Raw genomic sequence first — 57,671 nt, 5'->3', positions numbered from 1 at the left:
GTTTTTCGTCATATGGGTAAAAACGCTTTGAATCTTCAGCTAAATATAGACCTGGCAAGTTTAACGTTCGAATAGCATCAACTTGTTCTTTGTTTAATTTTCTTCCTTCTGGATGAATCGCTTCAACAGACACAATATTAGTTAAATGTTCTCGCAGTTTTTCTTCGTCAATATCGATTATTCGGCTTAGTTGGTCTACAGCAAAATCAACATCTTCAATTTGGCGAGGTACGATTAACAAACTAGGTGCAACTTCATTTTCAACTAAAACTTCGCCATTTCTGTCTAAAATATTCCCTCTTTCAGGTTGGAAAGGAATATCTCGACTCCAAAGTTCTTCTGCTTTCGCTACTATTTCAGGACTTGAAATAAGTTGCACGTACGCTAACTTACCAAGCATGACTACAAAATAAAGTGCAATACATAAAAAAACAATGGCCAACCGCTTTCTCACAGTAACAACTGAAACACGTCTCATGTTCATTCTCCTTTTACAAGCTATGCTTGTATTAAACTTATGAGAAATTGCGGTATTTTAGACCATTGTCCATTTTAGTTAATTAACTTAAATCAAACCATTACTTATTCAAAGTAATCTTCTTCCTCTTCATCCTCTTCATCTTCCTCACTGTCATTTCGTTCTTCTGAGAGCTCGACGACTAAACGTCGGTCTTCACTAAAGGTATTTCCAGCTTCGATATTTTGATCAATCACTAACCCTGAACCAATATAGTCTAGGTCAATATTAGTCATTCGACTTAAAGCGATAACATCCCTTAAAGTCCACCCTGTTAAATCAGGCATCGTCATTTGATCATCCGTTCTTAATAGAACACGTTGATTCGTAAAGACTTGACTACCACTTGTTGGCCAAGTAGCTTCAACGGTATTTCCTTCACCTATTACGTCAACCGGGAATCCTAACTCAGTTAACTCACTTGTTACAGCATCCACACTTTGACCAGAATAATCATTGATTGTCGTTTCATCAGTATGTGTTATATTCTCTTGATCAGGTGATACGTCAAGGTAATGAAGACTGTTTTCCATGACGGTGCGGTAAATGTAAGATGTCGTTTCACTACCTTGATAACGGTAATCAACATCAGGTTGTTTTACAGCAACGAACATAAGTAGTTGCGGATCATCTTGCGGCGCCATCCCGACAAACGAGAAGTAATAATTTGGCCCACCTGACATATATAGCCCAGTCTCCGGATCAGGAATTGATGCCGTACCTGTCTTACCAAATGTCGTATATTGATCCAGTGCAAAGGCATTGGCTGTTCCTTCTTCTTCAGTTACTGTTTGGCCAAGTAAGTCTTTTACTTGCTCAACAGTATCTGGACTAATTGGATCACCAACTACTTCACGATCTTTTTGCTCAACTAGTTGACCATTGTTTGGGTCTTGTATGTTTGATAGTACATAAGGTTGAACAATTTCACCATCATTCGCTAAAGCAGTTGCCGCTTTCATAATTTGCATTGGGGTAAAGGTGGAACCTTGTCCGTAAGCCGTTGTAATTTGTTCCCAAGGGCCACCATAGGAAATCGTTCCAATTCTTTCACCTGTTAAGTCTACACCTGTCATCCGATCTAAATGAAAGTCTTCCAAGTATTCTAAGTAAGTTTCTGGCCCCATCTTATTCCAAAGCAGTTCAGCCATAGCAACGTTAGATGATCTTAGGATTCCTTCATCAAACGTTATTTCTCCCCAACCATCACGATCGTGGTCATTAATAGTACGGCTATGTTCATTTATCTGGAACTGTCCAGATTGGAAAGTTTCATTACCGTTATAAACACCTTCTTCAATCGCGGCTGCTAACGTAAAGATTTTCATTGTTGAACCTGGTTCAAACGGAGATGAAATCATATCATTGTACCAGTTTTCGATGTTGTCTCGGGTGTTAGGGTCAAACGCCGGCCTGTTTGACATTGCTAAAATTTCACCTGTGTTTGGATCCATAACTCCGGCCATAATTCGCTCAGGACTATAAGCATCTTCTACAGTCGTTAAAGCATCTTCTAAAAATGACTGTATTTTTTGATCAATTGTCAGATGAATATCAAAGCCATCTTCAGGTGACTGTACTGTTTCTTCTGCATTTCTTAACTGATGCCCATAACTATCTCTTTGATAATTAATAAAGCCATCTTTTCCAGTCAAATGCTCATCAAACTCTAATTCTATACCATATGCACCTCGAGCTTGAGTTTGCTCTTCATCATCAGTATATCCGGTATACCCAATGATTTGAGAGGCATATAAGCCGTTAGGGTAATAACGTTGTAGCGTCTGTTCAAAGTATATTCCAGGCAATTCTAATTCTTCAATCGCTTCATATTCAGCCTCAGACAACCCTTGCCCTAATGACCCAAATTCAATTTGGTAACGATCATTGTCTATACCATTTTGAATTCTGCTTTTTATACTTTCAACGTCCTCATCTAACACATTAGATAATTGTTGGGCGGTATGTTCTGCATCTTCTACGTGAAGAGGAACTGAAGAATTACCAGTGTATGTTTCATCTAAAATAGCATACATATTATAAACAGGTCGATTATCCGCTAACGCCATCCCAGAACGGTCATAAATTTTGCCGCGCTCAGCTTGGAGTGTCGTGTTCGTTTCTCGCATATTCTCTGCATAAGCAACTAAATCGACCGAATGCACTTCACCTGTTACTTGAATATACATAAATCGGCCGATAATCGTTAAGAAAAATATCGAAAAAATGAGGACGACAATTAACAGCATAATGCCATTTTGATTGACTTTACGCATTTAAATCACGCCTTAAGGAGTATTATTCGCTTGTCTTACTTCTGCATTTCTAATAGTTAATCCGTTCTCTTCAGCAATCGTCAATATACGGTTCGGATTACTTAATTCTTGTACTTCGGCATGAAGAGAATTGTTCTGTGCTTGTACATCTTGTACTTGTGTCTGTAATTGTTGAACATCTCGGTTAAGTGTATCTACAGATGAAGAGAAACTAACCACAATTACCGCAAGAACGGCAACTAATACAATCCCGAATGTATATAACACTTTCTCACCTTTTGTAAACCAAGGTTTTTTCACCGGTTGTTGTTGTGGTTGTGGTTGTTGATCTTGCCTACGTTGTGGTTGGACTGGCTGTTGGACTTGATAGGTCTTTACTTGTTCAAGCGCCATAATATTTATCTCCTTTCATCAAGTGCGTATTGTTCTTCCCATTCTTTCACTTTCTCTACGATTCTTAGTTTTGCTGATCGAGAACGTCTATTTTCGTCAACTTCTGCTTCAGACGGAACTATTGGCTTTCGAGTAACTTGTTTGAACGGTGGTTGCACCTGTTCTGGTAACAATGGAATATCTTTTGGTATTGGTGGTTCAGTACTCCACTTCTTCATCGCTTGTTTACAAATCCGGTCCTCTAAGGAGTGGAATGTAATGACCGCCAACCTTCCTCCGATCGCTAATTTTCTTGCTGATTGTTGAAGTGCATCTTGAAAAACATTCAACTCATCGTTTACAGCAATTCTAATAGCTTGAAAAATTCTCTTACCTGGGTGTCCACCTTTTCGTCTAGCAGCAGCTGGAATTGCTGCTTTAATAATGTCAACTAATTCTAAAGTTGTCTCAATAGGCTTTTCTTCTCGTTTCTTCTCAATCTGTCGAGCAACTTGTTTAGAAAACTTCTCTTCTCCGTATTTAAAGAAGATTCTTACTAAGTCTTCATAAGCCCACTCGTTAACGACATTATAAGCACTCAGAGGGCTCGTTTGATCCATACGCATATCTAATGGTGCGTCTTGGTGAAAACTGAATCCTCTTTCACCTTCATCCAACTGTGGAGATGAAACCCCTAAATCAAAAATGATTCCATCTACTTCTTCAACACCTAATTGGTTCAACTCTTCTTCTAAATTCACAAAGTTACTTTTTATATAATGAACTTGTTTTTCATAACCTTGCATGACTTCTTTGGCATACTCAATCGCTAAGTCATCTTGGTCAAAAGCGATCAGCTTGCCTGAATCTGTTAACTGTTCAACAATTTGCTTAGAGTGGCCAGCACCACCTAACGTACAATCGACATACGTGCCATCTTCTTTAATGTCTAACCCTTTAATTGCTTCGTTGTTTAAAACACTGTAATGTTCAAACATATTTGGCACCTCATTATGTTAAATATCAAAATCCATCAAGTTCTCCGCAATCTCACCAAAGGAATCCTCTGACTCTTCTACGTAAGTGTCCCATTGCTCTTTAGACCAAACTTCTACACGATTAGAAACACCAATGACGACACATTCTTTATCTAACGCTGCGTAATTGCGTAGAGGTGATGGTACATTTATTCTTCCTTGTTTATCAATTTCGCATTCAACCGCTCCTGAAAAGAAGAAACGTGTAAATGCACGGGCGTCTTTCTTTGTTAGTGGGAGTTGCTTCAACTTCTCTTCAAGCTGCTTCCACTCATCTAACGGGTATGCAAAGATACACTTGTCCAAACCTCTCGTAATCACGAATGTTTGCCCAAGATCTTCACGAAATTTGGCCGGTACAATTAAACGACCTTTCGTGTCTATATTATGTTGATACTCTCCCATGAACATAGACTTCGCCCACCTTTGAATAAATTTTACCACATCCCCCCACTTTCTACCACTTAATTTCCCAAAAAAATAAAAAAATACACGTCTAATTTTAAAATTAGACGTGTGAACCGCATCATATCAGTATTCTTATTCGTAAAACTAAAGTGGAGGATAGTGGTAATGAGGTGGTTACAATGTGATGAATTGGTGATCTTGTTCCCACCTAGGTGGTATTTCAGTTAACTGAATAGGTAAGTCTAGCCCATATTCATTCAACCAATACACAATGTTCCACATTCTTTCTTGTAACCCACCACTAGGATTATAAAATTCATTTAATTCATCAAATTGCTTAACCGTTTGTTCATGTTGCTTGTTTAACTCACTCATAATTCTTTTTTCGACATAATCAATTTCATCTTCAATTTGTTTTAAATTCGTCTTCGTTAATGCTTCAATATCAGAACTTACACCTTGTGCAATACTTTGTAGCGGTTGATGCACAACTTCGAGTTGCTTTTTAACTTCTTCTACTGTTTCCTTAACTGGATATTTACTTTGGCGTGTTAACCAATTCATTTTGAAATGATAAGAACCTTCATTAATTACTGATTCTTCATCCATTTGGTAATGTTCGATCAATGATTGATGATTACGTTTCATAAGTGTTAAAGAAAGCCTCGGCGTAACAATCGGTAACTTTAAGTTTAATGCTTTAAAAGCGCCTTTTAACGCAGCCCAATATGCTATCTCACCTGGACCTCCAACAAATGAAAGCACAGGGAAAACAAGCTCTTGCATCAGTGGTCTTGTAACAACGTTATTACTAAATAATTCAGGGTGTTCATCAACGAGCTGTTTTAGTTCACTCTCTGAAAAACTTACTTCCCCACCCTTTGATTGAAACTGACCTTCTTTTGTCACTTCTAACAACAAACGCTCACCTTCATAATGGTAAAATAAGTGAGCATCTGAAAGTGATGCATCTAAATTAACGTGATAATTATCGTCAGCCAACTCATTTAATTGCTTAGTGACTTGCGCTGCAAGATCGCGACGATTTTCAACCATTTGCAAGAAATATGGACGTTCTAACTTCCTTAAATTTGCATCATCAGCATCTACTAACACTAACCCTTCTAATGCAAATAATTGTTGAGTTAAGTAGGCAAAGAAATCAACATATGTTTCACTTTTAGCTACCGCATCTTGGACTAATTGATATACTGACTTCGTATGTTCAGTTTCTTGAAATGTTTCAAATACATCATCAATAAACTGTTGCGCCTCTTCTTGCGGCAATACCCGTTTAGAGATCGGGAGTTTATAATCAAATGGCTGTTGGTCGTTAACTCTAGTTTTATTAAGACGCTGATTACTGTAAGTAAATATATGATCTACCTCTAAAAAATCATGGTCTTCACCAGCCATCCAGAATACTGGGACCACCGGACAACCTAAATGTTCTCGTTGTTCCTTTGCTTGTATGATAATCGAAATAATTTTATGAATTGTATAAAGTGGACCTGTTAAAACACCTGTCTGCTGCCCACCAATAACTACTGTAGTTCGTTCATCTAACAACTCATCAATATGTCGTTCTACTTGTTCATTCATTCCCCACTGAGAGTTTTGTTCTTTTAAAACTTCAACGAGAGCTTCACGCTGATACTGTCCATCTATAATCAAGTTTTGTCTACTTTTATAACTTCTTAATTGAAACGGATCATATTCAAAATGTTTATATATAGACTCCTTACGATCGCGATAGTCGTTCATTAACTTAGATTGATGTTTTAGTTCGATTGGTTTAACTTCCATATGTAATACCTTCCTTTAACTTCTTTAACGTTTAATCAATATAATTGCAAAAAGATCGCAATAGGCACTAATAAAAAGTAAGCTACTGATAACATAACAAAACTTGCCCGCCAAACAAAACGAACAGCTCGCATTATATAAATTTCTTCACCTTTTCGCCACTGATATGTAATAATTAAAGCTAAAAACACGATATAAAATAGCATTAATTCCCACATAAGGAAAACATTAAATACATAGTCAACTAAACCAATAAATGCAATGACAAACAAAAAGCACGATAGATCTGCGGCCATTTTTGTAGAACGGGTTGCTTGGTTTGTCAATTTCTTTAGCACAATAAACAGTATAATAAATACAATGAAAGGAATCGTCGATAGTAATGCAATTATTGTCGCGATTATGTCCACTTCTTCACCCCTTTGACCTCTTCTTTTGCTTTAATCAATTGCGTCATCAAAAGATGTGTTGGTACTGACTGGTAACGGTCAGCTAAATAACCATTCATATAATCAATCTCAGTTTCCCTTCCGTTTTCTAGATCGATTAACATTGACGATTTATTCTCACTCGTTTTGTTACAAATGTTACGTACAAGCTCCCACATCTTTTCTACTTCTAACTGTAATGATTCTGAGGCTTCACGAGTAAGTTGTTTAGCTAGTTGCTCAATGCTGGAATATTTTAAGACCTCACCGTTTCGAATTTCATATAATCCTGTTAGCGGATTAATTACACTGTTAACAACTAACTTTTCGTTTAATACTTTTATTAAATGTTCATGTACAGTAATCGGGAACTTCGAAGCACTTACTTGATTGTACAACGAATCACTTGCACAACTGTTTAAACCGGTAACTTTAATTTGCCCTAAACCATTTAATTTGATTTGGTAATCCGTCGTTTTATTTACGCCATGCTCACAAACACCAACATATATACTATTATGCTTTAATTTTTCTAGTTTTTGTATATGTCCCATGCCATTTTGCAAGAATAAAATAGAACCGTGCAAATGAGCATTTGTATCAATAAGCTGTAATACAGGGTCAAGTTGAGTTTGTTTCGTACACACTACTAGAAGCTCATGAGTGTTAATCTGCTTTGTATATAGCACTTCTGGGTATACCGTCTGACCATCAACAAGTGATATACCAGACTGTTTTAATTGCTTTAACTGTTCCTCTCGTCTAACATAACAAGTAACATGATGACCATTAGATTCTAGTTGGTGCGCAACCAACATACCTACAGCACCCATGCCAATTACACCAATGTTCATAGTCTGACACCTACTTCATATAAACTGAATAGTACTTTTCAACCACAACGTATATTTTATCAGAAAGTTGACTTTTTACATGATAAATTTTATGGATTAATCATAATATCGTTTTCATGTTCTTTCTTTTATACTATAATAAACTACAGAAAACGTAAGGGGGAAGATTAAATGCCGACAAAAGTTGAACGTTTATTAATAAATTTCAAGACTTTAGAAGAATTTAAAAAGTTTAAAGCATACGGAATCCAAGAACTTTCAATGTTAGAGGACTTAGAACATAACATGATCGAAAACAATAGTGAATCGCCTTTCTATGGCATTTACTTTGGTGACGAACTTGTCGCTAGAATGAGCCTTTATCGAGTTGGTTCAAAATATGACTATTACTTCGAACCAAAGCAAGATTATATGCAACTATGGAAACTTGAAGTTTTAGAACATTATCGCCATAAAGGATTCGGAAAACAGTTAGTCGACTTTGCCAAAACTTTTAATTTACCTATTAAAACAAATGCGCGCATTAACTCTCATGATTTCTGGGAGAAACAAGGTTTTCAACCAGCAACTTACGAGATGGAACGTGACTTCGGTGAAAACCCTTATATTTGGATGCCAGAAGGTGTTCAAGAAAAGACGGAAAGCTAAAATCAAACTATAGAAAAAGGACTTCCTATCGTTTTTAGGAAGTCCTTTTTCTTATGAGTTGTGTTTTTCCAAAACCTCTTGTGTTAACTTATTAATACGTTCAACACACTGTTCATAATCAGTTAATCGTTCTTTTAATTGTTCTACTTCATCGATTGAACGACGATCTCTTTGCCCCTGTGAAGGTACATATTCAACCTTCAGCTTTTCTAACTGAGCAATTAATTCATCAAATGTTTTCAACCCTTGACCTTTCATATGATCATTCGAACTTTGCGACACGGTAAAGTGATCGTTAAATTTCTTACGATCTTTCTTCGCTAACTCAATCGCTTGTTTATATTGCTTTCGTAAATTAGCGTTCCACCTAAATCCACATGCTTGCGGAGTTCTAGATAGTTTTTTGCCGACATCTTCAAAGGCTTTCATCTGCGTTTTACCTTCTCTTATGTATCGAATGACCATTTCTGCTAATAATAAATCTTCATCTCTAGTCCATGCATCTTGTCGAGTTGACACGTCGCCTCCTCCTTCGCTCACGGTCTTTACTTCCAACCTATGCAACAAACGAAGGAGATAGACACATTATTTTTCGTTTCTCTTAAAAAAATTAGCGACAGCCTCTTTATGCTCTCGACTAACCCACATGTGACTACATGCTTCGACCTCTTTATCCATTCTTATTTTAAGCATTTGTAAATCTTGATTCGTTAGCCATTGAGACTTCCAATGTCTTAACTGCTCATAGCTTCTTTTAATATATGGCTCAATTAGCGGGTGATTAAATTCTAGTTGTTCACTACTAAATACACCTTGAGCGAATCCTATTTCTTTTAACTGTACAGCTGAACGGACATCTGCATTTACTAACCAATAATAAGCTTCTTGAGGATGGATCCGTTCATATAACAATGTTCCGCCTCCCCAACCAGTCGATATAGCCAACTGACCTTGAGTGAACCCATAAGTACCCGTTTCATTAACAAACCTAAAATCACACGCAGAGGCTAACTCCATTCCTCCACCTCTTGCCAATCCGTTCATCCAACCTATTGTTGGCATAGGTAAAGTCGTGATTTTCCATAATACATTTTGCATTTTTTTCAACAAATGATGCGCTTCTTCTTGTCCAATATCACCATGAAAGTCGTTTAAGTCACCTCCAGCACAAAAAGCTGGACTAGAACCAGTAATCATTACTAATTTAGTTTGTTGATCACGATGAAGTTGATCAATGATTTGATCTAACTGTTCAATTAATTTTAACGAAATCGCATTTCGTTTCTCTGGTCGATTCAATGTAACAATAGCTGTTTGATTGTTTTGGTCTAGATATAGTAATACATCATCACTCATTCCAACCCCACCCTTATATATAGATCTCTTCTAATACAAAAAAAGATGCCTCCATTACGAGACACCTTTACTTGGTTGAATTACTTCTCAACAACTTCTTTACCGTTGTAGTTTCCACATTCTTTACAAACGTGGTGAGGTTTAGCGTACTCGCCACAGTTTTGACATTCTACCATACCTGGTAAATGTAGCTTCTTGTGAGTACGACGTTGGCGCTTAACTTTTTTAGAAGTTTTTCTCTTTGGTACTGCCATGTGTTACACCTCCCTTTAACTCATCAGACCCAATATTATCAAGGATCAATCATTTCATTTCTTATCGTTTTTAAGGAATTGTTTTAAAGATGAGAGTCGAGGATCTACTTTTTGATTCTGTTCTTGTTCTTGCTCGAACTTTTCTTGCTGCATAGCATCTTGTTCTAAGTATTCATCTTCACCTAGAACGGTAAATCCTTCTTGCTCACCAACGACATCCTCGATTTTAGTTTCTTCACTAAAAACGCGAATAGGAACTTCCAATAGAATATTTTCCTTGATATAAGGCGTTAAGTCAAGAACTTCTCGGTCAATAAAATGAATCTCATCTTCTTCAGAGGCTTTATAACTTTCTGTTGTGAATAGTTCATAAGCCTCTACATGAAATGGATAAGGTACATCTACTAACGTTCTAGCACACGGTAAAACCATTGTGCCATCTACATTTAAACGAAACGTATAAATGCCTTGCTCCAATGTAGCTTCACCACTTACTTCAACGTCAGATATTTTTCTAATGTCTTGATCCATCTCAGATAAATCAGATACATTAACCGTTTCCGAGAAAGAATACGGTTCACTAGCCTTTACTTTTTGTAGTGCAATTTGCATATTAATCACCTCAAGGCAACAAGAGTTATTTTAAAAGGAATTGCTCCTTTTGTCAATATTTTTTCTTAACAGCGGTTGTTTTATATCCCTTTATATATAGTAGTTTCCCCAAACATATAAAGTTGTACTTGTTTTTTATGCAATTTATTTCTAACATAGAATTAAACTATGTAAAAAGGTCGTGATTAATGTGAAATCATGTGGACTCATTGTTGAGTATAATCCATTTCATAACGGGCATTTTTACCATCAAGAATCATCACGACAAAAAACAGATGCCGAAATTACTGTTGCTGTCATGAGTGGCTCATTCCTACAAAGAGGTGAACCAGCAATAATTGATAAATTCGCAAGAACGAAAGCGGCATTAAGTCACCAAGTGGACGTTGTTTTGGAATTACCTTTTATTTATGCCGTTCAATATGCTGACCTTTTCGCTCACGGGGCTATATCAATACTGAATGCGCTCGAAGTTGATTACGTCTGTTTCGGAAGTGAATCTGGAGACATTCAAGCATTTAAGGACCGTTACACGCATTTTAAAGAACATGAAGAACAATTTCAATCATTATTACAAGAAAATTTAAAGCAAGGTTATTCATTCCCTCAAGCAAGTACTGAGGCTTATGATGCCATTGGACTTCGCTCAAAAGAGCTTGACTTAGGACAACCTAACAATATTTTAGGTTTTAGTTATGTTAAAGCTATTCAAAATTTAAACAGCGATATAATTCCTGAAACGATCCAACGTACTAAAAGTGGCTATCATGATGAAACAATTGATCATGACATCGCCAGTGCAACAAGCATACGACAGGAGATTGTCAGCACGAAAAAATTAACCAAAAAAGCTGAGCAAGCATTGCCAAGTGAAACTGTGAATCAGTTAAGTCTTTATCAGCAAAATAGCGGGAGTTGGCATGATTGGGAATTATACTTCCCTTATTTACAATTAATTGTTCAATCAAAATCAGAACAAGAACTCAGAGAAATTCATGGCATGATCGAAGGTATAGAATATAAACTAAAACAAACAGTTAATCGTGTTACAAACTTCCAACAATGGATGGAACAATTAAAGACTAAGCGTTACACATGGACTAGACTACAAAGAATGTTTGTTCATTTGTTAACTAATACGACAAAAGATGAGGTTGAGGCATACAAAGGCTTAACAGAGCCTCCGTACATACGTCTGTTAGGAATGAATGAACAAGGTCGAGCTTTTATTAATCAAAAGAAAAAACAAATTGATATTCCAATCATTTCTAACTTACAACAAGGGAATCACCCATTAATTAAAATTGAAGAACGGGCAACAGATGCTTATTATAGTGTTATTAATCCCGAACAGCGGACTAAATTAAGAAAACAAGAATTAACTGGACCGATTATGATTAAATAAACAAATGCCCATTAGCACAAAGCTAATGGGCATTACTTTTATTCTAAATTATTTAAGTAATCAAGTGCATCTTGGAAAGTGTCCACTGGCACGATTTCTACATTTGTATCAATTTCTTCTGCTTTTTCTACCGCTTCATTATAATTGGAACCTTCACGACCATTTTCATGAGCTGCAAAGAAGATGTCAGCCCCATCACGATCAGCTGATACTACTTTCTTATCAACCCCACCAATGCGATAAATATTACCTTCGTAGTCAATTTCACCACTTCCGACAATCGTTCTTCCCTTAGTAATATCATCCATCGTTAAACGATTATATACTTCTAAAGCAAACATTAAACCAGCACTAGGTCCACCAATTTGACCGCTTTCATATTCAACTTCTGGTGTGACATGAACGTCACGGTCTGTTACAAGTGATACACCCATGCCAGGTCGTTCAGGGTCATCAGGAAAGGCATCAAGTTCAAATGAAGTTGTCAACTCTTCACCATCTCTTACAAAAGTAACTTCAATCTCGTCTCCAACAGACATTGCGCTCGTTTCATCCACAATCTCCTCTGAGGATGATACCGTTTGCCCGTTTATTCCGATAATTTCATCACCAATTTCCAAGTAGCCATCAGCAGGCATATCTTCTACAACCATCGCAACAAAAGAACCTTTGTAGTCAATCGTTATATCCCCACCTGCTGCTTCAAAAGCGACTACAGTAGCAGCCTCTTGAGAGCTTTCCATATGCTGTAACTGGGCTTCCATATACTCTTCTTGACTGATTCCATGAGGCCTAACTTGTTCTAATTCAACGATGTCATAATGAGGTCTGATTTGAGCCCACAGATAATACAACGGTGTTGCTTGCCCACCTCGAACTGTAACTAAATGTAACTCCCCTTCACCTTCAAAACTATCTTCCATTTCAACAACAGACGATAACGGTGTCGTATCACCAGGTTGGTATATGTAATAATCAAGTTGGTAATATGAAAGAAAGAGAGCTAAACCGATCGTAACAATTAACGTAATGACTTGTTTTTTATTATTAAACATAATTTATTCATTCCAACCTTTCATCGCTCGCTTAATTGATTGTATGTGCTTTTCTGCTTCTTTTTCACCCTTGGCGATAATTTCTCCAACATTTGAATAGTTGCGTGAACTAAATTCATATACTTCAGGTCGTATTACAAAATCTGCGTCCATTACTAAGTGACTCGTCATATCATCTTGCATAATGTCAATACTTTGCATAATAATATCATAAATTGAATGGATATCTGTATTTTCTTCAAACTTTGAACAATCGACAGCAATAATTATATCTGCTCCCATCTCACGCACAACTGAGATCGGAACACGATCGGTAACACCACCATCGATTAATAGACGGCCATCTACTCGTTCCGGAACGAAAACTCCAGGAATTGATATGCTAGCACGAACAGCTGTTGCAGCATCGCCTTCGCGGAAAATCACACGTTCTCCATTATGTACATCAGTTGCTACAACGGCTACAGGTATATTAAATTGTTCCAAGTTTTTATTATATGTAAACATGCGAATATAGGATTTAATTCGCTCCCCTTGAATTAAACCCATTTTAGGAACCGTTATATCCATGAAATATTTTTGCCTAAAATTTAAAGCTAAATTATAAAGGTCACTAACTTTTTGACCAGCCCCATAAAAAGATCCAACTAACGCCCCCATGCTACTACCTGCAATATAATCAATTGGAATGTTATGTTCTTCAAAAACTTTTATAACACCTAAATGAGAGAATCCTCTAGCACCACCTGACCCTAATGCTAGACCAATTTTAGGTCTGGACAACTATAAACACTCCCTTCTATTCCTAGTTCATACTGCATAGTGTTGTATAAGTATGGATTAAAATCTTTGTATCTATTTATAAATATTTTACTACTCTTGTCTGTATTCGTACAGTTTGATGTTAATAGGAGGACAAGCGGTGATATCAAAAATAACTTCTATTCTATATGCTACAGCAGCAACCTTTCTCGCAGTTGCTATTATTTCTTTTCCTGATCAATCATTCGAAGCTTCAATCCGAGGGTTAAATTTATGGCTTGAAATTGTATTTCCTTCATTACTACCATTTTTCATTGTTGCTGAGCTGTTATTAGCTTTTGGAGTAGTGAAATTTATCGGAGTACTATTAGAACCTCTCATGCGTCCTCTCTTTAACGTCCCAGGGGCTGGAGGAGTTGTTATGGGAATGGGGCTAGCTAGTGGGTACCCATCAGGTGCAAAGATTTCTGCCCGCTTAAGACAAGAAAATGTCCTTACAAAAACTGAAGCAGAACGATTAGTCGCCTTCACAAACGCTTCAAACCCATTATTTATTTTTGGTGCAATTGCTGTTGGTTTTTTCCATGATCCGAAATTAGGATTCCTGATTGCGATCTGTCATTATTCAGCTTGTATACTAGTTGGATTATGTATGAGATTTTATAAACGTAACGAAGATGATCGAACTGAAGATGACCAAAGAAACATTCGTGGGTCAACTTTTGGACGAGCACTTTACGCCTTACACCATCACCGAACGTCACACTCTGAACCACTAGGTAAAATTTTAGGTGACGCCGTTATGTCTTCTATTCGAACACTCGTTATGATCGGTGGATTTATTATTTTATTTTCTGTTTTAAACAAGCTGTTATTCTTAACGGGTGTATCGTCAGTTATTGCTAGCTCAATCGAAAAGGTCTTAACTATTTTTGCTCAACCTAAAGAGTTAGCTCTTCCTTTACTAAGTGGTGTATTTGAAATTACGTTAGGTGCTCAAATGATTGCTCAAACGGATCATGCTACATTGTTTGCTCAAGTTATATTAGTCAGTGCAATACTTGCTTTCAATGGATTATCTATTCAATCACAAGTCGCAAGTATACTGGCCAATACCGACATTCGTTTCGCACCGTATTTTATCGGAAGGTTACTACATATAGTATTCGCTGTAATTTTAGTAATAATTCTATTTAAGCCATTATACGTTGAAAGAACAATGCTTTCTCCATCCGATATACCGGTTGATACACATACTGACTACACTGGATTATCTGTTATCGCGCTTGAATGGCTAAGTCAATACGGGCCATTAATTACGATCGGAACCATTTTAGTAGGATTCCTCATCTTACTTCGTAAAAGCCACCCATAATCAAAATAAAAGGTGACCTCAAATAGTTTTGAGATCACCTTTTTATATTATGACTTCCCGTTTTCCTCTTTTATTTGTTGCTCTTGAAACCAACGAGTAAGTGCCGTCTTATTTATTTTACCGACATGGGTTTTCGGGAGTTCATCAACGAAATAGAAAGCTTTAGGAATTTTGTATCGACTTAATTTCTCTTCACAATAAATTTCAAGTTGTGCACCATCAAGGTTAAGGTTACTAGTCGATATGTAAGCTACGACTTTCTCACCCCATAGCTCATCTGGCACTCCAATTACAGCTACTTCTTGTATGTCACAATGTGATGCAAGCCAATGTTCTATTTCTAACGGAAAGATATTTTCTCCACCTGATATAATCATATCTTTCTTACGACCGACAATATAAACAAACCCGTCTTGATCTCGCCTCGCCAGATCTCCTGTTTTCAACCACTCGCCATGTAATTGTGCCATCGTTTCTTCTTCTTGGTTCCAATAATATTCAAATAAGTGTTTTCCTCTTAACCAAAGCTCACCAACTTCATTAACTGATACTGAATCACCTGCATCATTGACGATATCAATGTCATTAAACATCATCTCTTGGCCAACTGAACCTTTTTTCAAACGAGCATCTCCTGGTTCAATATAAAAATTGTTTGGCCCTGCTTCAGTTAAACCATACCCTTCTCTAAATTGAAGTCTCTTATTTTCGAATCGTTCATAAATAGTTAATGGGCAAGGTGCTCCTCCTGATAAAAACACTTTCATATGTGGAAAATCATTTTCTTTAAATATTAATGACTCTGTTATGAACTGATACATCGTTGGAATAAACAACACAATAGTACAACGATACTTAATTAAATGTTCAACTGCTTGATCTGGGTCAAAATGGGCATGAATAATAACTTGACCTCCAGCCATTAAGATTGGTATTGATAGTGCATTTAATCCTCCCGTATGAAACATCGGGATAGCAGTTAACGTTCGGTCATCTTTCGTTAAGCCCCAACTAATAATTGTATTTAACGCATTCCACATAATCGACCTGTGACTTAGCACAGCTCCTTTCGGCTTACCTGTCGTGCCACCAGTATAAATCATTGCCAAAGGGTCTGTTTCACACAAAGAGACTTCATCTATTACTTGTCGATCCAAATCATACATGTAATTTGAATGATCAATAAGTAATGTGTTGTATGTTTTATTAAGCCATGCTAACGATTGTTCAAATTCCGGGTGAATAATGACCAACTTAGGATCACTATCTTGTAAGACATAGGTTAATTCATCTTTCGATAGCCTCCAATTTAACGGTACAAAAATTGCACCTACCTTCAAACATGCAAATAACGTGTCGAAATAGCTAATATGATTAAGTGATAATAAAGCAATACGATCACCTTTTTGTATCCCACTATGTTTTAACCCTTCTGCTAAAACAGTTGCACGGTCATTTAATTCTTCATAAGACAAAGAAAGTTGAGCTTGCACATCAACGACAGCTTCATCATTTGGGTATAACTGTGCTCTTGACTGTAACCAATCTAATTCGCCTAGCATGTCTAGTCGCCCCCTTAAACATCATGTATATTCAGTTTAAAGAAGACTAGTTACAATACAGTTACAAAGCCTCTCATTAAAAAACCAGGTTAGCTCAACACCAACCTGGTCGTTACTCACATCATAATCGCACCGTCTACATTAATTACTTGGCCATTTACATAGTCTGAATCATCACTTGCTAAATATAAATAAGCTTTAGCTATATCTTCAGGTTGTCCGAGACGCCCCATTGGTACTTGCTTTTTCAAACCTTCAATAATATGCTCAGGGACTGATTCAACCATCGAAGTCTCTGTAAACCCTGGCGCTACAGCATTTACATTAATTTGTTTGCGACCTAATTCTTTTGCCCAAGTTTTCGTCATCCCGATTAAGCCTGCTTTCGCTGCTGCATAATTCGTTTGTCCAACATTACCGTATGTACCTGAAACAGAAGAAGTGTTTATTACTTTACCTTTGCCTTGCTCTAATAAATAAGGTAAAGCCGCTTGTGTACAATGAAAAACCCCCGTTAAGTTAACATCAATTACTTGTTGGAAATCTTCCACACTCATTTTTGATAACATTCCATCTCGTGTTATACCAGCATTATTAACGAGAATATCAATCTTTCCGTATTGTTTAATAACTTGTTCGATCATATGATCAACACTAATTCTGTCTGCAACATTTACTTGAACAAACATGACATCGAAATCTTCATTCTGTAATTGTTGCGCTTTTTCCTTGCCTGTTTCAACATCGAAATCAGCTAATACAACTTTAGCTCCTTCTTTACCAAACAAATTAGCTGCTGCATACCCTATTCCATTTGCCCCACCAGTTATAATAGCAACACGCCCATCTAGCCTAGCCATTGTATGTCAATCCTTTCGTAAGTAGTTTTCAATTGATTCTGTAAGTAATGATAGATCATCTACCATTGGTGAGTGCCCACAATTCGTAAGTTCAACATATTCAACATCACCTGTTAAATCTTCTAATATTTCATCTTTCATAGTTGATAAGACAACGTAATCTAAGTCACCGTGCATGACTAGGACTGGAACATCAATTTGATCAACATCCCCTGTTCCATCAACTAACCCATTATGAACGTGACTTATATTAAAATGATTTAAAGCATGATAACACTCAGCAATATTCCTCTGAGTTAAGATATCTTCTAAATACTCATCATAGTGGTTCGGTTCTGGTTTTTTCTGTGTATAGATCGCCGCATCCCACACCATTTTCATCGTTTCTTTATCACCGTTTTGCTGTGCTGCTTCCATCACTTTCGTTTTCATTGGATCTTGTTTAATTTGATCATACGTTTCTAGTCTATTACTCACATCTGGTGTTCCGTCTGGGTTAGTAGCATAAAAGGGATAGCCTCTAGTTGACCCTGATGCTAGTAGCATTAATTTCTCACACGGTTGGTCATACATGGCACAGTATTGCATACCAATTGCACCTCCCATTGACCAACCCAAAATAGCGTACACATCAAGTTCTAATTCATCAACAAACTCTTTTACAACTTTTGCAAAATCTTCAATGCTATTAATCTGGTGATTGTAAGTAGACTGACCAAACCCCGGTAGATCTAAAGGAACAAGTGTATACTGCTCATCTAAGTTGTCTAATAATAAGTCCCAATGTTTAGAAGAAACCATATTACCGTGAATTAACAAAATTGTCTTGTCCCCACCAGCACGAGTGCGGTAAGCAATTGTTTCACCTAATGGTAAATCAACGTAGTGTAACATGAACAAATCCTCCTTCTAACCCCATCTAATGACTGATGCACCCCAAGCATAGCCTATACCAGCGCTCACAAGGACGACCACATCACCATCTTTAAGCTTATTTTGTTCTTGTGCTAACTGTAATGATAGTATTTGGTCAATTTGCCCGATATGACCATAATGCTCAAGGTAAATCGTTTGTTCATCATTTAATCCTAATTCATCTAAAATATATTGATGCGCAGACCGCTTCATGTGCAAAATGGCTAAATAATCTATATCTTCTTCAGTAAAACTAGACCGGGATAATGCTTCTCTAATTACATTCAAGAAATTTTTCATTGATTTTTCTTCTAACCGGCTTTTCATTCCATCAGGATCTAATACATCTAATTGATAGTAATTCGATTCTAATACTTCTTTCGACATTGGAAGCTTAGTTCCTCCCCCAACGACGACAACATCTTCTGAAAAAGAGCCATCAGTGATGATTGACGTTTCATGTAGTTGGTTACGCTCATAATTTTCTTTTAAAATAATCGCACCACCACCGGCACTTAAGTTATACATAAAGCGTGTTCTAGGGTTCTCAAAATCAATAAAGTCCCCATTTCGATAACCGCCTGCTAACAATACAGTTTTAATATTTGTATCAGCAACCATTAACGCTTTTGCGACTTTTAACGCCATAATAGTCGTACCACACCTTAGTGCTACATCAAACGCCCACGCACGATCACACCCCAGTTCTTCCTGCATTTTTATACTCGCAGTCCACAATGGGTACTCTTTATACTCTTCACCGATATATATGATTAGATCTATCTCTTCTGGTTTCACATCGCATTTCTCAAAAGCTTGCCTAGCCGCTTTGATCCCCATCTCAGCCGTATGATCTTCTAGTCCTGGAATCGGTTTTTCTTGGATCCCCATTTTCTCTTTCACAACATCAACTGGTAACTGAGATTTATTCGCTATTTCTTCTCCTGTCATTCTTTCCTTTGGTATATATATTCCTGTTGCTACAACACCAACGATCGAATCCATCACCATTCTCCTTTACTCACCGATCACTTTCTCCATGTATTGATAAGCATCATACAATGAATCAAAATAAGTTTCAGTATCACTTTGTACATTTACGACTTTCACTTTAATGTGAGGGCTTTCACTTAATTGAATTTGTTGATAGCGGATGACAAAAGAATGGATACATAACTCTTGCATTGATCGCCCTCCTTTAATTTTTAGCTGATTGTTTTTCAACTTGTTTAACACGTTGTTTCATTTTTCTTTCATGCATTTTCTTTTGAATCGTACCAACAATACCATTCGGGAAGAAAATAACGACTAATATAAAGATAATTCCGAATAGAATAACCCATCTTTGGAAAATCCAATGAACACTAGCTAAATCGGATAGAAAGTGATGTGATAAATTCATAATCGCCGACCCTAAGATTGGGCCAACTAATGTACCGACCCCACCAATAATTGTCATTAACAAAGCATCCAATGTCACTTCAATATCAAACACTTGGGTATTAACAAAACGTAAACTAACAGCGTATAACACTCCTGCTAAGGCTGCGATTACACCTGAAACGACACTAATTAACACTTTATAGGGCATAATTCTAAAGCCAAGTGATTCAACTCTCTGATCATTTTCTCGAATACCTACAAGCACTCGACCTAATGGTGATTCTGTCAGCCTCTTCATACCAAAGAATAATAGAACCATAGAAAGGAGTGTAAATAAGTAAATCACTACATTCCGATGATCTTGTAGGACACCTGGTAATTCAGGGATTCGAAACGTGAATCCATCATTCCCCCCTGTAACCGAACGCCACCTTTCAGCAATATATAAAAACATTCCGGCTAAAGCTAACGTAAGCATGGCATAGTAATGGCTTTTCAACTTAAGCGTTAACACACCTGCTAAAAAAGCAACAATACCCGATATGATAACTGCAACGACAACACCTAATAAAAAACTACTAAACGTTGAATCAAGCCTGCTCATCGTAACCGCAACACTATAAGCTCCAATACCGAAAAACATCGCATGACCAAATGAGACGATTCCAGTATACCCAAGCAACAAGTCATAACTCATAGCGAAGATAGCAAAGACAAATATTTGAATCATTAAAAATAGAAACCAACGATCATCTTTAACGAACGGCAGCAACATTAATACAAAAGCAATCAACAAATAAACCCAGGTTGAAGTCTGTAGACGTTTCATCATTTATTTGACACCCCGCTTATGTTAAATAATCCTTGTGGGCGGAATATTAAGACGATCAACATAATAATCATCGTGACGACCATTGATAAAATCGGCATATAGTATGCTGTAAACGTGTTTGCTAACCCTACTAACAATGCGGCTAGTAATGAGCCTGGAATACTGCCCATTCCACCGATAATAACAACAATAAATGCAAAGATTCCGAACTCTAACCCCATTTCTGCATATATGGCACCTGAGCTTGGTGCAAATAAAGCTCCACCTAGTGCAGCTAACGCAGAACCTACCATGAATACGAGAACGAATACTAGTTTAATATTAACGCCAAGAGCTTGAATCATATCTTTGTTCATAACACCAGCTCGAACAATTAAACCGATTTTCGAATACTTCAGCACACTGTACATAACAATAAATAAAATCAACCCAACTGCAATAATAAACGCTCGGTATTTAATAATCGTAATATCACCGATCATCCAGCTACCTTGAAACATTTCTGGTGTTGGTGCATTAATAATATTTGGACCGAAAACGACCTTTAACATCTCTGTTAGCACTAACATAAAGCCTAACGTTATTAATATTTGACGTATGTGGTTTCCGTAGACGGGTCGAACAATGAGCAGTTCCGTCAACCACCCTAATAACAGACCTGTAACGATTGCACCTAACAAACCTAACCAAAAGTTATCTAGTAATACATAAAAGAAAACACCACTATAAGCTCCCCAAGCAAACAATCCACCATGAGCAAAGTTAAGAACGCTCATAAGTCCGAATATCAAGGTTAAGCCTGATGCAATTAAAAAAATCAACATCCCCATGGCGATTCCATTTATGGCAAGGTTAATAAACAGTTCCATTGCTTTCCCCCCTTAGCCAATACCTAAGTATTTTCGCTTTAACTCCTCATTTTCATTTAACTCTTTCATATATCCATCATGTACTGATAAACCATCATCAAGAATATAAAAACGATCGCCCAAACGGTTAGCCATATAAAAGTTTTGTTCCACTAAAACAACGGTTGTGTGATCCTTTATTTTTTCAACCGCTTCAATTACTTTCTCAACCACAACAGGTGCTAACCCTTTACTCGGTTCATCAATTAATAGCAAATCAGTCTCATTAACAAACGCTCGTGCTATAGATAACATTTGCTTTTGTCCACCACTTAATTGACCACCAGGCTTCTTCCAAAACTTTTTCAAATCCGGGAACAATTCTAGTGACCACTCAAGCCGCTCTTTTGTAGCGTCATCCTCATGCATCATAGCAACGCGCATATTTTCTCCTACTGTTAATTCGTAGAAAATTCCTTGATCTTCAGGTACATAGCCAATTCCTTTCTTGGCAATTTTATAGGTTGGCGTACTCGTTATATCTTCACCCTTTATAAATACGTGACCGGATGTTGCTGGGTTAAGCCCCATAATTGTTCTTAAAGTCGTCGTTTTACCTGCACCATTTCGCCCTAACAATAGCGTGAGCTCGCCTTTTTGCACTTCAAAATTGATATTTTGTAAAATGTGAAACTGTTCAATATAGGTGTTTGCTTTCTCCACTCTAAGTAGTGGTTGAGTCATTAGGGTCACCTCCAATATAAGCAGCTTGAACGGTTTCATTGGCCATAATTTCTTCTGGTGTCCCTTCCGCTAATAACTCTCCGTTAAAAAGCACCATCATTCGATCAGATAAATCTAAAACCATATCCATCTTGTGCTCTATTAGTACAACCGTTCGATCTTCTTGTTCTTTAATATTTTTAATTACATTTAATATTGCTGGAACTTCTTCTAACGACATGCCAGCAGTCGGCTCATCCAACAGTAAAACTTCAGTATTTAAAGCAAGTAACATCGCTATTTCTAACTTGCGCTTCTCACCGTGTGATAAACTCGCTGCTGGAATTTCTGCTTTTTCTGCTAATAAAACTGTTTCTAATAGATTCATAGCCTCTTCTTCAAACTGACGATAACTCTTAAAATGTCTAAACAAATCAAACCGAACTTGTTCTCTAGATTGAATGGCTAACCTTACATTTTCTAATACCGTAATGTTTGGAAATACGTTAGTAATTTGAAATGATCGTCCAATCCCATTACGTGTTCGTTGAATGACTGAGTGTTTCGTTATATCTTCTCCTTTATAAAACACCCGCCCCTTAGTAGGAGACAGTTGCCCACTTAGTAAATTGAAAAAAGTCGTTTTACCAGCGCCATTAGGACCAATGACAGATGTAAATATATTTCGTTTTATGTCGATCGATACGTCACTAACAGCCCAGTGACCGCCAAATGCTATAGACAAATCTTCTGTTTTAATAATCGTCTCCACAATACCTCACCGCCTTCACCAATTTATGTATAAGAATGAACTTCAGTAATGCTACTGAAGTCCACCCTTCTAAAAAGGTTATTCTCTTTCATTTAAAATTGGAGGTTCCGTTTCATCAGGAGAAAGTTCTCGAATCAATGTAGGCACAGGATAGTCATAGCCTTCACGCTCTTCTAAAGTGATGGCATATAACGTTTGTAAAGCTTGATGATCCTCAGGTCTGAAGGTCATCGTACCTTTCGGCGATTCAAAACTCATACCTTCCATAATGTCAATTAATTCATTAGCATCAGTTGAACCATCTGATTGTTCTAGTGCTTCCATAATTGCTAATGCGGCACTCATACCACCTGGTGTGAATAAATCAGGAACCGTGTCGTGACGCTCTACCATTTCATCAACTAACCAGTCATTCACCTCATTATCTGGTAGGTCATGATAATAAACTGTGAATCCTTCCATTCCTACTAATTCACCCATTGTCGATAATGCAGCAATATCAGGTGCACCTGTAGAAATTTGAATACCTCTATCTTGTAAATTCATATCAGCAATTTGATTCCACGGACTGTTAGCACCTGCCCAAATAACAAACATATAATCAGGGTCATGTTCAATTACACGTTGAATGTTAGGTGTAAAATCCGTTGCATCAGGGTCAACGAATTCTTCTAGCACAACTTCAGCCCCTAATTCTTCAGCGGCATTAGTAAAAGCTTCTACTCCATCCCAACCAAATGCATAGTCAGGAGCGAACGTTGCAATAGTAACGCCTTCTTCAGCAATTGCTGCTGCACCCGCTACTGCATCTTGTGATGAGTTACGACCTGTTCTAAAAATATAAGGATTAAATTCACTACCTGTAATGCTGTCCGCTACTGCTGGTTCAACGACCATAATCGTCTCATACTCTTCAGCTAAACCAATTACTGATAACGTATCACCTGAATCAGAAGAACCAACTAAAAAGTCAACACCTTCATCATCTAGTAATTCTAAAGCACGTTGCCTTGCTACATCGGATTGTGTCTCAGTATCAGCAAATACTACTTCAATCTCTCTTCCATCAAACTCCATAGTTCCATCAGTTGCGTACTCAATACCTAACTCAAAACCTTGCTGCGTTTGAACACCGTACGCTTCTAGTGGACCTGATAATGAAGCTAAAACACCTATCTTAATTGGACCTTCTTCATCTGATCCCGCTTCATCTCCACAAGCAGACAATAAAATAACCGCAAATAAGGCCACAATTAATAGTCCGCTAAACCTTTTCAAAGACATGTTCATTCCCCCTATTTTTAAAATTTCAAGCCTTGTCAGCTTGGATTCAGTTTAAAATGACAGAGTTACAAATGAGTTACACACGAATAAAGCTGCCCACTCGGACAGCCTTGATTAATCACTTTATCAACTCATGCATATCAATTGTTGCTTGAGTCGGTTCAATATCCAATTCTTCTATTAATACAGACTGACACTTGTTAAACCATTTAATAGCCTGAGGTCTATTATCTTGACGATAATAACTATACATAATTAACCGATATGCCTCTTCCCATGTCTGATCGATTTGTAAAATTTTAAAGCACCATTTCAAACAAAGCTCATATTCTTCTAAACGTGTTGCAATTTGTGCTAGTTTTTCTGCAGCCTGCAAGTATTGTACTTGTATTCGTTCTCGCTCACTAACAACCCAATCAGCAGTTCTTCGATGAGCTAAGTAATCTCCTTCATATAATGTTAAACCTTTTACTAATAGATGCCTTGATTTACTTGGAACTTGTTCATCCAGTCCCGCTTCAACATACCGCTCAAAGTCATCTAGATCTAGTTCATATGTTGATTCTGGGTTAATCCGGTATGTGCTTCCATTCCGCTCGATAAAATAAGACTCTTGTCTTACGCGGCGTTTAGGTTCCAACACTTTTAACAAACTATTTAATGTTACTTTAAATTTTTTATTCGCGCTTTCTTCTGTTTCACCTGGCCACAAACTTTCAAAAATCTCCTCTTTAGCTAACACTTTATGACGCTTTGTTACAAACAACTCAAGCAGTTCTTTCGCCTTATCTCGTTGCCAGTCTTGTACTAATTGACGACCTATTTTTACTTCAAATGAACCTAATGTTTTGATTTGTAGCGTATATCCGGGGTGGTGCTCTAACTGTCCTAAATCTAACTCATCAATTAGTCGAATGACATATGAACGATGGATGTTTTCTTTCAAGCAGTAATGAAACATTGGAGCGATCACTTGTAAATCTTGAGGGCCTGTTAAAGTCCTAGATTTTAAGAAGAATTCATAATCGCCAGTTTGCATGATCGTTAAAAACTTGGAAAAACATGTTTTAAACAACTTAGTATCATTCTCTTGAAAAGCTAAGTAGGCTTCCCAGAAATTAATAACCATCAGTCCATGTTGGTCTTCACAACTCTCAAAATGAGACCTTGCTTCATTAAAAAACTGTTTCGCTTGTTCTGGACGATTACCATAAGCAGCAGCCAACCCTAAGCATAGAAGGATAAGAGCAGACAACCATTGATCATGCACTTTTTCCGTTTCTTTTAAACCGTTTTGTCCTGCTTCTAATGCTTGTTCATACTTACCTTCATTGCCATACATTAAGCAAAGTCCCATGTAAGGCTCGGCCATTCCACGCGATACGTTTAGGTTTTGCATAATATTTAAGGCTTGTTTGTAACAAGTTTGAATCGTTTCGCTATCATAACGCTCTAATAAATGAGAAGCATGACCGAGTCGCATCCAACCACATGCTTCAACGAATGGTGAGTTATTTTCGATGCCCTGCTGCAATCCATACTCAGCATACTTTTTACCTTCTTCTGACTCCCCTAACATACAACAAATAATCGATAATAAAATGTCTGTTTCACGATGGGATTTCGGCAATTGGCTCATGTTTTCAGAGCTAAATCTCTCTTTTTGTTCTATTAAGTATTGTTTAGCTTGCTTTAACCGACCTGTTCTTAAGTAGATTCTAGCCTTTAAATTAACTTGATCAACAGGCAAATTAGCATCCTTGGCTTTTTCTAACCAAGTCTCAGCCTTGTTTGCAGAACCTAAGTTTAATAGATTTTCACCTAACATGTAGTAAAGTCGAGCTAATTCCTTTTCATCCACAGCAAGTTGTTCTCGATACTCAATTGCTCGTTCCAATATTCGCTTCGCTTGAATCGGACGAATAGTATCTAAGTAAATTTTAGCCTTTCCTTCATATGCTAAACTTAATAAATATAGATGATCACGCTCTCTTGATTGATCAATTACCTGCTGATAAATCAGTTCCGCTTCATCATACCTAGAACGGTAACGAGCAATTTCAGCTTTAAAGTATAGCAAAATAGTTGTTCTTTCTATTTCATATTCAGGTAACTTCTTTAAGTAATTATTTAACGTTTCAAGCTGACCATCATTCAACATCTTGATACCATATGTCTCCAGCAGTTCTGAGACTTCTTCATACTCTTGAACTTCTAAATAATGTCCAATTGCTAATTCGACATCACCTTTTTTGTAATAATAATGCGCTGCTTCATATTGGAGCTGATTATATTCTTGGTGGGAGATTGATTGTAGTCTTCTAACTAAAAAAGTTTTAAATAGAGGGTGGTATTGGTATTGTTCTGTTCCAATTTTTGAAATCATTAAATTTTGTTTCAATAACGTGTTTAAAATTTCATCAGATCCGCCAACTTTTAGTAAATTATCACATGAGGCCCCTGACAGTTCATCTAATATACTCGTCTGAATTAAAAATGTCTGTGTAAGCTTCGGTTGCTTATTTAATACTTCATGCAACATATAGTCATCTAAACTAGATCTATATAATTCATTTTCTTGAAAACCATTTATTATATGATCACCTTGTTCTAATTGCTGAATAAAGATTGAACATGCTGCAGGCCAACCTTCTGTTAATCGATAGATTCTTTGGATCTCTTCTTCATTTATTTGGAAATTATATAAGTCACAAAACAAATGATCTATTTCTTCTTCAGTAAGTTTTAAGTCACTCGGCGTTATTTCTAGCAATTCTCCCCTTACTTTTAATTGGGATAAGCATCCCCAACTAGGTTTGTAACGAGAGGATAAAATAATATGGATATGGCTTGGAATGTTCTCTAATAATAACTCAACCCATTTAACGACTTTTGGTGTTTGAAACACAACTTGAATGTGATCAATAACAATAGTTAGCTCGTCTATCTGTTCAAGTTCATCAACAAATTCAGTTACTAAGCTCCAAATATCTCGATCTTTTATTGACCGTTCAGAGTGACCAAGTTTGTTAACTAACTCTTCACCGAAAGTCGAATAAGACCCTTTCACAGCATGAATTAGCTTTGCCATAAAAAAGACTAAATCTTGATCATATTCTGAGACAGTATACCAACTTACATTGTCTTTTGTAGAATGAACATACTGACTTAAACCAACACTCTTACCGTAACCTGCTCCAGCATGGATAAAGGTAACAGGGTAATTGGTTACTTGATTTAATTTTCTTTGTAAATTAAGTCGAGTAATAAATTCATCTCGATCTTTTAAAGGTGTAAATTGAGAGGCTAAAGTCGGGACTATGTCCACTTGAATCAACCTACTTCCTTTTTTCTAAAATTTCTGTATTTTCATTCTAACATATGACAATGTGATTACGAATATTTAAGTCTTAAGTTAAAAAATGCCCAGTTATTAAAGCTAACTGGGCAACGTCTTATTTATTCTTTTGTAAGTACTTCTGCTTCAATGCATCTTCAACTGGTTTCGGTACAAGATCAGATACGTCTGAATGATAACGAGCCGCTTCCTTAACCATACTAGAGCTTAAGAACGAATACTTATTGTTTGTCATCATAAATAGCGTTTCAATGTCTTCGTTTAAATGACGGTTCATAGATGTAATTTGCATTTCGTATTCAAAGTCACTAACTGCTCTTAATCCTCTTAAGATCGCAGCAGCATTTTTCTCTTTCGCATAATCCACTAATAAACCATGACTGACATCCACTGACACATTGGTTAACCCTTTGGTAGCTTCATTGATTAACGCTAACCTTTCATCAACAGTGAAAAGCGGTGACTTTGATTGATTATTAAACACAGCTACGATCACGTGGTCAAACACTTGAGAGCCACGTGTAATAATATCTAAATGACCGTTTGTAATTGGATCGAAACTTCCTGGGCAAATGGCTACTTTATTCATGATCTTCCTCCTAAATTGTAAGAAAAAATTGTAACAGCAATCGTACTACTGTATGTATCTTGTTTGACGACTTCAAATTGTTTTAAGTCTATAGGAAGCTCATCTTTAGGGTCATGCTCACAAATAACCATCGCTTCCTCAACTAACACGTCAGCTTTAAGTAGTTGATTAAAGATTTTATCAAATGGCACTTTGCGATAAGGTGGATCTAAAAATATATAATCAAACTTCTTACCATGCTTACCGGCGGCCTTAATTGCTCGAATTGCATCATTTCGAAAAATCTCACATTGATCGTTTATCTTGAGTTTCTTTACATTATCTTTAACCGTTTGAATAGCAGGATTCTGGTGGTCTACAAATACGACTGAACTCATACCTCTACTTATTGCTTCAATACCTAAATTACCACTACCTGCGAATAAATCTAAAGCAGTTCCTCCATCGAAATAAGGGCCAATTTGATGGAATAATGATTCTTTAACTTTATCTGTTGTTGGTCTTGTTTTCATGTTAGGAACCGCTTTTAACGGATGCCCTTTAAAACGACCAGATATAACTCTCATCTCATCACCAACTTCACGTTTCTACTTCATACTATTTCCATAAATCATCAATAAATAATGAACTATTTAGCAACTAAAAAATATAAAGACAAATGTATAAAAATAATGAACCTGGTAAAACTGTCTATTAGGAACGGTATTTGAGGAAATCCGTTCTATTCGGAGAAGTCTTATCATTCCCCATAAGACCTTCTTCCGGTTTCTCCTCTCCCTTTTTGTACTCTTTGCATATGCAAAGAGACTTTGGCTCTTTTTCAATAGTATTGGAAAAGAGCCATTTTTTTATTTAATTCGGATCTCTTCATCAGAAAATGAAAACGTAAAATCAAATAAACCCTCTATTAAAGAATAGTCGACATATAAGTCACTTCCATACTGAAACCATGTATCAGGCTGAACAGAGTAGCGTTGATCATTAATTGTATACACATCTCGATTCACATAAAAACGATAACGATCATTTTCATATTGTATAAACCACTCGCTTCTTCCATTAACATTAAAACCATTAAGTTCTGCCAGTTCAATAATGTCTTCAACACTTACATATATACCCTCATTGTTTAACCTAACTGATAAGTCTACTTCTTGTTCATCAAAATAAACCGTTCTCAAGTCAATACCAGATAGTGGTAGTAACGTGTTAGATTCATGATTTTGTTTAATGAAATCAACCTCATATCCTAAAATGTCACTCAGCAGTTGATCAATATAGTTCGGTAAAGTTTCATCAACTTGCTTCGTCTGTTGTACAAGTATATTGAGCAATTCGTCTTGCTGCTCTTCTGTTATTTGCTGAGAAAACTCTTCTACCACTTGCCCACCTTCACCGATTAAGAAATAATTAGCTAACTCATTTACAACCCAATCATAATCATCACTGTAGTTTTTCGTAATTGATTTTAAATGACTTTTTAATACCTCAGAATTAACACGGTCAACGTCATTGACTATAACTATTTCACTTAAAGTTACTGATTCAAGTCGCTCACTAATAACGACTAACCGATTATGAAACAGTTCTTCATATTTCAAGAAGTCATTTTCTTGATCAGGAAGCTCTTCTACTTCAGTAGAATATATACCTGTACCTGCTATTTCTTCGACTAACTGCATGTCCTCATAAAACTTATATAGAGGTAAGTTTTGCTCATCATATAGACGCCATTCATAATAATGAATCGATTCTCGCTTACTTGATATCACTGGTTTACTGGAACTAAGCCATTTGCCTTCTTTGTTAGCTGAAAGAGATACTGTTCTTTCTTTTGTTAAGTCGGCAATTTGAACCGGCTGTAAATTAATTAACCAGTCTTGATTATATTTAACTTCTGATATCAATGATTTAATTGGCGCTTCATATGTAACCGTTAGATCATTTAAGTTTTCGACAACTAAGGTCTCACCCTCTTCTATTTCACAACCTTCACTATTTACACAAGATAAATTCGTAATAAATTGTGGGAGTTCTGCTTCAAAATTGCCTTCATTCAACCCATTGATTTTATGTTCAATTATTAAGTAATCACTTTGTTCCTCAATAGTTATTTGTTCTTCGATCTTTTCCTCATCGGATTGCGCCGACATATTTAGATGATCTTGCCATTGATAAAAACCTAACAATATACTCGTAACTAATAAAAATATTAAAATGCCTGTAAGAGCTCTCATTTAAGGCTCTCCTTCTTCATTACAATTGTAATAATTTTTTCAATTATTTCCGTTATCATTTTACCAAAATCGACATCAAGTTACTATGTTTAATTAACAAAAAATCATTTCCGTGCTAAAGTATTGATGAAGTATACAAAGGAGGGTCCGTATGACACAACATTTTATTAAATTAGGTGAAGGATACGGAGATGTTTATGAATTAATTACACTAATTGATTCAATGCCAAGTCGGGTTAAACATTTACTGGCTTTTCATACACATAAGCAAGGACAAGATGTTACATCAATTGCTGCTATATTAAATCCTACTTCTATTGGTCATTTTCAACCTGTTTACATTTGTTTAGAAGGGATACCGAAACCAAAAGAAGGTCACAGTAACGTAAGATATGATGCTTTTAAGTCAGTTAGCGAGCGAATTGATGTCAATATTATTGAACTTGAAGTACAACCATCAACAACATATTATGATGAACAACTGTTTTATCAGCAGCTTATTGCTGTATTAAGATTAAACCACCTGTTGCCACCTATTTAAACAAAAAAAGAGTGAGGACCATGCTCCTCACTCTTTTCTATATTCCACTTTGATAATAGCCTTCCAGCTCTGCATCTAAATCATGTGTCTTCTCAACCGCCCCTTGATAAGCAGTATCAACATACGGTTTATATGATAAGTCAACATTTTTAACGAAATGAAGACGTTCAACCTGCTCGACAATATTAGATACTTCTTCCTGATTAACATAAATTACGGCATACTTTTGACGTTTAGATGCGTAAATCACGTGTCCGAAACGACGAAGTTTTCTCAACTGTTTAATGTGCTTAAACCAAACTACGATTCCTTGGCGTTTTGTGAACATCGATACTCCTCCATTCTTTACTAGGACGCTTGGCAACCACACTGGCCACCACTACCGCAACCACAGCCATCTCCTGTATCTTTGAGTGCTACACCATCTTTTGGAGCTTTTATGTTAGGGCTAATCGATTTAGCGACAATTTCAGATACTTCATCTAATAACATTTGCAGTTGAGTTTCTGTCTGTTTATAACTAGCAACTGTTTCATGCATATCTAATTCTCTTTTTAATTGCCTTATTTCTTTCATAATTTTGCTGTAATCTGGATGATAACGACCGAAGCGTTGAACATCTTCATAATCAGCTTTCATCTGTTGAAAGTCCGTCATAAGACGGTTCGCTTCAGGGTCATTGTATAGTTGATCTTTATGGTTTGTATATATTTCATAGTCTTCTGACTCTTTAATCATTTTACCCAGCTTTTCTGCTTGTTCTAATACTTCTAATACTTCTGTGTTAGCTAGCATGAACACACCTCCATACTTGTATCATAACAAAATCTAATACTTATTACCATTGTTAGAATTAAAATGGAAACCGATTACCTCTATGTGGGGGACGTCTTTTTTGTTGTTGAAATTGGTGGCTCAAGTGTTGAATCTGATCAAGCGCTTTAGATAGTTGCCTTAAATTTTTATCAACTTGATCAACATCAAGGTCAGCTAACTTCTTTACGATCCCTTGAATTTGATCTGATTTAACCGGAAATGCTGATGTGCTTTTATCTTCTTCTAAACTTTGTTCAAATTGGTCCCAAAAACTTGAATGGTGACCTTCATCAGTCCATATATTATATAGTTGTTGCCACGTATATTCTTTATTTCTTACACGTTGGACTAATTCTGGACGATTTTGCACAAACTGTTTAAAGTCCTCTAATTCTTTCGGCAGACGAATATGACTCATACAATTCACTCCTTTAAGAAGATTTGCCCTATAATAAAATACGCTTAAACGTATTAATGAGTTCATTCGAAATCAACTATATTAATTTGTTTTCATATTAATTTTGAATAATTTGTTACACATCTTATATATTTGCACAGAAATAATTGATAAATTAGCGATTTCATAATATGATGAGTTTGATAAGAAGATTTTAGAAGAGGTGAACGAGATGGAAATAACTAAGTTCTCAATCGACGGCGCACAAGTTAAACAACAACCTTTAACTCATGCACTTGAGCAAAATGGTTTTGTTTTAGCTGAACAATGGGATTATGAACGCGTCACATATGATTTAAAAATTAATTCTCCAGAGAAAAACATTACTTATTACTTAAGATTACGCGGATTAGCTGTAGAAGGTAGTGTTGAAAAGGGATCAGCGTTAATTAAGCTTATGCCACCGCTACTAGGTAAACACTACTATCCACACGGTGTTGAATACGGTGAAGAAGAATTTCCTAACAATGTGCATGAACGTGTTGACCGTGTACTTTCGAAAGTCGAGGAAGACTTAAAAGAATTCCAAGATTAAGAATAATAGCTAACAAAACGGAAGGTGACCTTAGTATGGACTACTAGGGTCACCTTTTAAAAACAATTACATTTTCTGAGTTTTTTTCTAATACAATAGTAGCAGTGTAGTTTGAATTGTCATAATCTTTAGACCCTGTACTATTCAAACCTACAAGACCGTGCTATAGTTATAGTATGTATATGAAAGGGGACTTAAATTGCATTGCTAAAAAATATATCTAAAAAACAGTGGACCATTATTTTCACTATTATCATTCTAATTGTGGTTGGGTATTTTATACTACCTATATCCATTCCACTAATTTTAGCGTTTTTCACTGCTCTGTTTCTTAACCCAGTCATTCGCTGGTTCATGCGACGATTTAGGATGAACAGAACAATTGCTGTTACAATTGTTTTCTTAATTTTCCTATCTATAATCGCAACGATTGGTACATATACTACAACGAAGGCAATTGGCCAAGTTGTTAAAATTACTGAAAACGCACCTGAATATATTAAAAACGTTGAAACTATATTAATTGAACTTCAAGATGATATAAATGCTTTCACCGAAGATTGGCCTGCCCACTTTGTTCGTGAAGTTGAAGAAACAGCTGCTGAGAACTTGGTATCATTAGAAACACAGATTATGGATTACATCCAAATTGATAATATTGCTCAATTCATATTGAAAATACCAGAGTTCCTCATCAGTTTCATCGTTTATATGATCGCCCTCTTTCTGTTCATGCTTGATCTTCCTAATTTAAGAAACAAAATGTATAGCATGATGACAGATCAAACACAAGAAAAGTTCAAATTCATGAATGCTCGATTAGCTTACGTATTACTCGGATTTTTAAAAGCCCAGTTTTTAGTCAGTTTAATCATCTTTACAGTCACTTTAATATCGTTACTATTTATCACTCCAGAAATTGCATTAGTTATGTCCATTATTATTTGGGCAGTTGACTTAATACCGATCATTGGTTCTATTATCGTGTTAGCTCCATGGTCAATTTACATGTTCTTAGTTGGTGATATGTTAATGGGAATACAACTTGGTGTATTAGCCATTGTACTATTAACAATTCGTCGTACAATCGAACCAAAGGTGATGGGGCACCATATCGGCCTAAAACCATTACCAACACTCATTGCCATGTATATAGGTCTTCAATTAATCGGTATACTAGGCTTTTTCTTAGGACCAATAGTTGTCATTATATTTAATTCAGCACGCGAAGCTGGCATTATAAAATGGCGTGTTAAGTTTTAACTACACTTCCCCTAATTAGTTATTGAACTAATTAGGGGTTTTTTATAAAAAAACGCCTAGCGTATAATTTTACGCTAGGCATTTATAACTTATCCACCAAATATTGCTCTAAAGACACTCGTGCTATGGCCACCTTCATAAATAACATACAGAAGTAAATAAACGATTACACCTGTAATGGCAGTAAAGAACCAAATAACACTAGTATATGGCCCTAGTTTACGGTGTTTTTCAATCTTTCGTTTAAACGCTAAATATAACGTAACTAACCCGAATGCACCACCTGTAGTGGCTAAAATAATATGGAACACCATAAAGATTGTGTAGTAAACTTGCATTTCTTCTGGACCACCAAAACTTGTATTACCAATAAAAATCGTACGTGATACATAAAGAATAAAAAATGTTAAAGCTGATATGGCAGCTGCAACCATAACCTTTTTATGCGCAGCATACTTCCCCTTTGAAACTAAGTACCAACCAATAGCTACTAAAATAGCACTAATTATAATAAAAATCGTACTGATTGTTGGTAGAAACGGCATCTCTCTCATCCTCTCTCTACTACACTAGGTGTAGCTGTTTGCAAATCCTGTGGCAATGGGTCAATTCCACGTTTTCTTTCACTTCTGAACCAGCCATAGAAGATCCGTGCAATAATTGCACCATAGATAAACTCTTGAGCTACCTTCATAATAATCCCTGCTGCCTGCTGATCATATACGAGTGGTATATTCATAAATACTTGCGGACCACCAAAATTCATACCATCTAATATACCTGGTGGTACACATAATGCTAATGCTGTCATAAATGCATCGGGTTCAGAATACGTCGCATATAAAGGTGTGTCAGCGAAAATGATTAAAGCACAAGCTGGTGTTAATAACATTCCTGCACCGTAAATATACAAAATTTTAAATAGTGGCTTAACAACCATTTGCTCTTTAATTGGTGTAAAGATCGGCCACCACATACAAAATGCAAGAATAAATAACAACAGCGTTACAGGCCAATGAATCAAGTTACTTGTTTTAGTAAAGTCAAGAACAAATGGAACGTGATACAGTGAGAACATAACATTAAATGACACTAATGCTAAAATCGGTCTTGTAAACAACTTAAAGAAGTGACCGACAATAGGAGTCGTAAAGACTTTCTTCCACCACTCTAACGGAATACCTCTAATGACAAGTATAGGTACTAGTAAGTAAAAGACAGCCATTTGTGCCATATGTGCCATTAAAATAATATGTGATAATAAATAGACAGGCGAGCCTTTCGTAATGTAAAAGAGTATTATTGCTGAATACATCGATATTTTTTGACCTTTAGTAGGCCCTTCACTAAGACCCGCCTTATGTTTTAACGGTCCAGTAAATAAGTAATATAATAAAATTAAAAGTAAAGTAATGATAATGATCTCAGGATTCCATAAAGCCCTGAAACCAAATATTTGAATTTTATCCCACATAGTCTTTCACCTCTGATGGTTACAACGTTAATTTCAAACACTAGTATACATGATTTTGTACAAAAGCTCGACTATTTAAAAGAACGTTAATAAAATTGTTGAAAATAAAAAACCGTAGCGTTTGATTTTTCAAACACCACGGTTTTACGATATGTTTAATTTTTCATTTTCGGATCAAGTGCATCTCGCAAGCCATCACCGATTAAGTTAAATCCTAAAACGACTAACATTATTGATACACCCGGATAAATTAAAGTCCAAGGTGCTAACTGAATGAAAGCACGTGAGTCAGCAAGCATTTTCCCCCACTCTGGCGTTGGTGGTTGGGCTCCTAAACCTAAAAACCCTAATGCCGCAGCCTCTAAAATAGCTGTACCGAAACCTAATGTCGCCTGAACAATAATTGGCGCTAAGCTGTTAGGAAGTATGTGGTGAACTAATATTCGACCACGTTTCATACCTTGTGCCCTTGCTGCCATTATATACTCTTCTTCTCTCAAACTAATTACTTTCGAACGTACAATTCGCCCGAATATTGGTATGTTAATAATTGCAATTGCAATTAAAGCATTTTGTAAAGAAGCACCTAGAATTGCAACGACTGCAATTGCTAGTAGTATGCTCGGAAATGCTAACAAAATGTCAAAGATTCTTGAAATTAACATATCAACCCAACGACCATAATAACCTGCAACAATCCCAAGAATCGTACCAAAGATTAATGCACCTGTTACAGCGAAGAAACCAACCATTAACGATATCCTTGCACCATATGCAATTCTCGTTAATATATCTCTACCTAAATGATCAGTTCCTAGCCAATGTTCAGCAGATGATCCTTGTAAACGGTTGACAGGATTCGTCTCATCAAAATCAAAAGGTGATATAATTGGTGCAAATGCACCCAACAAAATAAAAAATAAAATAATAGAAAATCCTGTAATGGCTAAGGGGCTTTTTCTAAGTTGTCGAAAAGCATCTTTCCAAGGTGATATTCCCTCAACCTCTTCCGATTCGAAATAGATACTGTTGGGGTTTTTATTATATTGGTCTATTTGTTGTTTTTGATCTTTAGTTTCCATAGCTAATCCCCCTAATATTTAATCCTTGGGTCAATATATGCATAGAGTAAATCAACAATTAAGTTGATCATAACGAATATGAAAGCAATGACAAGAATCCCAGATTGAATGACGGGATAATCTCGGTAATTGATTCCTTCATACACGTAACGGCCAATCCCAGGCCAACTAAAGATGGTTTCAGTTAATATCGCTCCACCCAATAAAACCCCCGTTTGTAAACCGATTACGGTTAATACAGGAATTGTTGCATTTCTTAAAGCGTGTTTATAAATAACTAAAAATTGACCTGAACCTTTTGCACGAACTGTACGAATGTAATCAGACTTCATAACTTCAAGCATACTCGAACGTGTCATACGAGCTATGATCGCCATAGGAATTGTTCCAAGTGCAACAGCTGGTAAAACTAAGTGACTTAACACCGTTAACGCTCGATCAAAATCCAAGTGCAATAATGAATCGAGCACATAGAAATGTGTGATCGGTTCAATTGGATTTGTACTTGATTGTCTACCTGATGATGGTAGCCACCCAAGCTCTTGTGCAAAGATCCACTGTTCCATTAATGCTAGCCAGAATACAGGCATCGAAACACCAATTAGAGCAACAACCATAGCAGTAATGTCGATCCAAGTATTTTGTTTCCATGCACTTATAATCCCTGCATTAATTCCAACAATAATTGCGAAAATCATAGCAAAAATAGTTAACTCAAAAGTTGCGGCAACTCTTGGTAAAATTTCAGAACTGATCTCACCCTTAGTTCTTAATGATGTACCTAAGTCACCTTGCAACAAATCTGCTAAATATAGCCCGTATTGAATCAAATACGGTTCGTTTATCCCCATAGTAGCTTCTAGGTCTTGAATAGCTTGTTCAGTTGCCGTCTCCCCTAAAATAACTTGTGCTGGGTTACCTGGTATTAAGTGAACAATTGAAAATACAATTAATGTCATCCCTAAAAGGACTGGTATTAACATAAAAAGGCGACGGATCGTATAGGCTAACATGTTTTCACCCCAGTTCTATTAATCTATGTAGTATATAGCCTGTAAAGCATTAATAGTTATGTTTTAAATATAGAGGGTAGTAGAGGCTTCTCTACTACCCTCCTCTTTAAATATTAATCTAATTCAACTTCTGCTAATGACTCACTCGTTGAAGGGTGAGGTACATAGTTCTGAACGTTGCTTAATGAAGCAAGTACTGGTTCAGAGTGTACTAAAGGAATCATCGGTGAATCTTCATAGATGATTGCTTGAGCTTCTTTATAAAGCTCTGCACGCTCATCTTGATCTACAGCCATTTTAGCTGCATCTAGCAATTCATCAACTTCATCATTTTGATAGAAAGAACGGTTACTTGCACCTGCGTTATCACCGTGAAGTAAACTACTTAAGAAGTAATCAGGGTCACCGTTAGTACCTGACCAACCTAACATAAATAACTCATGGTCACCTTGCTGTGTGCGCTCTAAATATGGAGCCCATTCTTCAATAACAATGTTAGCTGTAATACCGATTTGTGCTAAGTCTGCCTGAACAATCTCTGAAACTGTTTCAGGAGCTGGCATATATGGACGCGCAACAGGCATAGTCCATAGGTCAATTTCAAAACCATCGGCATAACCAGCTTCTTCTAATAACTCAGCAGAACGATCTAAATCAAATTCATAAACATCCAGATCATCATTAAACCCTAAGTAACCTGGTGGTACCGGATTAACTGCCGGAATAGCATAACCAGCATATAATGCTTCAGCAATTTGTTCACGGTCAATCGCGTGGTTAATTGCCTGACGCACTAGTGGATCATCAATCGGCTCTTTTTCTGTTTGGAAACCTAAGTAACCAAAGTTGTTAGCAGCACGTGTGTAAAGAGTCGTTTCTTCATCACTATCTACACCAGCTGCATCATCTGGATTTAAACCATCCATAATGTGAATTTCGCCTGAGTTTAAAGCAATTAGACGTGAAGAGTTATCAGGAATCACTTCAAAAATAACTCCATCCAACTTAGGTAAACCATCTACACGGTAATCTTCAAAAGCTTCTAAAACGATTTGATCATCACGAGACCAGCTTACAAACTTGAATGGACCAGTTCCAACTGGGTTCTCATTAATTTCAGGACCATGCTCCTCTAAAGCAGCAGGAGATGTGATCGCAAAGTAGCTCATAGCCATATTTTGTAAGAAGAAACCTAAAGGTTCATTTAATACAAATTCAACTTCATAATCACCATTCACATTAACTTCACTAATAACGTGGCCATCATCACCATGGAAGCCACCGAACATAGTTCCATACATAGAATATGCATAACCATCATCTTCAAAGCTATAAGTATCGTCAGCACCAGACCAACGCTCATAGTTTACTTTGACAGCTTCAGCGTTAAAGTCAGTTCCATCGTGGAATGTAACACCTTCTTCTAAATAGAAAGTGTAAGTTAAACCATCATCACTAACATCCCAGTCGTGAGCCAACCCTGGTTTTATTTCAAAAGAATCTTCTTCGAAATCTAGTAAACTCTCATAAATTTGTTTAGTAACACGAGATGACTCACCATCTGTAGTACTAGCAAAGTCTAAACTTTCTGAATCACCACCACGAGCATAAACAAGTATGTCGTCGCCATCTGTTTCAACTTCAGCGCCATCATCCTCATCCTGCTCATCTTCCTCACTTGTTTCGTCATCAGAACCTGTATCTGGTTCAGATGCATCGTCACCATCATCGCCACATGCTGCTAAAAGCATGACAAAAGCGATTAACATGGCTAGTAAAAATGAGTACTTAAGCTTCATAAACTTACCCCCTAAAATATTTTATATAGATAACATTCGATACATATCACCTTTAGTCATATAAGTGACATGCAACGTAATGTTGATCACTATCCTCTTTGAACTCTGGTTTTACCTCGCTACAAATATCCATTGCAGCAGGGCAACGTGTGTGGAAAGGGCAACCGGTAGGCGGATTAGAAGGACTTGGTACATCACCTTCTAAAATAACTCGATCACCAATAACATCTGGGTCAGCTACTGGTACAGCTGATAACAATGCTTGTGTGTATGGGTGTTTAGGATTCTCATAAAGCTCATCCTTATCAGCTAGTTCCACCAATTTCCCTAAATACATAACACCTACACGATCACTAATATGTTTCACAACACTTAAATCGTGCGCAATAAATATATAGGTTAAGTTGAATTCATCACGTAAATCTGACATTAAATTTAAAATTTGTGATTGTACGGATACATCTAATGCTGAAACAGGTTCATCACAAATAATTAACTTAGGGTTGTTTGCTAATGCTCTTGCTATCCCTATTCTTTGTCTTTGTCCTCCACTAAATTGGTGAGGATATCTAGATGCATGAAATGGTCTAAGTCCAACGACTTCAAGTAATTCTTTTACACGTTTTTTTCGTTCCTCAGCTGACTTCATACCATGAACTAATAACGGTTCGCCAACTATTTTTTCTACGGTATGTCTCGGATTCAAAGAAGCATAGGGGTCTTGGAAAATGATTTGCATGTCTTTTCTTAGTTTCCTCATAGCTTCATCATCTAACTGAGTAATATCTTGGTCTTCAAATTTGACTTCACCATCTGTTGGTTCAATTAGTCTTAACAATGCTTTACCAGTAGTTGACTTACCACAGCCTGACTCACCAACTATACCTAATATCTCACCTTCATTAACTGTAAACGTAACGTCATCAACTGCTTTAACTTCTCCAACTTTACGGCCAAATACGCCACCTTTTACATCAAAGTATTTTTTTAAATTGTTAACTTCTAAGATCGGATTCGACATGTGAGCCTGCCTCCTGTTCTTCGTTGTCATCATATAAAAAGCAACGACTGCTTCTTTCTACCCCTGCATCATATAGTTCCGGATCTTCTGAAAAACATCGGTCAAATGCGTATTCACAACGAGGGGCAAAACGGCACCCTACTTGTTCCATTGAAACTTTTGGAACTGTACCAGGTATTGAGTAAAGTTTCTGTTCTTTTTCGTGTATTTTCGGTAAAGAACGAATAAGACCTTTAGTATAAGGGTGTTTAGGATCTTTTAAAATTTCACGTACTGTACCTTCTTCTACTACTTGACCAGCATACATAACAACAACTCGATCACACATTTCAGCGACGACACCTAAATCATGTGTAATAAGTAAAATACCTGTATTATGCTCTTTGTTTAAATCCCTCATAAGGTCTAATATTTGAGCTTGAATCGTTACATCTAAAGCTGTAGTCGGTTCATCAGCGATTAACACTTCAGGGTCACAAGACATCGCCATTGCAATCATGACTCTTTGACGCATGCCACCAGACAATTGATGAGGGTATTCATCAACAACCTCTGAAGATCTTGGTATGCCTACTAGATTTAACATATCAATTGCCTTACGTTTTGCTTCTTTTTTAGACATTTTACGATGCATTCTAATTGCCTCAATCAATTGGTTACCAATTGTAAATAATGGGTCTAATGAGGTCATTGGCTCTTGGAAAATCATAGATATTTCATTTCCACGAATTTGCCTCATTCTCTTTTCACTAGCTTGAGCTAAGTTCTCATCCTTAAAATTGATTTGTCCACTAACAATTCTCCCTGGGGGACTTGGTACGAGTTGCATAATTGATAAGGATGTAACACTTTTACCACACCCAGATTCACCAACTACTCCGACAACTTCACCTTTATGTACTTTAAAGCTTACTCCATCGACTGCTGGTACTTCACCAGAGTCAGTAAAAAAGTGAGTATGTAAATCTTCTAATTCTAGTATGACATCTGACATTGTTGCTCCCCCTTTAATGCATATCTTGTCGAAAAATCTGAAATAAACTAAAATTTATAATTTTCATAATTGTTTATGTTACTTAATATACTTAATCTTATAAAAATAATCAAGGAAATTTTATGAAAAAACACCTATTTCACTTTTTTATATTCTCCTAAATAGGTATTTATGCCTTATACAGCCAATAAAAAAAGAGTGTCAAAAAATATTGACACTCTTTTTACTATATATACACTAGTTTTTCCTATTAATAGGAAAGATTACAAAAAAAGCTCAGGCAATTGCCTGAGCTTTTTGCTTACCACCATACAATGATCGTTAGAGCTAGAATAGTTAATACTGCAGCGAATACTCCGGAATAGATCATCGCAGCAGGCCATTCATGCCCCTCTTCTGCCATGTGCATAAAATAATACAACTGGAAAAGGACCTGTACGGCTGCTAAAACTAAAATAATTGGAACCGTAAACATCGCATCGACTTCTGCCATAACTAATCCGAAAGCTAGCATTGTGAAAGCAATCATCATTGCAAAAGTAATGACTTGATGTTTCATTTGTTCTCTATGCTTCTTCTTATAAAACTGTTTCTTCTGCGTTTGATTCGCGGAATTGGTGTTATCTGCCATTATTTAGCCCACCTTTCCCATTAGGTATACAACTGTAAAGATGAAAACCCATACAACGTCAATGAAGTGCCAATATAATGAAGCAATATAGAACTTCGGAGCGTTGTATAAGTTTAATCCACGTTTACGGTTACGAATCATTAACGAAATGATCCATAGTAGACCAAAGGCAACGTGTGCACCGTGGAAACCAACTAATGTATAGAAGGCCGTACTAAATGCAGACGTTGAAAAGCCAAAGCCATAATCATTGACGTAATGAACGAACTCGTAGATCTCTAACCCTAAGAATGCAAAACCTAATAAGACTGTTATTCCAAGCCATAGTTGCATTTTCTTAAAGTCATTATTCTTCATATGATACATAGCGTATACACTTGTTAATGAACTTGTTAATAGGATAACCGTCATTAAGAAAACTAACCCTAAACCAAAGATTTCTTGACCAGTTGGTCCATCTACCGTTGAGTTTCTTAATGCTAAATACGTACCAAATAAACTTGCGAATAGTACAACTTCTCCGCCTAAGAAAAACCAAAAGCCCATAAACTTATTACGGCCTTCAAGGGTGGCTCTTTCAGGATTTTCTGGCAGATTACCTGATTTAAGAACGTCTTCAGCCATTAGAACCATCCCCCTCTTCTTCTAATTCTTCTTTATGAACATGATAACCGATGTCATCTTTCAATGAACGATATAGCATAGCTCCAAATGTAGTTGCAAAACCAATTCCTGCTAAGATCCACATTGCTCCTTGGTACATAACACCAAAACCAGCAATAAATAGACCTAATGAGATAACAAACGGTACAAATGTTCTATTAGGCATGTGGATGTCACCTAGAGGCTCTGCAGGTTGGATTTTACCATTACCTTGCATTTTTTCTACCCATAATGCATCTAATCCACGTACTAATGGTTCTTGTTTAAAGTTATAGAATGGTGGAGGTGATGGAATAGCCCATTCTAATGTACGAGCGTCCCATGGGTCTCCTGATACTTTTTCACCTTTCATTTGGGTCATAACAACGTTGACTAAGAAGATGATTGTACCAATAGCCATTCCGAAAGCACCAATTGTACTAATTAAGTTAAATAGATCTAAACCTTGATCCGGTAAGAACTTCCAGTAACGACGTGGCATACCCATTAAGCCTAAGAAGTGCTGGAAGAAGAACGTTAAATGGAAACCAATAAAGAATAACCAGAAGAACCAGTGGTTAAGCTTCTCATTTAACATTGTACCGAACATTTTCGGCCACCAGTAAATAATACCTGCAAATATACCAAGTACAGTACCACCTACAATTACATAGTGGAAGTGTGCCACTACGAAATATGTGTCGTGGTATTGGAAGTCAGCTGCTGCTGAAGCAAGCATTACACCTGTCATACCACCAATTGTAAATGTTGGTACGAAACCTAGTGCGATTACCATCGGAGACGTTAATCGTATGTTTCCTCCCCACATCGTAAATAACCAGTTAAAAATCTTAATACCTGTAGGTACGGCAATGGCCATGGTGGCTACTGCGAATATTGAGTTCGCAATTGGTCCAAGACCTACTGTGAACATATGGTGAGCCCATACCATGAAACCTAGGAATGCGATTAAGATTGTCGCAAATACCATGGATGAATAACCAAACAAACGCTTTTTAGAGAATGTTGGGATAATCTCACTGAATACACCGAATGCCGGTAAAATTAAGATATATACTTCTGGGTGTCCGAAGATCCAGAATAAGTGCTCCCAAATAATAACGTTACCACCCATTTCAGGGTCAAAGAAGTTACCTCCAAATAAACGGTCAAACGTTAATAGGAACAGACCAACTGTTAAAGCTGGGAACGCGAATAAAATAAGTACACTTGCAATAAATGAAGTCCATGTAAACAATGGCATACGCATGTAAGTCATACCAGGCGCACGCATGTTAACAACTGTTACGATAAAGTTAATACCACCCATTAATGTACCAAAGCCTGCAATCTGTAGACCGATTGCATAATAGTCTACACCATGACTTTCAGAGAATAATGATAGTGGTGCATATGCTGTCCAACCTACATCTGGTGCTCCTCCAGCGAACCATGAGACATTTAAGAAAATACCTCCAAAGAAGAACAACCAGAAACCTAACGAGTTAATAAATGGAAACGCAACATCACGCGCTCCAATTTGTAGTGGCAGTACAGCGTTCATGAGCGCAAAAATCAACGGCATCGCAGCAAGGAAGATCATCGTCGTTCCATGCATCGTTAACACTTCGTTGTAAAATTGCGCTGAGATAAATTCGTTATCTGGTGCAATTAGCTGGATACGAATTAACATCGCTTGTAGTCCACCAAGGATAAAGAAGAACAGTCCACCAATTAAATATAAAATCGCAATTTTTTTGTGATCAACTGTTGTTAAATAATCCCAAAGGACGGACCCAAAGCCAGCTTTGTTTTCTGCTGTCGTGCTCACGCTTGTAACCTCCCTTAATCAATAATGCTTAAATATTATTCTTCATCATTTTCGTCTGTTTCTTCATCTGTTTCTTCGTCTTCGTCTACTTCATCATCTTCTTCAGACTCTTCATCAGCATCCTCTTCCTCTTCAGGGAATAAGTCACTTAAATCTGAATCGATGTAAACGCCATTGTCAGCACTTTCTGGCGTTACGTCACTTGGACTTAAAGTCATTAAGTATTCAATAACTTGATTAATTTCTTCTTCATTTAAATCATAAGGTGCATCAACCATTAAGTTGCCTGGTTTCATTTCTTCACCTTTAGTATCAATCCACTCGAATAAGTTTTCTTCTGTCATATCAAATACGCCAGCCAACTTATCTCGATCAGCAAAATTCGTTAAGTTTGGTCCAACTTTGTTTGGAGATGAACCAACTGCGTGACATGACAAACAGTTCTCTTCATAAATTTCTTGACCTGCTTGTGCTGTAGCTGTTTCAGGCTCTTCTTCACCTGTCACACCTTGCATGTCTTCAACCCACTCTTCAAATTCTCCTGGACTTACTGCTATAACTTTAAAGTCCATTAATGAGTGAGATGGACCACATAATTCAGCACATTTACCCCAGTAAACGCCTTCTTCATCTGCTTGGAGCCACATTTCATTGCGGTTACCTGTAGGGTTTACGTCCATTTTACCTTGAATAGATGGAACCCAAAATGAGTGGATTACATCATCAGAAATCATTGATAAGTATACGCGACGATCAGTCGGGATGTAGATCTCTTGGCTTGTAGTTACGTCTAAACCTTCATATTCGAAATGCCACCAGTATTGTTTACCAGTTACATCGATCCAAATTTGATCTAACTCTTCTCCCTCTTCGCTTACTTCCGGAGTATTTACATCAGCGAAAGCAAACGTGTACTGAACGGTTGGTACTGCTAGAATTAATAGTAAAATAATAGGAATGACAGTCCATAAAGTCTCTAGAGCATGACTTCCTTCCGTCTGCTTAGGAATGAAATCTTCTTGTCCTTTTTTCTGACGGAACTTAATTATTACGTATATGTAGATTGCCATTACAACTACAAATACAAATAACATAATGACTGTACTTAGAATAATTAATTCTAATAACATTGCAGCACCTTCACCTCTAGGCTGTAGTGTACTTAAGAACGGTTCACCACACCCTGAAAGGATTAGGGCCATTACAGTTAAAGCCATTACTGCTTTAAACCGAGTCATCCAGCCTTTCATTTTCTCGATACCTCTCTTTCTCTTAGTTCATTGTTGTTATGCATAGAGCATATTTTATTCATTAATTAAGAAGAAGTAATCAAGCATGCTTCTTCTTAATTGAATCACAGAAATGATGGGATTGTTGCAACAACCAATCCAATAAAAAATAGTGTTAAATAATTAAGTGAATAAATAAACATCCATTTTGCCCATTTATCATCATCATTCATTTTGAAACCGTAAGCAGCTAATGCTAACCACCCTACGTTTAATAATGTTGCAAAAATGATGAATGCCGTACCAAGTGAAAAGAAATAAAACGGTAGCGGTAATAAACAAATAGTATATATGAACATCTGTCGTTTTGTAATGCCATTACCATGAACAGATGGTAACATCGGGATGTTTGCTTTTGAATATTCATCTTTCTTACGAATGGCAAGAGCCAAAAAGTGTGGCGTTTGCCATAAGAACATAATCAAAAATAATACAAAAGCAGCAGGATGTAAAGTGCTATCAACTGCTGCCCAACCAATTAAAGGTGGAGCAGCTCCAGAAAAACTACCAACTACTGTATTAATTGTATATTTTCTCTTTGACCACATTGTATACAACCATACATAGAATACCCAACCAATAAAGCCAAACAACGCTGCTACTGGTGAGGCAAAATATAATGTGATCAACCCTATAACTGTAAATGCAGTACCTAAACCTAATATTACAGGTAAAGGTATAGTCCCCGTTATTGTTGGACGTGCCTTTGTTCTAGACATCTTAAAATCAATATCGCGATCGTAATAGTTATTAATAACACATCCACCAGCTATCACTAATGCTGTTCCTAACATAACTAGGACGAAAGACTGCCAATGGGTTAACGGACTTTGATTCGTAAAATATAATGCCAACCAAAAACCAGCAAATGTCGTCATTAAATTAGAATTGATAATACCAATTTTAATCAATGCAAGAAAATCAGTCCATAACATTTTAAGATTGGTTTGAGGACTATCCACTATCTTTGTTGTTGTCGTTCCAAAAGAGCGTGGCTCACTCATACTGTTTCGACCTTCCTCTCAGCCATATATAATAAAGTCATATTTTGTAGAATTTTAAATTTTATTTACATAGACATTGTACCATGTAATTACCTACACATCTATTTAATCATATAAAAAGGATTAAGTTGTGAAGAATATGTGAAAAAAATGTGAGAAATATATTCAAAGAATAAATTAGCATATTCCCGTCATTTATGTAACTATAAAACATTTTTTCTTAATTAAAACTTTCCTCTTTCAATTAATTGTTATAAATTTGTAACGAAATATATTTTCGGTTATAGTCATTCTATATTAAGATGTATACAGAAGCTTCTCAGGCAAAGGTGAGGTGTAAATAGAAAATGAAAAAATTATTCCACCCAAAAGTTACTGCAATCGTATCAGTAATCTCTATGCTGTTCGTTTTAGTCGGAGGAGCTCTTGTAACCAAGACTGACTCAGGATTAGGATGTGGCCGCAGCTGGCCTTTATGCCATGGCCAAATTATCCCTTCTAACATAAATTTGGAACTTATTATTGAGTACAGTCACCGTTTAGTGTCTGGTTTAGCGATTATTATTATTCTCTTATTGTCTTATCAAGCATGGAAACACTTCCGTCATGTAAAAGAAACTAAGTTTTTAATAATCGTTACATTGATTTTCATTGTGATCCAATCACTATTAGGTGCAGGAGCTGTTCTATTTGATCAATCTGACTTAATAAAAGCATTGCATTTTGGTATATCATTAATTTCGTTTGCGTCAGTATTTTTACTAGCTACCATTATCTTTAACTTGGATGAAACTTTTAATACCGCTGCAATAAACATACCGAAAAGTATTAGGATTCATTTTTATAGTTTGTTTGTTTATACATTGGTAGTCGTCTACACTGGTGCATTAGTTAGACATAAACAGTCAAGCTTAGTCTGTGGTGGTTGGCCATTTTGTTCTAACGATCAACCTTTCAACATTGGGGCTTATTCACTTGAACAAGGGATCCAAATGGGACATAGAGTATTAGCAGGAATACTATTTATTTGGGTAGTTGGCTTATTGATTCATATATATAAGAATCATCGCCATGAAAAGTTCCTTATTAATGGATGGTTAATTGCAACATTATTAATCTTCTCGCAAGTCGTTTTAGGTGCATTGATTATTATTACTATTCTAAATCCTGTAATTGCTCTAATGCACGCTATCATGATTTCGCTTTTCTTCGCATTACTATGTTACTTAATAATGCTTGCATTAAGAGTTGCAAAAAAAGAAGAAGAGTAATAAGTAAGGTGCATAAACTTAAGTTTATGCACCTTTTTTCATAATAAACACCAACCGTCGAAACAGGTTGGTGTTTATTATTTATTCAACTTCTATGAGTAAATCCCCTGTTTCTAACGCTTCTCCATCTCGAACATGGATTTGTTTAACTTTACCGTCAAATGGCGCTTGGATCGTCGTTTCCATTTTCATTGATTCAGTAATCATAAGGTGATCATTCTTCTTAACTTGTTCACCTTCTTTTACTAGTACGTTAACGACTGTACCAGGCATTGATGCACCAATATGACTTGGGTTTTGGTCATCTGCTTTCACTCGACTAGAAGTAACATCTTGTACACTTTCATCTCGAACAATTACTTCACGCGGTTGACCATTTAATTCAAAGTAAACGACACGTGTTCCATCTTTTTGTGCTTCTCCAACTGAAACGAGCTTGACCATTAGCGTCTTACCTTGCTCGATTTCAACTGCTATTTCTTCACCTAGCCTTAAGCCGTGTAAAAAAGCTGGTGTATCTAACACGGAAATGTCACCATATTGATCCACAAACTTCTGATAATCTAAAAATACTTTTGGATAAAGGGCATATGAAATAATTTCATATGGCGTTACTTGGCGATCTAACTTTTCGTAAAGCTGTTCTTTTAATGCTTCAAAGTTGACAGGCTTCAACTCGACACCTGGTCGTGTTTCGATCGCTTGGCGCCCTTTTAATATAATACGCTGCAATTGTTTCGGGAACCCTTGATACGGCTGTCCGATATATCCTTGGAAAAACTCAACAACAGAATCAGGGAAATCTAACGACTCACCCTTCTCATATACATCATCCACTGTTAAGTCATTTTGAACCATGAATAAGGCCATATCTCCTACGATCTTTGAAGATGGTGTAACTTTAACAACATCTCCAAACATATCGTTAACTGTACGATACATTTCTTTTACTTCATCCCATCGTTCACCTAGACCTACTGCTTTTGCTTGTTGTTGCAAGTTACTATATTGGCCACCAGGCATCTCGTGGAAGTACACTTCAGGATGTGGCGCATTCATGCCACTTTCAAAGTTGTTATAATATTGACGAACATCTTCCCAATAACGGGCAAGTAAATTGTATGATTCAATATCGACTTGTGGTTGTCTGTCGTTATTTTCTAAAGCATAATATAAGCTATTGGCACTCGGTTGTGACGTATTACCAGCCATAGAGCTAGCCGCTACATCTACTGCATCTACTCCTGCTTCTACTGCTCTAGCATACATCATAATTCCGTTTCCACTTGTATCATGCGTGTGTAAGTGGATTGGAATTGAAACCTCTTCTTTTAATGCTTTAATTAGCTTGTAAGCCGCTTCTGGCTTTAGTAAACCAGCCATATCCTTAATACCTAAAATGTGTGCTCCACATGCTTCTAGCTCTTTTGCCATTCTGACATAATAGTCTAAATCATATTTATCACGTTTAGGGTCTAAAATATCGCCTGTATAACATATTGATGCTTCTGCAATTTTATTTTGCTTACGCACAGCTTCAATGGCTGGTTTCATGCCTTCAATCCAGTTTAAGCTATCGAAAATTCTAAACACGTCTATGCCTGCTTCTGCACTCTTCTCTACGAAGTCTTCAATGACATTGTCTGGATAGTTTTTATAACCTACTGCATTACTAGCACGTAATAACATTTGGAACAATACATTTGGCATCTTTTTACGTAAAACTTGTAGTCGCTCCCACGGGTCTTCTTTTAAGAAACGGTAGGATACGTCGAAAGTTGCACCGCCCCACATTTCTACAGAAAATAAGTTTGGTAACAGTTTTGCCGTCGGTTCTGCAACTTTATATAAATCTTTTGAACGAACACGTGTAGCTAAAAGAGACTGGTGTGCATCACGGAATGTCGTATCCGTTAATAACACTTCTCTTTGCTCTTTAAGCCAAGCAGCGACCGCTTCAGGCCCTTTTTCATCTAGCAATTGTTTTGTCCCATGATCAAACTCCGAGTGCTTCCCTACTTCCGGTAGCCTTGGTTCTGGGTAAAGTGGCTTCTTCTCAACTCCGGTAGCTGCTGGACTATTAACCGTCGTATAACCTAGATAGGATAATAATTTTGTACCACGGTCATGTCTTTTAGGGAATACAAACAGTTCTGGCGTTGAATCAATGAACGTCGTATTGTAAGATCCGTTAATAAAGTCATTGTGTAAAATAACATTTTCTAAAAATGGGATGTTGGTTTTAATTCCACGAATTCTAAACTCTTTTAAGTTACGCACCATTTTGTGTGCAGCTTGTTCGAACGTTAACGCCCAAGTAGAAACTTTAACTAATAACGAATCGTAGTGAGGTGAAATAACAGCTCCTTGGAAACCGTTACCAGCATCAAGGCGAACACCGAAGCCGCCACCAGTACGATAAGCCATAATTTTACCTGTGTCAGGCATAAAGCTGTTAAGTGGATCCTCTGTCGTTACACGTGATTGTATCGCATAACCATGAGTTCTCACTTCATCTTGCTTAGGGATTCCTACTTCATGACTATGTAGTGTATGCCCCATCGCAATACGAATTTGTGTCTGGACAATATCTACACCTGTGATCATTTCGGTAATCGTATGTTCTACTTGTACACGTGGATTCACTTCAATAAAGAAGAACTCATCTTCTGTAACAAGGAATTCTACAGTTCCTGCATTAATATAATCCACTGAATCCATAAGTTTGACCGCTGCATCACAAATTTCTTCACGCTGCTTCTCATCTAAAGAAATACTTGGTGCAATTTCTACTACTTTTTGGTGTCTTCTTTGAACAGAGCAGTCTCTTTCATATAAGTGAACGATATTTCCATCATTGTCACCTAAAATTTGTACTTCAATATGCTTTGGTTTCTCAACTAATTTCTCAACATACACTTCGTCATTACCAAAAGCAGCTTTCGCCTCTGACTTCGCACGATCATATGAGTCTTTTAAAGAACTTCGTGAACGTACTATACGCATACCACGTCCGCCGCCGCCTAAAGCTGCTTTAATCATGATTGGTAAGCCGTGTTGATCAACAAATTGTTCGACTTCATCTATAGACGAAACTGGTCCATCTGTTCCTGGAATAACAGGAATGTCTGCTCGAATCGCCGCTTCACGCGCTCTAACTTTGTCACCAAACGTATGAAGCATATCACTGGAAGGCCCAATAAACGTAATACCTTCTTCTTCACATCGTTTTGCAAACTCAATATTTTCGGATAAAAATCCATATCCTGGGTGAATCGCATCTACTTCTACTTCTTTAGCTAATTCAATAATTCCTTCAATGTCTAAGTAAGCATCGATTGGTTTTTTACCTTGACCAATTAAGTAAGATTCATCTGCCTTATAACGGTGATACGAACCAGTGTCTTCCTCAGAATAAATTGCTACTGTACGAATGTTCATTTCAGTACAGGCTCTAAAGACACGAATCGCTATTTCACCGCGATTTGCAACTAATACTTTGTTAAATGGTTTGATTTCTGCCATGTTAAAACCTCCATTCGTGTAATTCCACCCACAAAATATAATTCTACTTTTTTAAACAAATTCCTTCACAAAAATGAATAATGGTTCATTTTTATTGTCTGAATATTTTTTAGATTACAATAAAATGTGGTTTTTGTCTAATTTTATCATTTCAACTTATTGTTTACTTAAACAAAAAAACTCAAACTAATGAGTTGTTCATCAGTTTGAGTTGACTTATGATTTTTGAGCTTGTGCAGCTTCATGTAATGCGCTTAATTCTCGTTCTAGGTTTTCCATAATTTCTTTGCCTGTATCTTCTTTAATTAAATTTAGACGTACGGCGAAATTAATCTCACGAGATAGTCCAAACATTTGTGTATCTAAAACCTCTTCATAAAGAGGACATTGAGGCATCGTTAAATTGTCCATTTGCACTTTAATCAGTTGTAATATTTTATCCGCATCTGCCTTTAAGAGGGCGAGTGCTTGTTCATTTTCTTCAAGCGCTACATTGGATGACATGAGAATTCCCCCTCACCTATTAATCCTATCTATTTTATTATATTATCTTGTAACTGGCTAAAATGCAAATCATCTAATTGTTTCTTTAAAAAATTGACCAGCGCTTCTCTTCTGCTAATTTCTCTAATAAGCGTATACCGACTACACTGTTTCCTTGTTGATCTAAAGCTGGTCCGAATACAGCAATCCCACCTTCTTCTTTTATTACTCCCATAATCGCTCCAGAAACACCGCTTTTTGCTGGTATACCTACATTAATTGCGAACGTTCCAGAATAGTCATACATACCACACGTAACCATAAACGTCTTACAAATACGCGCAACAGTTAATGGGATCAACGGCTTGTAAGTGACAGGGTCCCTACCATCATTTGCAAATACAGCCGCTACACGTGCAAGCTGTTTAACGTTCATTTTAATGGCGCATTGTCTCGTATAAACATCCATTAGTTCTTCAACACTACCGGTTATAATTCCATTTTGTTTCATAAAATAGGCCAAAGAACGGTTTAGAAATGCTGTTTCCATTTCAGATTTAGCAACTTTCTCATCATATGAGATTGTCTCATCATCACACAACCTTCTAATTAGTGTTAATAATTCATTGACCATCTCATCTGAATCTCGACCTCTAATCATATTCGTAACCGATAAGGCACCAGCATTAATCATTGGGTTTAAAGGAATACCCGGATCTTCTAATTCTAATTTTCTTATCGAGTAAAACGGATCACTCGATGGCTCTTTTCCTACTCTAGAAAAAACAGCATTTTCACCATGTTGAATTAAAGCTAATGCTAAAGACAACACCTTGGATATACTTTGTATCGTAAATGTGTATTCAAACTGTCCTGCAGTATAGCACTCACCTCTTAAAGCATAAAAAGCAGCCGCATTAATTTCGGGTTGCTGGTTGGCAAGTGCTGGGATGTAATCAGCTACTTCACCGTTATTCGCATAAATTCGCACATGCTCAAGCCAATAATCTAAATCTTTTGCCGTCATTAGTGACATTATCATCTCTCCTTAATGCATTTAGCATTATTTTTCGATATAATTACAATGCATGTTAAAATTTAATTACTTTTTATAAGTATTTTTCCCAGAAAGAGGTGTACTAAAATATGATCGTACAAATTCAAGGTAATGTTGGCTTTCCTATCACATTAGATCCAACCGTATGGATATTTGATGATCGCAAAATTGAGTTAAATGAGGCTTTCGGTGTTTCTGACAATGAAGACTCTGAGAATGACCAACAACAAGTGTGGGACCGTAATGAATATCAACAAAAATTAAGGCCACCGGTTAATCAAAGTGTAACTCGTTATAATCGCAAGAAAGTACTAGAAAACAGTTATGTAATGCCGCTACATCACTTCCTAAAAAATAGCGAACCAAGCGGTGATGCTAAAGAAGCGATCTTACATACAACTGATGGTGATGAAACAATTTCACTTGATCAGTTAGAACAATCGTATTTATTATTCGCACTTGATGGAAAACCATTAACAGAAGATGGTCCAATTCATGTTATTTTAAATGACGGATCCAATAAAGATGCGCCTTTTAAAGGTGTCGAAAAAATATCCATCGTATAATTAACTATATTTACTAATCATAAAAACTCTTTTTTACCGCAAAAATAAGGTAAAAAGGAGTTTTTCTTTATGCGATACAAACTTTTAACGATTACCGCTTTAACTTTTCTATTGATGACAGCTTGCGCTCAACAAGGCCAAAATAATCAAAATCTTAACGATGACATTAACAATGACCATATTATCCAAGTTCAAGATTCAGAAATTGAACAAGATCGTCAACATACAAACATGGAGGCAGCAGAACGATTATCACGAATTGCTTCTGATGTTAATGAAGTACAGCGTGCAACGGCAGTAGTTTTCGGTTCATACACAGTCGTTGGGATTGATGTAACTGACGATTTAGATCGCTCACGTGTTGGTAGTGTTAAATACACAGTTGCTGAGGCGATTAAAGACGACCCATACGGTCATTATGCTTTCGTAATGGCTGATGGAGATGTAGTTTCACGCTTAAATGAAATTAACAGAGGAATTCAAGAAGGTCGCGCAAGACACGTAATTGTTGATGAAATTGCTAACTTAGTCGGGCGTTATGTTCCTGAAACCCCTCCAACCGACCAACGTCCTGCTGCACCTTATGAGGATAGAATTGAAAATGAACAAGAACGACAAGAACAAGAATTTGACCATGAAGTAGACCCTGAAGAAATTGAATCTAATTAAGTTGAAAGAGACAAAGTCTGAACTAGTGTAATACACAAAACCCGAACGAATCATAATTTGAATTCGTTCGGGTTTTTATTTACTTCTCTTCTTTCATTTCATTATAATATTGAACGCCAAATTGTGAACCTTCAGCAACCATATCAGAGTTTTCAATATCATCTAATTCAGGGTTTCCTGCTTCTTCTATAGGCAAGTTAGTATCATTACCATTAAACGACTCTTTAACTTGTTTCACTTTCTGCTTTACTTCATTTCGTCTATTTTCATCAATTAATACATATGACGTCAATGCTGCTCCTGCAGCTACCACTGATGATAAAATTAGCTTCTTTGCCATATCAATGCCCTCCTCGAGTAATATGTACTCCAAGTTTTTGTTTACTTATTAATGTCATTCCCGTTTTGTACAGTTTAAAACATATAACCTCTTTCCCAAACAAACTTAAAACATGTTACAATGTCAGAAAACAGTACGTTATTAAAGAAGAGGTGAAACTATTGCGCGCAAAATGTATTTTATGTGACCGTGTAGACAAAATCGAAGCTTATTCGTTATTAGCTAAACAATTACGCAAAAAGCGCAAGATGTCCTATTTATGTGACGAATGTTCTGAGCGCATCTCAGATAAAACCCATGAACGCAAACAAAGTGCCAACTTTAACTTATATAAAGAAGAACAAACTGAAGATTACATTAGATAAAAAGGCTGCCCTCATACACGATAAGTATGAGGACAGCCTTTTATTAACTACTAGCTTCTTGTTCTTTTCTCTCTCGATGTAGTCTAAACCTATAGATCCCTAATACTAATGAGATAATGATTAAAACTTCAACAATTGGTAGTGAGAAAATCGCAAATAACATTAATAAGAAACAACCAATAACAAGCATTATGTAAACGACTAATGACTTAAGTACTGGCAACTGCTTGGCAAAACCTAATTTATATGTGATGACTGCAAAAACAGCGATCGTTAAAAACAACAACCAAAATCCTGTTGTCCCACCTATATCTACGAGAAAATATTTCTCAATAGGTGCAAAACTAAAATGCTGTTCAGCCGCTTGTACTGATTCTGTATCCATATCCTTCCTCCTCTATAACTACGCTCCTTTATCATCATACTAAAATGAAAAAATTAACGCCATATATAAAATGAATGTTTTCAAATTTTGTCACATCATGTACACTTAAATTGATGAGGTGAAGATAATGAAACATGAAATTAAGATGCTTTTATTAGCTATAGCTGTAGTAGCATGTTTTATCGCTTCAGCTATTGTTATTAGTTATCGTAGCTATGAACTATTCGCTCTATTCCTCTTCGCTGGATTCGCATTAATGGGTGTCGGTTTTAAGTTAAAAAGTGACTATCAAAAGAAACACGAAGAAGAATAATGAATCAAGCGCTTCCTAATAAGGATAAGCGCTTTTTTTATTTCGTTTCAATGAAATCAAGTAGCTCATGGTGAATCGCTTTGTTGGCACAAATGACGGTGTTACCAGTTAACATATTAACGTCTGTACCATCTACACGCGTCGTAATGCCACCAACTTCATTAACGATAATCATTCCTGCTGCAATATCCCACGGCGCTAAACGCATCGTAATATAGGCATCTATAATACCTTCTGCAATAAAAGCGAATTCTAAAGCTGCCGAACCATACGACCGCGTTCCTTTTACTTTTCTAACAAGATCATGAATTTTTTCTTCATTTAGTTTACGGTTTGGTATTGCCCAAGAGTTATTAAGACCAATTAAAGCATCTTCTAAATGCTTATCAGGATCAATTGGATTTAACTGTTTTCCGTTTTTAAAAGCACCTTCTCCTCTAACACCCTCATATAAAACATCATCCATCACGTCATAAATTAAACCAATTTCACCTATACCATCAAAATAAATACCGATTGAAATAGCAAAAAAGCGTTCTTGATGTACAAAATTCATCGTGCCATCGATTGGATCAATAATCCAAACAACACCATTTAAAGATTGAACCTCATCCCCCATTCCTTCTTCACCTAGCACTTGATGATCAGGGTATTGAGTAAGGATTTTATCAATAAAAAATTGTTCAGTTTTTTGATCAACTTCTGTCACTAAGTCTTTGCGGTCCTGTTTAGTATCAACTTCATATGGCTTTTTCATATGACTTTTGATTAATTCACCAGCTTCTTTAATCCACTGTATTGCGCTTGCCTTAATTTCTTCCACTGATTGATGACTCATATTATAAGTAACCCCTTTTCTATGATTACAATAGTATTTAACGATTATAATAGTACTATGTTTCGCCATGTATCTTATTAAGTGCTAGCTGTCGTTTTATGTTAGAATATGTTTAAAGTAATAATAATAACAATTTAATAAAGGAGCGATTTTATGACGACTTTCCGAGGATTTGAACAAGCTGACTTCGATGTATTTACAATTGATGGACTAGATGAACGTATGACTGAACTAAAAAGTCGTGTATCGCCGAAATTGCAAGCTATTGCTGAAACGGTTGAACCAACTGTATCTTCATTAGCTGGCGATGAAATGTTTGTCCACGTTGCCAAACATGCTCGTCGTAAAACAAACCCACCTAACGATACGTGGGCAGCGTTAGCAAGCAATAAACGCGGCTATAAAAAGTTACCACACTTCCAAGTTGGTATGTGGGAATCACATGTCTTTGTTTGGTTCGCTGTCATTTATGAAAGTCCTATTAAAGGCGACTTCGCAAGACAATTAAAAAACAACAAGCAAGAAATATTAAGTCATATTCCAGATCATTTCGTTTGGTCTAAAGACCACATGAAGCCTGAAACTATTTCACATGTTGATATGAGAAATGGACAATTTGATGAACTTGTCGATCGACTAGAAAATGTCAAAAAAGCCGAGATCCTTTGTGGCCAAACATTTGATCGTCATGATGAACGCTTGCAACATGGTGAAACATTTATTAAAGCTTGCGAAGAAACATTTGAAACAGTAATGAGTCTTTATAACTTAACGAAACAAGTCCAAAATGTGTCATAAGTGGCTGAGACAAAAGCGTTGAAGTGTGGTAGAAACACGAAGTATCAGCCTTTCCTTTTAGTTGAACAGAAAATTAGCGGAATCAAAATGCGTAGACTCCTGTGGGAGCAAAGGCAAGGGTGAGACCCCGCAGTGCGTGGG

Annotated in this window: 61 protein-coding genes (1 of these 61 running past the window's edge); 12 read left to right on the top strand and 49 right to left on the bottom strand. The window is 36.6% G+C overall.

From position 1 onward, the window contains the following. From AHA02nite_RS02950 to AHA02nite_RS02915, 8 genes are all read right to left on the bottom strand, one after another. Positions 1–478: the 5' portion of a stage V sporulation protein D gene (locus AHA02nite_RS02950; RefSeq protein WP_146814240.1), read on the bottom strand. It extends 1,457 nt beyond the left edge of the window; only the first 478 of its 1,935 coding nucleotides appear in the window; it begins with the start codon at positions 476–478; the stop codon falls past the left edge of the window. Between the two features lie 104 nt (positions 479–582). Next, complete coding sequence (locus AHA02nite_RS02945; RefSeq protein WP_146814238.1) at positions 583–2,793, bottom strand: penicillin-binding protein; 2,211 nt, start codon at positions 2,791–2,793, stop codon at positions 583–585. 12 nt (positions 2,794–2,805) lie between these two features. Continuing rightward, a complete protein-coding gene (gene ftsL, locus AHA02nite_RS02940; RefSeq protein WP_146814236.1) occupies positions 2,806–3,186 on the bottom strand; it encodes a cell division protein FtsL in 381 nt (126 codons plus the stop codon). Positions 3,187–3,191: 5 nt separating this feature from the next. Continuing rightward, positions 3,192–4,163 carry a 16S rRNA (cytosine(1402)-N(4))-methyltransferase RsmH gene (rsmH, locus tag AHA02nite_RS02935; protein ID WP_146814234.1) on the bottom strand — a complete coding sequence of 324 codons (972 nt, stop codon included), beginning with the start codon at positions 4,161–4,163 and terminating at the stop codon, positions 3,192–3,194. An 18-nt stretch (positions 4,164–4,181) separates the two neighbouring features. After that, positions 4,182–4,613, bottom strand: a complete 432-nt coding sequence (mraZ, locus tag AHA02nite_RS02930; protein ID WP_146814232.1) for a division/cell wall cluster transcriptional repressor MraZ — start codon at positions 4,611–4,613, stop codon at positions 4,182–4,184. Positions 4,614–4,784: 171 nt separating this feature from the next. Beyond that, positions 4,785–6,416, bottom strand: coding sequence for a bacillithiol biosynthesis cysteine-adding enzyme BshC (gene bshC / locus AHA02nite_RS02925; RefSeq protein WP_146814230.1), 1,632 nt, complete (start codon positions 6,414–6,416; stop codon positions 4,785–4,787). Between the two features lie 35 nt (positions 6,417–6,451). Beyond that, on the bottom strand, positions 6,452–6,826 hold the full coding sequence (locus AHA02nite_RS02920) for a DUF3397 domain-containing protein (RefSeq protein ID WP_146814228.1): 375 nt from the start codon (positions 6,824–6,826) through the stop codon (positions 6,452–6,454). Then, positions 6,817–7,698: a 2-dehydropantoate 2-reductase gene (locus AHA02nite_RS02915; RefSeq protein WP_146814226.1), complete on the bottom strand. Its 882-nt coding sequence runs from the start codon at positions 7,696–7,698 to the stop codon at positions 6,817–6,819. The genes AHA02nite_RS02920 and AHA02nite_RS02915 overlap by 10 nt, the downstream gene beginning before the upstream one ends. 171 nt (positions 7,699–7,869) lie before the next feature. Between AHA02nite_RS02915 and AHA02nite_RS02910 the strand changes: the two genes are divergently transcribed. Further along, positions 7,870–8,346, top strand: a complete 477-nt coding sequence (locus AHA02nite_RS02910; protein WP_146814224.1) for an N-acetyltransferase — start codon at positions 7,870–7,872, stop codon at positions 8,344–8,346. 51 nt (positions 8,347–8,397) lie between these two features. On the opposite strand, the gene AHA02nite_RS02905 is transcribed toward AHA02nite_RS02910, so the two are convergent. The 4 genes from AHA02nite_RS02905 to AHA02nite_RS02890 all read right to left on the bottom strand — a co-directional run bounded on the left by AHA02nite_RS02905 (position 8,398) and on the right by AHA02nite_RS02890 (position 10,568). Next, positions 8,398–8,865, bottom strand: a complete 468-nt coding sequence (locus tag AHA02nite_RS02905) for an RsfA family transcriptional regulator (RefSeq protein ID WP_146814221.1) — start codon at positions 8,863–8,865, stop codon at positions 8,398–8,400. A 66-nt stretch (positions 8,866–8,931) separates the two neighbouring features. Then, on the bottom strand, positions 8,932–9,702 hold the full coding sequence (locus AHA02nite_RS02900; RefSeq protein ID WP_146814219.1) for an enoyl-CoA hydratase/isomerase family protein: 771 nt from the start codon (positions 9,700–9,702) through the stop codon (positions 8,932–8,934). 80 nt (positions 9,703–9,782) lie between these two features. Next, complete coding sequence (gene rpmF, locus AHA02nite_RS02895; RefSeq protein WP_017187868.1) at positions 9,783–9,956, bottom strand: 50S ribosomal protein L32; 174 nt, start codon at positions 9,954–9,956, stop codon at positions 9,783–9,785. A 54-nt stretch (positions 9,957–10,010) separates the two neighbouring features. After that, on the bottom strand, positions 10,011–10,568 hold the full coding sequence (locus AHA02nite_RS02890) for a YceD family protein (protein WP_146814217.1): 558 nt from the start codon (positions 10,566–10,568) through the stop codon (positions 10,011–10,013). Between the two features lie 190 nt (positions 10,569–10,758). Here AHA02nite_RS02890 and AHA02nite_RS02885 point away from each other — a divergent pair, with 190 nt between their 5' ends. Then, positions 10,759–11,973: a nucleotidyltransferase gene (locus tag AHA02nite_RS02885; protein ID WP_146814215.1), complete on the top strand. Its 1,215-nt coding sequence runs from the start codon at positions 10,759–10,761 to the stop codon at positions 11,971–11,973. Between the two features lie 38 nt (positions 11,974–12,011). On the opposite strand, the gene AHA02nite_RS02880 is transcribed toward AHA02nite_RS02885, so the two are convergent. Both AHA02nite_RS02880 and AHA02nite_RS02875 read right to left on the bottom strand, forming a co-directional pair. Beyond that, positions 12,012–13,028, bottom strand: coding sequence for a SepM family pheromone-processing serine protease (locus AHA02nite_RS02880; protein ID WP_146814213.1), 1,017 nt, complete (start codon positions 13,026–13,028; stop codon positions 12,012–12,014). Positions 13,029–13,031: 3 nt separating this feature from the next. After that, entirely contained in the window at positions 13,032–13,811 is a 780-nt protein-coding gene (locus AHA02nite_RS02875) for a patatin-like phospholipase family protein (RefSeq protein ID WP_146814211.1), read from the bottom strand. Between the two features lie 139 nt (positions 13,812–13,950). Between AHA02nite_RS02875 and ylbJ the strand changes: the two genes are divergently transcribed. Beyond that, on the top strand, positions 13,951–15,165 hold the full coding sequence (gene ylbJ / locus AHA02nite_RS02870) for a sporulation integral membrane protein YlbJ (protein ID WP_146814209.1): 1,215 nt from the start codon (positions 13,951–13,953) through the stop codon (positions 15,163–15,165). 47 nt (positions 15,166–15,212) lie between these two features. Here ylbJ and AHA02nite_RS02865 read toward each other — a convergent pair whose 3' ends face one another. The 14 genes from AHA02nite_RS02865 to AHA02nite_RS02805 form a co-directional block, all read right to left on the bottom strand. Then, on the bottom strand, positions 15,213–16,727 hold the full coding sequence (locus tag AHA02nite_RS02865) for a class I adenylate-forming enzyme family protein (RefSeq protein WP_146814207.1): 1,515 nt from the start codon (positions 16,725–16,727) through the stop codon (positions 15,213–15,215). A 116-nt stretch (positions 16,728–16,843) separates the two neighbouring features. After that, positions 16,844–17,587, bottom strand: coding sequence for a 3-oxoacyl-ACP reductase FabG (fabG, locus tag AHA02nite_RS02860; RefSeq protein ID WP_146814206.1), 744 nt, complete (start codon positions 17,585–17,587; stop codon positions 16,844–16,846). Positions 17,588–17,593: 6 nt separating this feature from the next. Further along, positions 17,594–18,481, bottom strand: a complete 888-nt coding sequence (gene phaZ / locus AHA02nite_RS02855) for an intracellular short-chain-length polyhydroxyalkanoate depolymerase (protein ID WP_146814204.1) — start codon at positions 18,479–18,481, stop codon at positions 17,594–17,596. Between the two features lie 15 nt (positions 18,482–18,496). Next, positions 18,497–19,507, bottom strand: coding sequence for a 3-oxoacyl-ACP synthase (locus AHA02nite_RS02850; RefSeq protein ID WP_146814202.1), 1,011 nt, complete (start codon positions 19,505–19,507; stop codon positions 18,497–18,499). A gap of 12 nt (positions 19,508–19,519) precedes the next feature. Then, on the bottom strand, positions 19,520–19,687 hold the full coding sequence (locus tag AHA02nite_RS15045; protein WP_170235955.1) for a hypothetical protein: 168 nt from the start codon (positions 19,685–19,687) through the stop codon (positions 19,520–19,522). Positions 19,688–19,700: 13 nt separating this feature from the next. After that, positions 19,701–20,717, bottom strand: a complete 1,017-nt coding sequence (locus AHA02nite_RS02845) for a branched-chain amino acid ABC transporter permease (protein ID WP_307724914.1) — start codon at positions 20,715–20,717, stop codon at positions 19,701–19,703. After that, positions 20,714–21,586 carry a branched-chain amino acid ABC transporter permease gene (locus tag AHA02nite_RS02840; protein ID WP_146814200.1) on the bottom strand — a complete coding sequence of 291 codons (873 nt, stop codon included), beginning with the start codon at positions 21,584–21,586 and terminating at the stop codon, positions 20,714–20,716. The genes AHA02nite_RS02845 and AHA02nite_RS02840 overlap by 4 nt, the downstream gene beginning before the upstream one ends. A 12-nt stretch (positions 21,587–21,598) precedes the next feature. Then, on the bottom strand, positions 21,599–22,309 hold the full coding sequence (locus tag AHA02nite_RS02835) for an ABC transporter ATP-binding protein (RefSeq protein WP_146814199.1): 711 nt from the start codon (positions 22,307–22,309) through the stop codon (positions 21,599–21,601). Further along, entirely contained in the window at positions 22,290–23,060 is a 771-nt protein-coding gene (locus tag AHA02nite_RS02830; RefSeq protein WP_146814197.1) for an ABC transporter ATP-binding protein, read from the bottom strand. Before AHA02nite_RS02830 ends, AHA02nite_RS02835 begins: the two co-directional genes overlap by 20 nt. 78 nt (positions 23,061–23,138) lie before the next feature. Next, complete coding sequence (locus tag AHA02nite_RS02825) at positions 23,139–24,344, bottom strand: substrate-binding domain-containing protein (protein ID WP_146814195.1); 1,206 nt, start codon at positions 24,342–24,344, stop codon at positions 23,139–23,141. 118 nt (positions 24,345–24,462) lie between these two features. Then, on the bottom strand, positions 24,463–27,672 hold the full coding sequence (locus AHA02nite_RS02820; RefSeq protein WP_146814193.1) for a BTAD domain-containing putative transcriptional regulator: 3,210 nt from the start codon (positions 27,670–27,672) through the stop codon (positions 24,463–24,465). Between the two features lie 127 nt (positions 27,673–27,799). Further along, entirely contained in the window at positions 27,800–28,291 is a 492-nt protein-coding gene (coaD, locus tag AHA02nite_RS02815; protein WP_146814191.1) for a pantetheine-phosphate adenylyltransferase, read from the bottom strand. Further along, the gene (rsmD, locus tag AHA02nite_RS02810; RefSeq protein ID WP_146814189.1) at positions 28,288–28,857 is read right to left on the bottom strand and encodes a 16S rRNA (guanine(966)-N(2))-methyltransferase RsmD; all 570 of its coding nucleotides are present in this window, start codon (positions 28,855–28,857) and stop codon (positions 28,288–28,290) included. The genes coaD and rsmD overlap by 4 nt, the downstream gene beginning before the upstream one ends. 282 nt (positions 28,858–29,139) lie before the next feature. Further along, entirely contained in the window at positions 29,140–30,528 is a 1,389-nt protein-coding gene (locus AHA02nite_RS02805; RefSeq protein WP_146814187.1) for a hypothetical protein, read from the bottom strand. Between the two features lie 151 nt (positions 30,529–30,679). Between AHA02nite_RS02805 and AHA02nite_RS02800 the strand changes: the two genes are divergently transcribed. Then, a complete protein-coding gene (locus tag AHA02nite_RS02800) occupies positions 30,680–31,069 on the top strand; it encodes a DUF7147 family protein (RefSeq protein ID WP_146814185.1) in 390 nt (129 codons plus the stop codon). A gap of 37 nt (positions 31,070–31,106) precedes the next feature. Here AHA02nite_RS02800 and AHA02nite_RS02795 read toward each other — a convergent pair whose 3' ends face one another. From AHA02nite_RS02795 to ylbD, 3 genes are read right to left on the bottom strand one after another with little or no spacing between them, the layout of a single operon-like run. Continuing rightward, the gene (locus tag AHA02nite_RS02795) at positions 31,107–31,397 is read right to left on the bottom strand and encodes a YlbG family protein (RefSeq protein WP_146814183.1); all 291 of its coding nucleotides are present in this window, start codon (positions 31,395–31,397) and stop codon (positions 31,107–31,109) included. A 20-nt stretch (positions 31,398–31,417) separates the two neighbouring features. Further along, a complete protein-coding gene (locus tag AHA02nite_RS02790; protein WP_146814181.1) occupies positions 31,418–31,864 on the bottom strand; it encodes a YlbF family regulator in 447 nt (148 codons plus the stop codon). Between the two features lie 58 nt (positions 31,865–31,922). After that, positions 31,923–32,303 (bottom strand): spore coat protein YlbD, encoded by a 381-nt coding sequence (ylbD, locus tag AHA02nite_RS02785; RefSeq protein WP_170235954.1) that lies wholly within the window; start codon positions 32,301–32,303, stop codon positions 31,923–31,925. A gap of 211 nt (positions 32,304–32,514) precedes the next feature. On the opposite strand from ylbD, the gene AHA02nite_RS02780 reads away from it, so the two are divergent. Next, positions 32,515–32,877 carry a YugN family protein gene (locus tag AHA02nite_RS02780; protein ID WP_146814178.1) on the top strand — a complete coding sequence of 121 codons (363 nt, stop codon included), beginning with the start codon at positions 32,515–32,517 and terminating at the stop codon, positions 32,875–32,877. 204 nt (positions 32,878–33,081) lie between these two features. Then, complete coding sequence (gene ytvI / locus AHA02nite_RS02775) at positions 33,082–34,140, top strand: sporulation integral membrane protein YtvI (RefSeq protein ID WP_146814176.1); 1,059 nt, start codon at positions 33,082–33,084, stop codon at positions 34,138–34,140. A gap of 89 nt (positions 34,141–34,229) precedes the next feature. Here the strand turns inward: ytvI and AHA02nite_RS02770 are convergent, their stop codons facing one another. From AHA02nite_RS02770 to cyoE, 12 genes are all read right to left on the bottom strand, one after another. Then, complete coding sequence (locus AHA02nite_RS02770; RefSeq protein ID WP_146814174.1) at positions 34,230–34,685, bottom strand: DUF420 domain-containing protein; 456 nt, start codon at positions 34,683–34,685, stop codon at positions 34,230–34,232. A gap of 5 nt (positions 34,686–34,690) precedes the next feature. Continuing rightward, positions 34,691–35,614, bottom strand: a complete 924-nt coding sequence (gene ctaG, locus AHA02nite_RS02765; RefSeq protein ID WP_146814172.1) for a cytochrome c oxidase assembly factor CtaG — start codon at positions 35,612–35,614, stop codon at positions 34,691–34,693. Between the two features lie 155 nt (positions 35,615–35,769). Further along, positions 35,770–36,696 carry an ABC transporter permease gene (locus AHA02nite_RS02760; protein ID WP_146814171.1) on the bottom strand — a complete coding sequence of 309 codons (927 nt, stop codon included), beginning with the start codon at positions 36,694–36,696 and terminating at the stop codon, positions 35,770–35,772. 11 nt (positions 36,697–36,707) lie between these two features. Next, positions 36,708–37,709, bottom strand: coding sequence for an ABC transporter permease (locus AHA02nite_RS02755; protein ID WP_146814169.1), 1,002 nt, complete (start codon positions 37,707–37,709; stop codon positions 36,708–36,710). Between the two features lie 113 nt (positions 37,710–37,822). Next, positions 37,823–39,508, bottom strand: a complete 1,686-nt coding sequence (locus AHA02nite_RS02750; RefSeq protein ID WP_146814167.1) for an ABC transporter substrate-binding protein — start codon at positions 39,506–39,508, stop codon at positions 37,823–37,825. Positions 39,509–39,560: 52 nt separating this feature from the next. Further along, entirely contained in the window at positions 39,561–40,529 is a 969-nt protein-coding gene (locus AHA02nite_RS02745) for an ABC transporter ATP-binding protein (RefSeq protein ID WP_146814165.1), read from the bottom strand. Then, on the bottom strand, positions 40,504–41,523 hold the full coding sequence (locus AHA02nite_RS02740; protein ID WP_146814163.1) for an ABC transporter ATP-binding protein: 1,020 nt from the start codon (positions 41,521–41,523) through the stop codon (positions 40,504–40,506). The genes AHA02nite_RS02745 and AHA02nite_RS02740 overlap by 26 nt, the downstream gene beginning before the upstream one ends. Before the next feature lie 301 nt (positions 41,524–41,824). Continuing rightward, complete coding sequence (ctaF, locus tag AHA02nite_RS02735) at positions 41,825–42,154, bottom strand: cytochrome c oxidase subunit IVB (RefSeq protein WP_146814161.1); 330 nt, start codon at positions 42,152–42,154, stop codon at positions 41,825–41,827. A gap of 3 nt (positions 42,155–42,157) precedes the next feature. Further along, the gene (locus AHA02nite_RS02730) at positions 42,158–42,778 is read right to left on the bottom strand and encodes a cytochrome (ubi)quinol oxidase subunit III (protein WP_146814159.1); all 621 of its coding nucleotides are present in this window, start codon (positions 42,776–42,778) and stop codon (positions 42,158–42,160) included. After that, on the bottom strand, positions 42,771–44,627 hold the full coding sequence (gene ctaD, locus AHA02nite_RS02725) for a cytochrome c oxidase subunit I (protein WP_146814157.1): 1,857 nt from the start codon (positions 44,625–44,627) through the stop codon (positions 42,771–42,773). The genes AHA02nite_RS02730 and ctaD overlap by 8 nt, the downstream gene beginning before the upstream one ends. Before the next feature lie 35 nt (positions 44,628–44,662). Next, complete coding sequence (coxB, locus tag AHA02nite_RS02720) at positions 44,663–45,877, bottom strand: cytochrome c oxidase subunit II (protein WP_146814155.1); 1,215 nt, start codon at positions 45,875–45,877, stop codon at positions 44,663–44,665. Between the two features lie 104 nt (positions 45,878–45,981). Beyond that, the gene (cyoE, locus tag AHA02nite_RS02715; protein WP_146814153.1) at positions 45,982–46,920 is read right to left on the bottom strand and encodes a heme o synthase; all 939 of its coding nucleotides are present in this window, start codon (positions 46,918–46,920) and stop codon (positions 45,982–45,984) included. Positions 46,921–47,267: 347 nt separating this feature from the next. On the opposite strand from cyoE, the gene AHA02nite_RS02710 reads away from it, so the two are divergent. After that, the gene (locus AHA02nite_RS02710; protein ID WP_146814152.1) at positions 47,268–48,191 is read left to right on the top strand and encodes a COX15/CtaA family protein; all 924 of its coding nucleotides are present in this window, start codon (positions 47,268–47,270) and stop codon (positions 48,189–48,191) included. Positions 48,192–48,272: 81 nt separating this feature from the next. Here the strand turns inward: AHA02nite_RS02710 and pyc are convergent, their stop codons facing one another. From pyc to glsA, 3 genes are all read right to left on the bottom strand, one after another. Further along, positions 48,273–51,716 (bottom strand): pyruvate carboxylase, encoded by a 3,444-nt coding sequence (gene pyc, locus AHA02nite_RS02705; protein ID WP_146814150.1) that lies wholly within the window; start codon positions 51,714–51,716, stop codon positions 48,273–48,275. Between the two features lie 216 nt (positions 51,717–51,932). After that, positions 51,933–52,220: a YlaN family protein gene (locus AHA02nite_RS02700; protein ID WP_146814148.1), complete on the bottom strand. Its 288-nt coding sequence runs from the start codon at positions 52,218–52,220 to the stop codon at positions 51,933–51,935. A gap of 85 nt (positions 52,221–52,305) precedes the next feature. Then, positions 52,306–53,235: a glutaminase A gene (gene glsA, locus AHA02nite_RS02695; protein WP_146814146.1), complete on the bottom strand. Its 930-nt coding sequence runs from the start codon at positions 53,233–53,235 to the stop codon at positions 52,306–52,308. 110 nt (positions 53,236–53,345) lie between these two features. On the opposite strand from glsA, the gene AHA02nite_RS02690 reads away from it, so the two are divergent. Then, positions 53,346–53,822 (top strand): molybdopterin-binding protein, encoded by a 477-nt coding sequence (locus tag AHA02nite_RS02690; RefSeq protein WP_146814144.1) that lies wholly within the window; start codon positions 53,346–53,348, stop codon positions 53,820–53,822. A 69-nt stretch (positions 53,823–53,891) separates the two neighbouring features. Further along, positions 53,892–54,491: a YhcN/YlaJ family sporulation lipoprotein gene (locus AHA02nite_RS02685; RefSeq protein ID WP_146814142.1), complete on the top strand. Its 600-nt coding sequence runs from the start codon at positions 53,892–53,894 to the stop codon at positions 54,489–54,491. A gap of 79 nt (positions 54,492–54,570) precedes the next feature. Here AHA02nite_RS02685 and AHA02nite_RS02680 read toward each other — a convergent pair whose 3' ends face one another. Next, positions 54,571–54,831, bottom strand: coding sequence for a hypothetical protein (locus AHA02nite_RS02680; RefSeq protein WP_146814140.1), 261 nt, complete (start codon positions 54,829–54,831; stop codon positions 54,571–54,573). A gap of 161 nt (positions 54,832–54,992) precedes the next feature. Between AHA02nite_RS02680 and AHA02nite_RS02675 the strand changes: the two genes are divergently transcribed. Beyond that, positions 54,993–55,196 (top strand): YlaI family protein, encoded by a 204-nt coding sequence (locus tag AHA02nite_RS02675; protein ID WP_146814138.1) that lies wholly within the window; start codon positions 54,993–54,995, stop codon positions 55,194–55,196. A 43-nt stretch (positions 55,197–55,239) separates the two neighbouring features. Here the strand turns inward: AHA02nite_RS02675 and AHA02nite_RS02670 are convergent, their stop codons facing one another. Continuing rightward, positions 55,240–55,581 carry a YlaH-like family protein gene (locus AHA02nite_RS02670; protein ID WP_146814137.1) on the bottom strand — a complete coding sequence of 114 codons (342 nt, stop codon included), beginning with the start codon at positions 55,579–55,581 and terminating at the stop codon, positions 55,240–55,242. Between the two features lie 127 nt (positions 55,582–55,708). Here AHA02nite_RS02670 and AHA02nite_RS02665 point away from each other — a divergent pair, with 127 nt between their 5' ends. Beyond that, on the top strand, positions 55,709–55,894 hold the full coding sequence (locus tag AHA02nite_RS02665) for a DUF5325 family protein (protein ID WP_146814135.1): 186 nt from the start codon (positions 55,709–55,711) through the stop codon (positions 55,892–55,894). A gap of 37 nt (positions 55,895–55,931) precedes the next feature. On the opposite strand, the gene AHA02nite_RS02660 is transcribed toward AHA02nite_RS02665, so the two are convergent. Then, the gene (locus tag AHA02nite_RS02660; RefSeq protein ID WP_146814133.1) at positions 55,932–56,732 is read right to left on the bottom strand and encodes an inositol monophosphatase family protein; all 801 of its coding nucleotides are present in this window, start codon (positions 56,730–56,732) and stop codon (positions 55,932–55,934) included. A 153-nt stretch (positions 56,733–56,885) separates the two neighbouring features. On the opposite strand from AHA02nite_RS02660, the gene AHA02nite_RS02655 reads away from it, so the two are divergent. After that, a complete protein-coding gene (locus AHA02nite_RS02655; RefSeq protein WP_146814131.1) occupies positions 56,886–57,530 on the top strand; it encodes a YktB family protein in 645 nt (214 codons plus the stop codon). Positions 57,531–57,671: the final 141 nt, after the last annotated feature.

The organism is Alkalibacillus haloalkaliphilus, from assembly GCF_007991275.1.
In the GTDB taxonomy this organism is placed as follows: Bacteria; Bacillota; Bacilli; order Bacillales; family Alkalibacillaceae; genus Alkalibacillus; species Alkalibacillus haloalkaliphilus.
This window is presented reverse-complemented; position numbering and strand designations above follow the sequence as displayed.

Excerpts from the sequence above, each read along its gene's own strand:
- AHA02nite_RS02945 (WP_146814238.1), bottom strand. The coding sequence starts at position 2,793 with ATGCGTAAAGTCAATCAAAATGGCATTATGCTGTTAATTGTCGTCCTC.
- ftsL (WP_146814236.1), bottom strand. The coding sequence starts at position 3,186 with ATGGCGCTTGAACAAGTAAAGACCTATCAAGTCCAACAGCCAGTCCAA.
- rsmH (WP_146814234.1), bottom strand. The coding sequence starts at position 4,163 with ATGTTTGAACATTACAGTGTTTTAAACAACGAAGCAATTAAAGGGTTA.
- mraZ (WP_146814232.1), bottom strand. The coding sequence starts at position 4,613 with ATGTTCATGGGAGAGTATCAACATAATATAGACACGAAAGGTCGTTTA.
- bshC (WP_146814230.1), bottom strand. The coding sequence starts at position 6,416 with ATGGAAGTTAAACCAATCGAACTAAAACATCAATCTAAGTTAATGAAC.
- AHA02nite_RS02915 (WP_146814226.1), bottom strand. The coding sequence starts at position 7,698 with ATGAACATTGGTGTAATTGGCATGGGTGCTGTAGGTATGTTGGTTGCG.
- AHA02nite_RS02910 (WP_146814224.1), top strand. The coding sequence starts at position 7,870 with ATGCCGACAAAAGTTGAACGTTTATTAATAAATTTCAAGACTTTAGAA.
- AHA02nite_RS02900 (WP_146814219.1), bottom strand. The coding sequence starts at position 9,702 with ATGAGTGATGATGTATTACTATATCTAGACCAAAACAATCAAACAGCT.
- rpmF (WP_017187868.1), bottom strand. The coding sequence starts at position 9,956 with ATGGCAGTACCAAAGAGAAAAACTTCTAAAAAAGTTAAGCGCCAACGT.
- AHA02nite_RS02890 (WP_146814217.1), bottom strand. The coding sequence starts at position 10,568 with ATGCAAATTGCACTACAAAAAGTAAAGGCTAGTGAACCGTATTCTTTC.
- AHA02nite_RS02880 (WP_146814213.1), bottom strand. The coding sequence starts at position 13,028 with ATGTTTAATAATAAAAAACAAGTCATTACGTTAATTGTTACGATCGGT.
- AHA02nite_RS02865 (WP_146814207.1), bottom strand. The coding sequence starts at position 16,727 with ATGCTAGGCGAATTAGATTGGTTACAGTCAAGAGCACAGTTATACCCA.
- fabG (WP_146814206.1), bottom strand. The coding sequence starts at position 17,587 with ATGGCTAGGCTAGATGGGCGTGTTGCTATTATAACTGGTGGGGCAAAT.
- phaZ (WP_146814204.1), bottom strand. The coding sequence starts at position 18,481 with ATGTTACACTACGTTGATTTACCATTAGGTGAAACAATTGCTTACCGC.
- AHA02nite_RS02850 (WP_146814202.1), bottom strand. The coding sequence starts at position 19,507 with ATGGATTCGATCGTTGGTGTTGTAGCAACAGGAATATATATACCAAAG.
- AHA02nite_RS15045 (WP_170235955.1), bottom strand. The coding sequence starts at position 19,687 with ATGCAAGAGTTATGTATCCATTCTTTTGTCATCCGCTATCAACAAATT.
- AHA02nite_RS02845 (WP_307724914.1), bottom strand. The coding sequence starts at position 20,717 with ATGATGAAACGTCTACAGACTTCAACCTGGGTTTATTTGTTGATTGCT.
- AHA02nite_RS02840 (WP_146814200.1), bottom strand. The coding sequence starts at position 21,586 with ATGGAACTGTTTATTAACCTTGCCATAAATGGAATCGCCATGGGGATG.
- AHA02nite_RS02835 (WP_146814199.1), bottom strand. The coding sequence starts at position 22,309 with ATGACTCAACCACTACTTAGAGTGGAGAAAGCAAACACCTATATTGAA.
- AHA02nite_RS02825 (WP_146814195.1), bottom strand. The coding sequence starts at position 24,344 with ATGTCTTTGAAAAGGTTTAGCGGACTATTAATTGTGGCCTTATTTGCG.
- coaD (WP_146814191.1), bottom strand. The coding sequence starts at position 28,291 with ATGAATAAAGTAGCCATTTGCCCAGGAAGTTTCGATCCAATTACAAAC.
- rsmD (WP_146814189.1), bottom strand. The coding sequence starts at position 28,857 with ATGAGAGTTATATCTGGTCGTTTTAAAGGGCATCCGTTAAAAGCGGTT.
- AHA02nite_RS02805 (WP_146814187.1), bottom strand. The coding sequence starts at position 30,528 with ATGAGAGCTCTTACAGGCATTTTAATATTTTTATTAGTTACGAGTATA.
- AHA02nite_RS02800 (WP_146814185.1), top strand. The coding sequence starts at position 30,680 with ATGACACAACATTTTATTAAATTAGGTGAAGGATACGGAGATGTTTAT.
- AHA02nite_RS02795 (WP_146814183.1), bottom strand. The coding sequence starts at position 31,397 with ATGTTCACAAAACGCCAAGGAATCGTAGTTTGGTTTAAGCACATTAAA.
- AHA02nite_RS02790 (WP_146814181.1), bottom strand. The coding sequence starts at position 31,864 with ATGCTAGCTAACACAGAAGTATTAGAAGTATTAGAACAAGCAGAAAAG.
- ylbD (WP_170235954.1), bottom strand. The coding sequence starts at position 32,303 with ATGAGTCATATTCGTCTGCCGAAAGAATTAGAGGACTTTAAACAGTTT.
- AHA02nite_RS02780 (WP_146814178.1), top strand. The coding sequence starts at position 32,515 with ATGGAAATAACTAAGTTCTCAATCGACGGCGCACAAGTTAAACAACAA.
- AHA02nite_RS02770 (WP_146814174.1), bottom strand. The coding sequence starts at position 34,685 with ATGCCGTTTCTACCAACAATCAGTACGATTTTTATTATAATTAGTGCT.
- ctaG (WP_146814172.1), bottom strand. The coding sequence starts at position 35,614 with ATGTGGGATAAAATTCAAATATTTGGTTTCAGGGCTTTATGGAATCCT.
- AHA02nite_RS02760 (WP_146814171.1), bottom strand. The coding sequence starts at position 36,696 with ATGGAAACTAAAGATCAAAAACAACAAATAGACCAATATAATAAAAAC.
- AHA02nite_RS02755 (WP_146814169.1), bottom strand. The coding sequence starts at position 37,709 with ATGTTAGCCTATACGATCCGTCGCCTTTTTATGTTAATACCAGTCCTT.
- AHA02nite_RS02750 (WP_146814167.1), bottom strand. The coding sequence starts at position 39,508 with ATGAAGCTTAAGTACTCATTTTTACTAGCCATGTTAATCGCTTTTGTC.
- AHA02nite_RS02745 (WP_146814165.1), bottom strand. The coding sequence starts at position 40,529 with ATGTCGAATCCGATCTTAGAAGTTAACAATTTAAAAAAATACTTTGAT.
- AHA02nite_RS02740 (WP_146814163.1), bottom strand. The coding sequence starts at position 41,523 with ATGTCAGATGTCATACTAGAATTAGAAGATTTACATACTCACTTTTTT.
- ctaF (WP_146814161.1), bottom strand. The coding sequence starts at position 42,154 with ATGGCAGATAACACCAATTCCGCGAATCAAACGCAGAAGAAACAGTTT.
- AHA02nite_RS02730 (WP_146814159.1), bottom strand. The coding sequence starts at position 42,778 with ATGGCTGAAGACGTTCTTAAATCAGGTAATCTGCCAGAAAATCCTGAA.
- coxB (WP_146814155.1), bottom strand. The coding sequence starts at position 45,877 with ATGAAAGGCTGGATGACTCGGTTTAAAGCAGTAATGGCTTTAACTGTA.
- cyoE (WP_146814153.1), bottom strand. The coding sequence starts at position 46,920 with ATGAGTGAGCCACGCTCTTTTGGAACGACAACAACAAAGATAGTGGAT.
- AHA02nite_RS02710 (WP_146814152.1), top strand. The coding sequence starts at position 47,268 with ATGAAAAAATTATTCCACCCAAAAGTTACTGCAATCGTATCAGTAATC.
- pyc (WP_146814150.1), bottom strand. The coding sequence starts at position 51,716 with ATGGCAGAAATCAAACCATTTAACAAAGTATTAGTTGCAAATCGCGGT.
- AHA02nite_RS02700 (WP_146814148.1), bottom strand. The coding sequence starts at position 52,220 with ATGTCATCCAATGTAGCGCTTGAAGAAAATGAACAAGCACTCGCCCTC.
- glsA (WP_146814146.1), bottom strand. The coding sequence starts at position 53,235 with ATGTCACTAATGACGGCAAAAGATTTAGATTATTGGCTTGAGCATGTG.
- AHA02nite_RS02690 (WP_146814144.1), top strand. The coding sequence starts at position 53,346 with ATGATCGTACAAATTCAAGGTAATGTTGGCTTTCCTATCACATTAGAT.
- AHA02nite_RS02685 (WP_146814142.1), top strand. The coding sequence starts at position 53,892 with ATGCGATACAAACTTTTAACGATTACCGCTTTAACTTTTCTATTGATG.
- AHA02nite_RS02680 (WP_146814140.1), bottom strand. The coding sequence starts at position 54,831 with ATGGCAAAGAAGCTAATTTTATCATCAGTGGTAGCTGCAGGAGCAGCA.
- AHA02nite_RS02670 (WP_146814137.1), bottom strand. The coding sequence starts at position 55,581 with ATGGATACAGAATCAGTACAAGCGGCTGAACAGCATTTTAGTTTTGCA.
- AHA02nite_RS02665 (WP_146814135.1), top strand. The coding sequence starts at position 55,709 with ATGAAACATGAAATTAAGATGCTTTTATTAGCTATAGCTGTAGTAGCA.
- AHA02nite_RS02660 (WP_146814133.1), bottom strand. The coding sequence starts at position 56,732 with ATGAGTCATCAATCAGTGGAAGAAATTAAGGCAAGCGCAATACAGTGG.
- AHA02nite_RS02655 (WP_146814131.1), top strand. The coding sequence starts at position 56,886 with ATGACGACTTTCCGAGGATTTGAACAAGCTGACTTCGATGTATTTACA.